The following is a 57,498-nucleotide window of genomic DNA, read 5'->3' as shown; positions in this document are numbered from 1 at the left end:
TATCTGATTCCCGCGTCGCTGATTTCCGCCGAACTGGGCGGCGCGTTCGCCGACCGGCCCGGCGGCATCTACACGTGGGTCGCGGAGGCGTTCGGCACGCGCTGGGGTTTTCTCGCGATCTGGCTGCAATGGATCCAGAACGTCGTATGGTATCCGGTTGCGCTGACCTTCGGCGCGGCGGCGCTCGCCTATACGATCGGCCGGCCGGAACTGGCGAAGAACGGCGCCTATGTCGGCATCTTCTGCATCGTCGCATATTGGCTCGCGACGTGGGTCGTGCTGCAAGGCGTCGAAGTCTTCGCGAGGATCGCCAACTGGACCTTCGTGATCGGCACCATCGTGCCGGGCCTCGTGCTGCTCGCGCTGCTGGGCTACTGGATCAGCAGTGGACACCCGCTCGGCTGGCAACACCTGAACGATGCGGCTCTCTCGCAAGACGGTCACGCGCGCTTCTGGCCCGCGATTCACGGCTTCGGCACGATCTCGTTTCTGGCCGGCATCATGTTACTGTTTGCCGGTGTGGAGGTGCAGGCGGTTCATGTGATCGACATGCGCAGCCCGAGTCGCGGTTATCCCGCGGCGATCGGACTGGGTGCGCTGATTTCGGTGCTGATTTTCGCACTCGGCGCGCTGCCGATTGCAGCGATCTTGCCGTACGAGAAGATATCGCTGCAATCCGGCGTGTTCGACGCATTCAGCGCGGTGCTGGTGGACATCTGGCACATGAACTGGGCTGTGTCGGCGTTGTCGCTGCTGGTCGGCGTCGGAGCGATCAGTGGTGTGCTGGCCTGGCTCGGCAGTCCGTCGCGCGGCCTGCTTGAAACCGCGCACGAAGGCGAATTGCCGCCGATCCTTCAGGCGAAGAATCGCAAGGGTATGCCCACTCATATTCTGCTGGTGCAAGGTCTGATCGTGACGGTCATTTCGTGCTTCTACTTCGTGATCCGTGATGTGTCGGTCGCATTCTTTCTGATCTCCGCCATGACGATCGCGCTCTACCTGATCGCCTACATGCTGATGTACGCGGCGGCGATCCGGCTGCGCTATTCGGCACCGGCTTTGCCGCGCCCGTTCACGGTGCCCGGCGGTTTTGCCGGCATGTGGCTGACCGCCGGCATCGGCTTTGCCGGGGTGCTGTTCAGCTTCGTCGTGTCGTTCTTCCCGCCGGATCAGTTGCCGGTCGGTTCGCCCTGGCTTTATACGGGACTGGTCGTCATCGGCATTGTGGTGTTCGCGGGGATTCCCCTGATCATCCACCACGTGCGCCGCAGCGATTGGGCGAGCGTGCATGACGCGCCGCGCGTTCCTCCGGCCGTGATCCCGGTGGAATAGGTGCGCGCGGGCGTCGCCATGTCGGGTGAGCCAGGTGAAGCTGCCTGACTGGACCTCGGGTCAGCGTGTCCATGAGTGTCCATAAGCAAGGCCTCTCCTGGCTGCCGGGCCGTCAGGCGGTTTCGTGAGTGGTGGCTGCGGTGGGCGTGAGTCCTTCGTGCGAATCGAGGCGCGTGGGTTGATGGAGCGCGAGAACGGCCTTTGCGCGCGCCATTTCATCAGGCGTGCCGTGACCCATCACGATGAATCCGTCGGCCTTGATGGCGGCCTCGTAATGGATCACGCTGTCCTTGGGCAGCCCCATATGCACGAGCGTCGCACCCAAAGCACTGAGGGCGCCGACAACGACCGCCCCTTCGACAGCCGACACGATCATGACGGCGAGATGACCCAGCACGACGACCGGGCCGAGCACCGGAATAGTCAGGAATACGCCGCCCATCAGCAAGCCCCACAGGCCGCCCCAGAACGCGCCGTATTTGCCCCACATTTTCATGCGGTCGCCGACCGTGTAGAGACCGACGATCTTTTCCTCGGTGTGATAACCCTTGCCGATCACACTGAAATTCTTCATGTCGAAGCCGCCGTCTATCAGCTTGCGCACGGCGGCGTCGGCATTATGGTGGTCATCGAAGACCGCGATTACGACATCATAGGGAGTCATGCGGGTTGTCCTTGAAAGATGAGCGGTACGCAGACCATTGCGTCATGCACAATGGGGATTGAAAGTGCGGTGGTGTGCTATTTCAGACTGTTGAGCTCGGCACGCGCAAGCGCTTCGACCGATTCCCATGCGAGATCTTCGCGTTCGAAAACGGCGTCGAGTTTGATGAGTTCGTTGCCCTTGGGTGCGCCCTTTGGAACGATACACACGCTTGCCATCCATCCATCGGCAATATGATCCTCGACGCTCATGTGAGCGTCGTGTGTCGTGCTTGAAATGATTCGGTCTGCCATAGCGCCGTCCGTCTGATTGAACGACAGCCAGACGGGCGTCGTCACTGCCGGGTAAAGTTTGTGTCTGTTCGCGTTTGCTTGCGTTTCGTCAATGACCGTCGGTGTTGCTACATCCCGAACTTATGTTCCGCAATGTATTTGTCGCCGTACGCAAGGGCAGCCGCATAGCCTTCCTCGCTTGTCGAAAAAACGCCGACCTCGTAGTGCCTGTCAGTCGAAGGAAGCGTGCCCTCCACCGCATGCCGAAGGTGAAAATCGAATGTACCGTCCTGCAGTTCCTGACATTCGGGGGTAAATGTATGAATACGGGCCTGGTATAACTTCTGAATGTTTTGTCTCATGACCTGCTCCCGCGTTTAATGCTTCCGGATACTTTCGTTTTCGATCGATCCGGCACTGTCCGGATTGGACGAGGACCGTGGTCCGCGCGGCGCCTCATTGCGATGGGATTTTCTCGTCGCCGGCACCCGGCCAATATCCCTGCCGGTCATAAAACCGATGCAGATCGACTTCATAGCGCCGGCCGACCGGCATCGAGTCGTCATAAGCCGGGCTCTTCCTGATGACGTCGCGCATCAAGGCTGTCGATACGGTCGAATCGAACCAGTCTACTCCGTCTATCCAGCGAGTCGCGATCAGCACCGCTTTGCCGCCGGGCCACCAGTTGCGCGTCTCCACGACCAGGTAGCGAATCGCCCAGTCGGTGTCGTCATAGATGAAATCGGATACGTGACCGATGCTGCCGTCGGCGGTTTTGAGGTGATAGCCCTTGACCTCGTTCGTGCTGCGCAGATGAACGTCGGGTTGCGTGTCGTTCGCTGGCAAGGTTGGATCTGGCTGCTCGTCGGGCAGGGCGTCCGGCGCTACACCTGTTGGATCATAGGCCGGGTAGGCGCCCATGCCCCACAGGTTAGGACCGCCCCAATAAGTCGGATAGCTGTAGTAGTGCAGATATTCGATCTCGTGCTGCCGCGACACCGGCTTGTGGGTGTCCAGTATCGGGCTGTCGCTCACCTGCTGTCGCGACAGGCTGACATGCACGATATCCGATCCAGGGTCGGTATGTTCCACCGAATACGGCGAAACCAGCACTTGCCGGTCATTGAGCCAGTCGCCCGTGTCGACCACCAGATAACGCACACCCCATGACTCGTCGTCGAAATAAGCCTGAATGACTGGGCCGATGTCGCCGTCCAGCGCGCTGACGGTGCTGCCGTGCAAGTCTTGTATGCTTCGCAACATGGTTTTTCCACTCTGTGTGTCGACGATGTGTGTCAACGACGAGGGGCGCGCATCGCGCGCTCCCCGGTTTGAATGTCAAAGCGACGCGAGCCGCGTGACTTTGGTGCCTTGCAGCGACGCACCCGCCATCAGGCCGGTGTTGGTCAGCACGAAGGCGTCGACCTGTCCGGTCGCCGTGCTGGTGTCGAGATCGCCGTTCGCACCGACTTTCAGCACGGCTACGGAGGCATCGCCGCCGGCCGACCAGCCGTCTCTGCTCCGGAAGCGGTTGAGCGAATCGTCGGTCATGAACAGGAATACGATCGCGCGCGATTGCGCGCCGATCTGCCAGCCGATCGAACCGGTCGCCGTACTGTAGTAGCCGACCGTGCGTCCGCCGACCCGCAAGGACCCTTCGCCATACTGGCCGCCGACCACGAAGCCGGCGTCGATCACGGAGGGGAACGTCAATACGCCGTGGGCCTTGCCGACCAGTTCGCGCGCGCCGCCCGCGAGCCCATAGACGCGCGTGAGAGTCGAGTCGACACCTGCATCGATAGAGCGACGCTTGTCCCTCTGCTCGCTACGGCTCACGTCGGATGAAGGAGTGGTGGTGCAGCCTGAAAGCACAGTGCCGAGTGCCAGAAGCGATCCGGGCGTGCCCCAGATAAAGGTTCGTCTAAGCATGATTTTCTCCCCGCTGGTCGACGATAAGAGACACGCTACGCGCCCGCGCGGGAGAATGCGGTACGACAACGTACAGACCGCTGTCTATGTTCGAACGCACAATCCACGTTGATCGTCGTGGCACGTGCCGGCTGTCGGACAGGTACTCGATCCGCTCGCGCCTGCACGGATCATCAGATCGGATGTCTTTGAAAGTCTTTGAAACCCGCGCGGTTTTGGCGTAATTCGGTCGCTCTTGCCGATCTGAACGCCACCGTACAGACTTACCGAACCGCATTTGCGACGCTGTCATTGCAATCTGTCCGCCATTCGTGGATTCCTGATCGCGTCAGGGCAGGTGTTGGCGAATCGTGCGGTGCCGGTGCTTTGCAAGCAGCCTGCTACCTTCTTGAATATCGGCCCGTGACACGCTTTTCTTTGCTCTTCGTCGTCCAGCGAGCCGCGAAATGGGGATCGAAATGTCAGCATATCTGACGTCCACCGAGTCGTCTTCGGGTGATTCTGTGTTGAGCGGTCTGGTGGTGACCGATGCAATGATGAAGCGTGGTTGCCGGGCATCCGCAGACGGTTTTCTGGCGGATGCGTGCGCGGCGGATCATTGCGTCGAAGCGCCACCGCTGAGCAATCAGGTTCTGGCTATGGTGGCACACGAGTTGCGCGGTCCGTTGACGCCGTTGCGGATGGCCAGCCAACTGATTCGCAACGCGTCGGCCGAGCGTCCGGAGATACTCCGGCTGATCGATATGATCGATCGGCAGGTCAACGGGATCGCACGGCTCGCGCAGGATCTGATGGATGCGACCCGCGTCGATCAGGGCGCACTCCGCCTCAACAAGGTCGACGTCGAGATCGCGACCCTCCTTGCCGACAGTTGCGAGATTACGGCCGCCGCCGCCGCTGCGAAGAATCAGGTTTTTACCGTGTCGATTCCAGACAGGACGTTGCGCGTTGAAGGAGATCCGCTCCGTTTGACGCAGGCCGTCAGCAATCTGCTGCACAACGCGGTGAAATACACGCCGACGCGGGGCAATATACGCATGACCGTGCTTGCCGAAGGCAACAATGTTGTCATCAAGATCAAGGACGATGGATCGGGAATCTCGCCTGTCCTGCTGCCGCATATTTTCGAGTTGTTCGCGCAATCCAGCAGAACGATCGGTTCCAGTGCGGGCGGCCTTGGCATTGGCCTCGCGGTCGTCAATGCGATTGCTCAGTCTCACGGCGGTACGGTTTCGGCCGCAAGTGCGGGCGCCGGTGAAGGCAGCGAATTCACGCTCAAGCTGCCGATCATCGTGTAGCCACATCTGCCTGCGCGTCTTTTTGGCAGCGTGCAGGCGAAGCGGACAATTGCCTTTCAGCCGATGAACCGCGTGGGACGGGCGAACCGAGCAAAGAATCTCGAAGTTCGCGCGATGCGCAATCCATATTGGGCCGTAACGCGATGCCATGCCAGGGCGCGAATCTGCGTCGAATACCGGCGCGACTTATAATCGACTATATAACGGCCAGACTTTGGGTCGCGCGAAGATTGCCGCCTCGCGTCGTGCTGCGGTATAGCCCGTCAAGGCCTTGGAGTATTCCTCCTTCTATCCATCTTTATCGTCAGGAAATCGTCGGCGAAAGCGGCGCGGTTCCGGGCGAGTTGCTGAGAGGGTGAAATGGCTCAAGGTCATCAAGAAAACGAAAATCATCTGCTGGCCGTGCTGCCTCAGCTGGAGTGGGAGCGCCTGGCGCCACATCTGGTGCTCATGGATATGCCGTTGGGCAACGTCGTCTACGAATCGGGCGATCGCCTCAATTACGTTTATTTCCCGACCACCTGTATCGTGTCGCTGCTGTATGTGATGGAGGACGGTGCGTCCGCCGAAATCGCGATTGTCGGCAACGAAGGGCTCATCGGCATCGCGCTGTTCATGGGGGGCGAGACCACGCCCAGCCGGGCGGTCGTGCAGAGCGCCGGCAAGGCGTATCGGCTCGATGCTCAAATCCTGAAAGAAGAATTTCATCGCGCCGGCCCCGTGCAGCGCCTTCTGCTTCGCTATACGCAGGCGCTGATCACGCAGATGGCGCAGACCGCCGTGTGCAATCGACACCATTCGATCGACCAGCAGTTGTGCAGGTGGCTTCTGCTCAGCATCGACCGCCTCTCTTCAAACGAATTGAAGATGACCCAGGAACTGATCGCCAACATGCTGGGCGTGCGCCGCTCCGGGGTAACCGAGGCCGCGCTTAAATTGCAGGACGCGGGGTTGATTCGCTACAGTCATGGCCACATCGAGGTACTGGACAGACCGGGGCTCGAAAAACGTGTGTGCGAATGTTATGGCGTGGTGAAGCGGGAGTTCGACAGATTGTTGCCTGCTTTGAAAGCCTTGTAGGAATTGCACCAATGGTCTTTGCAAAGTCATGGTATCCGGTCCTCGCTTGCTCCTGATGCTCTGGCCGAGTCGTATTTACACTTCACCGGGCGTTATGCCAACGCATGCGCCGTGGCGTTCGGCGCGAGTGACGCGCATCTGTTGGGCGCTTTGGAACTCCCAGCCAGAAACAAGAAACCGTCTCAAGTCGGCATATGGGCAAGCTGAACTCCATCGACTACGCGTTCAATATCCTCAGCCGCGAATTCGCGTCCGCGGCATGCCGTCCCGTAGGCATACTCGCGGCGCCTATACCGCCGCGCCAGTCGCCGGGACTTCAAGCGCATGCCGCTTCGAAATAACTTTCAACCTGCGTCGTTTTCGTCTACCCATCTTAGCCGCATGGCTCGATCCGCTATGGCGCATCCGCGCCCAGTTCGATTCGTATCTCCTGAATAGCAATCGCATTGCCGCTCGGCGAGCCGGCAGCATTGATACGCACGAACGAAACCACGATCTGGGACAGTTTGGTCACACCTTGCTGTGCCAGCAGATCGGTCACGTCGTAGTTCATCATGTTCATGCCGTGATGTGCCGCAGTCGAAATTTCAAAAGAGCCGAGCGTGCCGACGAAGTGCGGTGCCCCTGCGGCATTCACGTCTCCGGTAGCGGGCAAATTGATATACACGTTGTAGAAGAACCCCCCGGCTTTGGCCGCCTGCGAAATGGCTAAGCCGTCGAGAACGAGCTTCACGTACGGGAACTTCGTGGCTGGAGTCGCGGCCAGTGGGCTCGCAGTTGTTGCCGCTGACGAATTGCTCAGACCCACCGCAGGCGAAGTCGTGAGCACACTCTGCAGAGTGTTCGTGCTGGTTGCCTGAAGCGGAATGGTGGCGCTCAAGGAGTCGTTACCTAGCGACACGCTCCTCACGCCCCCCAACGACTCGCGCGTTGAGGACACGGTGCGTGGTGGGGTCGTCGTCAATGCGGCTACCGCCGGACGCGTCTGATTCAGCATGGTCTGTCCTTGCACACGAATAATCCTTCCTTCATGCGCCTGTGGCGGCAATACGGTGGGCATCTTGTCGTTGGCATAGTCGTATCCCAGCCCCGTCGTCGTGCGCGTTCGGGACTTGGTCATTGTCAGACCGCTTGCGTATGTGAAACTACCGTTCCAATAACTATTGTTCGCCGCGGGTATCTTGCTCGTCGAGCGCAGCGACCACGCGTTCCACAAGCGGTCGAGGTTGCAATGATGCAAATAGAAAATCGGATCTATCGGGGCCGTCGTAATGTCCCCCATATAACCGCCGATGATGTCGTGTACCGCATCATGCGGCACGCTCTCCAGAGAAGTTTCGAATGCGTTGCTCAGGCCACGTTGAAAGTTTGTCACGCTGGTTCTGAACGGATTCAGAGAGAGAGCCTGGTAGACGTTCGTGTTCACTCGCGAAACGTAGAGTGGATTGCCACTCGCATTATCCGTGAATTCTGACGGCATGACGGGATACGTATAGTAATCCCAGTACGGGAGAATCAGGCCGCTATCGCCGGATACGGTTCGCAACTGCTGCTCGAAATAATAGATATAACCGCGATGCCACGTCAGAAAATACGGCAAATCGTGAGGGCAATAATTGAGGTGAACGTTGACCCAGTACTGCCAGGATGCGGGCTTGGCGGAATTGGCATTGGCTTTCATCGTTTGAACCGCGTTAAGAAACGATGCGTAGTGCGGCGTAGCCTTGAACGCTTGCCATTCAAGTCTGATAGTAGTGGCCGTCGCTCCAATGCTTAGTCGGGGGAGTGAGGCAAGTGCGATTGCCGACGCGGTTCCCTGGACGAACACGCGCCGCGTGAATGGTGTGGAAACCATAGCTAACTCCCCTAGGAGTGAGAGGAAAAAACAGGCTGTTTCGGGTCCATCGCACGGTTACCTCAGCGACGGACTGGCTGCCTGAATGCGTAATTTTGAAGTATGGACTACTTCTCAAAAGATTCAACCTTACTTCTGAGGGACACACGAAATATTGTGTGCGCTAACGCACGTGTACCTGCGAGGCATGGACAGGTTTGCCGCAAATTTCGTTTCGCGATCGACCGACTTGGCATATCCGTTTTCATCACCGAGCATGAACCGTGGATGATGAGGGTGCGCAGATACCGGACTCCTCTCTGCTGGAGGCGACAACAGCGTTGTAGTGAGAGACCCCACGTCTCGAGTTTCCACGATTGTCCTGCGGGTCAGGTTCTCACGTAGCCATGCACGAAGTCGCTGCTTGATGATGGCGATCGGCGTATCGATGTCGACAAGCGGCTGCCGTTTTTCCCGAAGGGAATCTATCGGAGCCTTGGGGTGGGCGTGTGCGAGACATGGTAGAGGGTCCGGCATGGCCCGGTTCGTTGATGCACGCCTAACTGCCATTACTTCTCGGTACTTGCCCAGCAAAGCCCGTAAGCAGTTGGACTGGCGTGTCCGAATATAACTAGCGTCTGGCTTATGAAATGGAACGCCAGAACGACCTGCTGTGCTTCAGTCTTAACGTGCACGGCTCTCACACCCAAATGTTTTTTCAGCTGCCGGGATGGCGCGCACCGGCGATATCATTTTTTTTCACATACGCCTTGACGAGTTTGCCGGAACATCAGTTTTATCTCGTGCCCAAGTTCAATGAGGGTGGCGTTCCCTGTATTGTTTGAATTTCCGCCGTCTCCATCGGAATAAGGAAGGCTACGATTAGCGAAGTGCTCCAGGAACTTGCTGCGACGGAGTCGCCTGTCGAGGGCTTTGCCGGTATCCCCGCCTGTCCTGTGCAGCTGGAAGATCCGCTTGGCAATGTCTACGCTCAAGACTGTCGGTTCGACACTTTGCTATTCTTGGTAGGACGAGGTCTCGATGATGTGATGAGAAGGCATTCCTTCCATATTTATCGGCAAGCGCTACAAGGGGAATAGCGAACATAGGCGCTAATACCTATCTCCCGATTGGATTCATATGGGCGATAAAACCTGCTTGAGTGCGTTTCGCAGCGCAACGTTTGGTAGCGTCTATGCGAGTACTTGCCGTCACACCAGGTGGGCAGTGCCTCCTAAAGACCCCTTTCTTCATTGACGCCGAGGTAACTGGTTTCGGGACATACGGCGTAGTCCCCGCTAGTTGGCACGCCGGTGTCCGGAACACTGAAGTGGCCGCGGTCAGTCGCCACCCTCAACTTTGGCCTGCCCATCGCGCTCTTCGCAGAACTTGCAATTCCGCTGAGTTGCCCGTGATCGCTACCAATATTCGTCACCTCGTACTCGACGATCAGATGGTGCTTTGTATCCACGGCAACCTGCACGTTGTAGCTGGCGGTTTTGGTTCCAGAGTGTGTGAAAACGCATTGATCGCCTAAACTGAATCAACGCGCTGAGACTGGGTGACTCATGAAGCGATTCGTTGAAGGCGATGACCGCAAGCAGGTCGCACTACTTCCAGAATGTGTCGATGACTACATCGGACAGGACAACCCGGTCAGGGTCATAGACGCCTTCGTTGACGAGTTGGACCTTGCAGATCTTGGTTTCAACGGTACCACGCCAGCGATCACGGGCCGCCCGTCCTACCATCCAGGTGTGATGCTCAAGATCTATATCTACGGCTACCTGAACCGGATTCCTTCGAGCCGGCGTCTCGAGCGTGAATGTCAGCGCAACGTCGAGTTGATGTGGCTAACGGGGCGTCTGGCTCCGGACTTCAAGACGATCGCCGACTTTCGCCGCGACAGCGGCGCAGCCATTCGCAACGTATGCCGGCGTTTCGTCGAACTGTGTCGCGGACTGAAGCTGCTATCCAGTGACATGGTGGCCATCGACGGTAGCAAGTTCAAGGCGTCAAACAGCCGCGACAGGAACTACACGGCTAGCAAGATCGACAAGCGTCAGCAGCAGATTGAGGAAAGTGTGCAGCGATATCTTGACCTGATTGAGACCGCAGACCGGACCAGTCCAACGGGTTTCGATGTGAAGACCGTTCGCCTGTACGAGAAGATCGCCCGCTTGCGCCAGCAGATGCGTGAGCTCGCACAGGTCAGGAAGCAGTTAGAAAAGCAACCGGACAAACAGCTGTCGATGACGGATCCCGACGCACGTTCCATGGCAACAAGCGGAAGAGGCTCCGGCATAGTGGGCTACAACGTTCAGGCCGCCGTAGATACGAAGCATCACCTGATCGTTGAGCACGGAGTAACGAACGTTGGAAACGATCACGGCCAACTCAGCAGAATGGCGGTATCTGCGAAGGACGCGATGGGCAGATCGAAGCTGAAGGTGGTTGCTGATCGGGGTTACTTCAGCGGCCCGGAGATACGGGCATGCGATCTGAACGACATCAGCGCGTACGTTCCCAAGCCGCTCACCTCCGCATCGCGGAAGAAAGGTCTGTTCACCAAGGCCGACTTTGTCTATGTGGCAAAAAGCGATGTGTATCGATGCCCTGCTGGCGAGCGAGCCATCCTTCGATTCACGACCGTTGAGCATGATATGAATCTGCGGGTTTACTGGCCCAGCGCCTGCCCGCGTTGCCATCTCAAGGAACGATGTTCACCGAGCGACTATCGTCGCATCCGACGGTGGGAGCACGAGAACACACTGGAAGCCATGCAGCGCCGGCTCGACCGGAAGCCCGATGCAATGACCATCCGCCGAAGTACTGTCGAGCACGTCTTCGGTACGCTCAAGCACTGGATGGGTCCCGCACATTTCCTGACCAGGACGCTCGGGCGGGTGAGTACGGAGATGAGCCTTCAGGTGTTGGCCTACAACCTGAAGCGGGTCATGAACATACTTGGCGTTGCAGGGACGATGAAGGCCATGAAGATGGTTAGAAGCTAAGGCCCCGAGGGGCTTTGTTGTGCTCGCGATGTTCGATTAGTGCAAACTCGCCGTATCAAACTCGATCGACCTGACCGGCAATCGCGCGCTCAGCGGCAAAAATGGAGTTTCCACACACTCTGGTTCTCTTACCGCCGCTGGTGGTGGAGTGGGAATCCGAGTCGGTAAGCGACAGTTGTCCATCCGGTTCGTCCTTCAAATGCTGTTTGATCTGCTAGAGCTGACGCATCTGCTGACGCGACATCGCGATCGTCTGCTGCAGGCGCACGGCGTTACCATCGGAACCTGTTGGACTGGTCCGTCTATAGTTTCAATCATGTCGAGATATGACTGAGCGCTTTCCTCAATCCGTTGCTGACGCTGGTGACAGACCGTTACCCTCGAACTCGAGGATGAAGCCTGCGAGGACGCGCCGCCGGGAAACACTACATTGTGGCGTTTCGTCAGGATTGGCTCGGGGTCGTTGGCGAATAGCGGATTCTTCAGCGTAGCCTTAACAAGTTATCTATTTTTCGAAAGCTGTAGCGTCGAAAGAAAACCGGTGACCAAATTGCCGGTACTTTGCTCGACACTGGCCGTAAGTCATGTGCCGCCCGACGCCATTATGGATTCGCACTCTGCAATATTTCATACTTTCAGGCGATAGGCCGGCGGAAAACGCAGCTCACCGACCTATTTGGGGTACTGCCGTTAAACATACACTGCGAACATGCTTTAACTAACGCGTAGCGAAACTTCAGCTGGCCGACTTCGACGATTCGGCGATACACGCCATTAGACCGCCAAATTGGGCCGAAGGCGATTCGATCCAATCTTGCCAGGGTATGGTCGCGCGTAACTTTCGTTTGCGCTGCATCATTTGCGTGAGTGGCGACTGTCCGAATCAACCGAACATCCGGCGCGATCGCGGCCGTGACACGTCGAGGCGAAAACATGATGCAAAATCCGAGCTCTTCGGGGAAAAGCGGCGAATATATTGACCACATTGATGGCCTGCGCTTCGTCGCGGTGACGCTGGTACTGCTCTATCATGCCGACATGCTTGGGGTCTCCGGCGGCTTTATCGGCGTGGACATATTTTTCGTCATATCCGGATTCCTCATTACTCGCATCGTATTGAAGATGTCCCTTGACCGCAATGGGATCGTCCGTTTCTACACGAGTCGCTTCCGCCGCATCGTGCCGGCCTATCTCGCTCTCGCGGCCACAACCGGGATCGTCGCATCTTTCCTCTTTTTGCCTGTCCATTTGGATATGTTGCTCCCCGGGCTCGTCTCATGCATCGGCTTCATGTCAAACATCGTTTTCTACCGCGCGACGAGCTATTTTTCTCCAGACCCGCGCGTACAACCCGCTCTTGCATACGTGGTCGCTTGCCGTCGAATGGCAGTTTTATCTGCTCTACCCGTTCATCTTTATCATGTTTCGCCGTCTAAAGATTCGCGACGTGACGACGCTCGCGCTTATGGCGGTCACGTCGTTTGCCCTCTGCGCTGTACTGCTCGCCTTCTATAAGCTGGAGGCAGCGTTTTATCTATTGCCTACTCGCATGTGGGAGTTTGCTGTTGGTGGTTTGATTCCCCTCGTACCCGCCCGCAAATTGCCGCCTGCGCTTTCGCGACTCCTGGCTGCCGCCGCGGTCGGCGCCATCGCATTTTGCGTGTTGCACTACGACAGCGAGACGCTCTTCCTTGGCGCGGCGGCGCTTGCGCCATGCATCGCGACCGCGATCCTCATCCGCGAATGTGCCGACCCCGGGCCCGCTGCATTGGTTTTTGACGCTGTCGCCGGTCCGGCTGCTGGGCCAGGCATCCTATTCGATCTATCTGTGGCACCGGCCCATCATCGTGTTCCTTGACTACGGATTCTTTCACTTTACTTCGCATGCGGTCGCCTATCGGGCCGCGACGATCGTGTTGCTCTCCATTGCGACCGGGCTCGCCTCATGGCGATTCGCCGAATTGCCCTTCCGTCGGCCCGCCGGCCTCGTTGCCAGACGGCTTGCCTGGATATCGGGGCTCGCGACGGTGCCACTTTTGACTGCGGTCGTCATTGTCGCGACGGGTGGCATGCCACAGCGGTTCCCCGGCGTAGTGACACTGGTCTCCTCGGGTTCCAGCGACGTGGGGTATCTTCCGCTCCTGCATGACACATACAGCTCCGATCGACGGTAGCGCCCACGGGCTATTTGAGCTCGGCGAGTCTGACGCGCGGCGCACGTTCTTGCTGCTGGGCGATTCGCACGCAGCGGCGCTGGCCGAAGGACTCTCGGACCTTGCGCAGCGCGACGGCAAAGCCGGCGTGCTCTCGGTGGCGGATGGCTGTCTGCCGTTTCTCAGCTATCCGTGCAGCTACGCGCCCGCGCGCAAGCGCTGTGCACTTAACCAGCAGGCGATACCCGCCATGCTCACCACGCTAAAGCCTGACGCTGTGATCCTGCACGCCACGTGGCCCGCGTACTATCAAGCCAACCCGCGAGCCTTCAAGGCTGCGCTCACCTAAACGCTTGATTGGTTCGCGACGCAAAAGGTGCGTGTCTATCTGATCGGCGACCGATTTATGTTAGCGACAGGATGATAGGGATTTCCCTAGGATTGCGAGCACCGCGGTCACGTGCGCCCAAGCAGCGGTTGGAAAGGTTGCAGTGGCCGGCTCCAAGCGTGCGCCTCAGCAAGTGACGATCCGATTGCAATCTCTTGTTTTTGTTATGAATAATCTGCGGTGGCCGCGTTCCAATGCGGGCAGGGAGTTCAAACTTAAGTGAACAAAGTTCAAAGTTGAGCGAATCTCGACAATCCGCCTTCATCCCTTCTTGAATTTGTCACCACCCGTCCATATAATTAGCACTCGCTGCACGAGAGTGCTAACAACATCGCCGGTTGGCTCAGCCAGCCGGGTTTTCTCAGCGTTCTTCAGTCTCAATCAAGAGAGGAGTATGTATGAACCTTCGTCCTTTGCATGATCGCGTGATCGTCAAACGTCTGGATCAAGAAACCAAGACTGCGTCGGGCATCGTGATCCCCGAAGCCGCAGCAGAAAAGCCGGATCAAGGCGAAATTCTGGCAGTCGGCCCGGGCAAGCGTGACGACAAAGGCGCACAAATCGCCCTCGACGTGAAAGTTGGTGACCGCGTCCTGTTCGGCAAGTATGCAGGCCAGACCGTCAAGGTCGACGGCAACGAACTGCTCGTGATGCGCGAAGAAGACATCATGGCCGTGGTGCAGAAGTAAGCGCCAGTCGCTACTTTCCCGGTCATATCCCAGAGAATTCAAGGAGTTAGAAGATGGCAGCTAAAGACGTCGTATTCGGTGATTCCGCCCGTGCCAAGATGGTTGAAGGCGTGAACATCCTCGCGAACGCTGTGAAGGTCACGCTGGGCCCGAAGGGTCGCAACGTTGTCCTGGAACGCAGCTTCGGCGGCCCGACGGTCACGAAGGATGGTGTTTCGGTCGCGAAAGAGATCGAACTGAAAGACAAGCTCCAGAACATGGGCGCACAAATGGTCAAGGAAGTTGCTTCCAAGACCAGCGACAACGCAGGTGACGGCACCACGACCGCAACGGTTCTGGCTCAGTCGATCGTCCGCGAAGGCATGAAGTACGTTGCATCGGGCATGAACCCGATGGACCTGAAGCGCGGTATCGACAAGGCTGTGTTCGCAGCGATCGAAGAACTGCGCAAGATCAGCAAGCCTTGCACGACCAACAAGGAAATCGCTCAAGTCGGTTCGATCTCGGCAAACAGCGACTCGTCGATCGGCGACCGTATCGCTGAAGCGATGGACAAGGTTGGCAAGGAAGGCGTCATCACCGTTGAAGACGGCAAGTCGTTGCAAGACGAACTGGACGTTGTCGAAGGTATGCAATTCGACCGCGGCTACCTGTCGCCGTACTTCATCAACAACCCGGACAAGCAAGTCGCTGTGCTCGAAAACCCGTTCGTGCTGCTGCACGACAAGAAGGTTTCGAACATTCGTGACCTCCTCCCGGTCCTCGAGCAAGTCGCTAAGGCTGGCCGTCCGCTGCTGATCATCGCAGAAGACGTCGAAGGCGAAGCGCTGGCTACGCTGGTTGTGAACAACATCCGCGGCATCCTGAAGACTGTTGCTGTCAAGGCTCCGGGCTTCGGCGATCGTCGTAAGGCCATGCTGGAAGACATCGCGATCCTGACCGGCGGTCAAGTTATCGCTGAAGAAACCGGTCTGACGCTCGAAAAGGCAACGCTGGCTGAACTGGGCCAAGCGAAGCGTATCGAAGTGGGCAAGGAAAACACGACGATCATCGACGGCGCTGGCGAAGCTGCAACCATCGAAGCACGTGTGAAGCAAGTTCGCACGCAAATCGAAGAAGCTACGTCGGACTACGACCGTGAAAAGCTGCAAGAGCGCGTGGCCAAGCTGGCTGGCGGCGTTGCAGTGATCAAGGTCGGTGCTGCGACCGAAGTCGAAATGAAGGAAAAGAAGGCACGTGTCGAAGACGCACTGCACGCAACGCGCGCAGCTGTGGAAGAAGGCATCGTTGCTGGCGGCGGCGTCGCACTGATCCGTGCACGTACGGCAATCGCTGGCCTGAAGGGCGCTAATGCCGATCAGGACGCAGGTATCAAGATCGTGCTGCGCGCGATGGAAGAGCCGCTGCGCCAGATCGTCACGAACGGTGGCGAAGAAGCCAGCGTCGTGGTGGCAGCTGTTGCTGCTGGTACGGGCAACTACGGCTACAACGCCGCAACCGGCGAGTACGTCGACCTGGTTGACGCAGGTGTCGTGGACCCGACGAAGGTGACGCGCACGGCGCTGCAAAACGCAGCTTCGGTCGCTGGCCTGCTGTTGACCACCGACGCAGCTGTTTGCGAACTGCCGAAGGAAGATGCACCGATGGCCGGCGGCATGCCCGGCGGCATGGGCGGCATGGGCATGGACATGTAATTCCGGGTTGGGCCTCATCGCGAGGCTCGCGAGGGAAGACATGGGGAAGTGCGCTGAAAGGCGTGCTTCCCAAAGAAAAAACCCGCAGACATTGCGGGTTTTTTTGTGGGCGCTCGCCGCAGGCTGAAGCGCCCGGATCAGAAGGCGCGGCCGGCACTCCTGCGGCCGGCGCACCTCGTGCAAGCTCTCAGTGCCGCGCTTCGCCTGGCGCTGCGTCCTTGCCCGCCGCCGGCGGCGTTTCGTCGTCGCTGCTGCGCGCCCAGAAGAACCGGTCTGGCATATACGCGCCCATGCCCGGCCGGAACGCGTTACGCACGGCCTGATACAGATATTCCTGCGCCTCGCGCACGGCTTCAGCCGGATCCTGGCCGTTGGCCAGCAACGCGGCGATAGCCGACCCCAGCGTATCCGTCAGCCCCATGATCCGATGGCTGCCACGGTCCCACATGTCCTGGCGCAACTGGCCGTCTTCGCTGAACAGCGTGTTGACATGCCGGTGCGTGCCGGTTTCCGTTGACAGAATATATTCGCAGCCTTGCGACAGCAGATGCGAGATGGCAGCGTCGAGGCTCGGCGCTTCGGCGTCGCCGTCCGGTTGGGCGAGCGCGAGCAGCGTGGTCGCGTCGGCGACCAGCAGGGTGGTTTGCGGAGCGAGCAGATCGGCGATCGCTTCGCGCAGTTCGTCGGCGGAGAGCACGTGCTCGTCGTCGAGCGTGAAGTCGGGGGCGAGAATCAACGGGATGTCGTCGTAATCGGCCACGACCTCGGCAATCGCACTCACGACTTCCGCGCGCGTGCAGGCGCCCACTTTGAACGCGGCGATCGGCATGTCTTCGAGCAGCATCCGGGCCTGGGTCGCGACCACTTCGGGGTCGAGGCCGGTGACTTCGTCGCAGCTCGCCGAGTCTCGCACGGTGTAGCCCGTGAGCACGGAAACCCCGTGGCAGCCCATGCTGGCAAGGGTCATCAGGTCGGCTTGCAGGCCGGAGCCGCCGGTGGGATCGGAAAGGCCGAAGGTGAGGACGATCGGAGGCGTGTCGCTGGGCATGAAGATTGACTAAAAGAGGCTGAATTTGGGCGCAGAGGGTGCGCAATCGGCTCAATTATGCGGCCTAAACTGCCGCTGGGGCGTTTTTTCACATCCCGCCACGCATTGCGGTGGACCGGCGGCGGCCGGGCGCGGCATCGCGCCGCGATCGCTGTGACGGCCGCCGCAAACGGCATGGCCAAAGGCCGTCGCAGGCTACGATTGCGCGTTTCTGACTGCTAGGCATTAGGGCGGCAACACGGTACCATCATGGCTCCCGTTTCCACGGACTCTACGACGCGACACAAGAATGGAATATCAAAGCTGGATGTGCCTGATTTGCGGCTGGATTTACGACGAAGAAGCCGGTTTGCCGGAGGAGGGCATTGCGCCGGGCACCCGCTGGGAAGACGTTCCCATAAACTGGACCTGTCCGGAGTGCGGCGCGCGTAAGGAAGACTTCGAGATGGTCCAGATCTGAAGCGCGGAGGGCGGCCGGCATGCCGGTCCGGGGCTCGTGCCGCGTACCCAGGCGCGGCGTCGGCACGGTGTTTCGCGGCCGGCGTGGCGCGCCGGACCGAATGCGCCGGGTACGCTCCGGGTTCTGCCCCGATGTGTCCACGCGGAACGTCCTCGCTCGCGCTGTGTCGCAACGTTAGTCTGTCATTGTCCTGTCGCCGGTTCGCGCGTTAGCCGATCAGTTGGCGCGCGTCGCGAAGCGACGGCCCGTCAGCTTCGTGTCGTCTGCCCATGACCCTTCGATCCGCTGCACCCGTTTCCTTCGATGCCTTGCCGAATCCGCGCGGCGGCGCTGTCCGTCCCGCCGAACTCGCGTTGGCCGAGGCGTTGCTGGCGTTCGAACAGCACAGTGAGAGCACCTCGGCGCTGCTGCGTGCGTCACATGCATTGCGCGGAGCCGGCTGGCTGAGCGCGCAGCGCTTTGCCGACGCGCTGGTGCGGCTCTCGCCGCTCGCGGCGGGCGACCCGGCCGAGGCGGCAAGCGCGCGGCCTGTGTTCGGCGCGGCTTTGCGCGACTTCCGCGCCGCGCTCGAGCGTCACAATCTGCGCGAGCTGTCCTGCTCGCCCGTGCTGTTCGATCATTACCGGGCGCTCTGCGCGCATCTGTCCGAGCACACACCCGGTTCCACCGTCGCGTTCGAAGATCTCGCGCTGACCGCGCGGCCGGTGCCGCCGGTGTCGCTGCATGCGAGGTCCGCCGACCAGTTGGCTCATCTGCGCGCACGCTATGAGCGTGCATTGTTGCCGGTGCTGCGCTCGCAGGCCGATACCGGCAGCGCGGTGGCGCTCGCCGTCACCAACGCGGCGCTTGACGAACTGGACGCCGTTTCCAGCGAACTTGCCGGCCCGGATCCCTACGATTTCTGGCGCCTCGCCAAGGCCTGCGGCAAGGCTTTGCGGGTCGGCGGCCGCGCCGCGGGTGAAACCGACGCGCGGCGTTTCTATGCCCGTTGCAACCTCGCGCTGGCCGACCACGCGCGCGGGATCGAGCTTGCGCCGCGCTCTCTCGTGCGTGCAACGTTGGCGCTGCTGTGGCGCGATTACGCCCTGTTCGGCGCCGCCGCGGAAGATGCCGATCAGGTGGAACTGCTGCACGACTACGGCTTGACGGTCGACTGGCACGTTGCGGGTACCCAGGCATCGGAAATGCTTTGGGAAGCGGGAGCGTTGCAGGCCCAGGCCGTCAGCGCTACTCGCGGCGCACTGACGCGCGAATTGGGCGTGCTGACCGTCAATGCGAACGCGTACGAAGATTTCCTGCAGACGGCGGACGCCTCGATCGGCGCGTTGACCGAGCATGCCCGTGCGGCCGACCAGCCTGAGAATGCCGATCCCAGCGAAGCACTGCAAGCGGGCGACGCCGCCTACCGGCTCGGCTCCGCCGCGTGCGCGCTGGGCCTCGGCCACGTTGCGCTGCTGGCCGACGCGCTGGGCCTCGCGTGGCGGCGTCGCGCGCATGCCGGCGTGTCGACGCCGGCGGTGCGCGCGCATGTGATCGTGGGCGCACCGGCGGCGAGCACGCTCGAACAGGCCGCAGAGGCCTTGCGTGCCACGCTGCACAAAGTCGCCGCGGGCGTCGCGCCGCCCGGCGGCAACGCCGCGCTGGCAGCGTTGACCCGTTCGATCGAACAGGGCGGCGCATAAGCGGTATTCGCGCGAGGCGGCCGGTTCGCCGAACCCTGCGTGGGCCGCGGGTGGGCCGCGTATGAGCCGCACGTGACCCGTATCTGAGCCGGCGGCAACGGACTGCCATCACACAACCCGGGCGGCCCGCAACAGCCGTGCCGCAAAACAGCGCGAACCCGCACGGTGGCGAGCGCCCGCGTGCGTGATAGAGTGCAACTTGATTCGCCGTCGATGGCTCGCGGCTCGCTTCATGGCACACATCGCGGTTCCACGCTCAAAGCCCCGCCATCCTGCATCGTCTTTGCTAAAATCCGAACTATGTCCAAGAGTACCGATCGCATCAATCTGACCAACCAGTTCCTGATCGCCATGCCGAACATGGCGGATCCGACGTTTTCAGGAACGGTGGTCTACCTTTGCGATCACAGTGAGCGCGGCGCGCTCGGCCTCGTGATCAACCGGCCGACCGATATCGACCTGCAAGCGCTCTTCAGTCGCATCGATCTCAAGCTCGAGATCGAACCCCTTCTCCATGTGCCTGTATATTTCGGCGGCCCGGTGCAAACCGAGCGCGGCTTCGTGCTGCACGATCCGAAAGACGGCAACGCGTACACCTCGTCCATGTCGGTGCCGGGCGGTCTCGAAATGACCACGTCGAAAGACGTGCTCGAAGCCGTGGCGAGCGGCACGGGGCCCGAACGTTTCCTGCTCACGCTCGGCCATGCCGGCTGGGGCGCGGGGCAGCTCGAAGAAGAAATCTCGAAAAACGGCTGGCTGACGGTCGAAGCCGACCCGAAAATCGTTTTCGACGTGCCAGCCGAAGAGCGTCTCGAAGCGGCCTTGGCGCTTCTCGGCATCAACCTGTCGATGCTCTCGGGCGAAGCAGGTCACGCATGAGCCTGGCGGCCGGACGTGAGGCGACGCTGCTTGCGTTCGACTATGGTGAAAAACGCATTGGTGTGGCGGTCGGCAATTCGCTGACGCGTAGCGCGCGGCCGCTCGTGATCGTGCAGAACCGCAGCCGCGAATACCGGTTCGAGGCGGTCGGCAAGCTGATCGCCGAGTGGAAACCGAACGCGCTGGTGGTCGGCTTGCCGATGCATCCGGACGGCACGCCGCACGAAATGACGCAACTCGCGAAGCGCTTCGGCAATCAGCTGAACGGCCGCTTCAATCTCCCGGTCACGTGGATCGACGAACGCTATTCGTCGGTCGAGGCGAAAGCGGAGATCCGCGCCGGCAACGGCCGCGCCGACATGCTCGACGCCGAAGCCGCCAGCATCATCCTCCAGCAATATCTAGACGGACTTTCCGACGATCATGAGTTCCATTGACGCCGAAGCGCTCTATCGCGCGTTGTTCGACCAGATTCGCGCGGTATATGGCGACAGGCTCGGCGCCGCGCAGGACGGCAACGAAGGCGCCGTGCTGGCCGGCATCTACAGCGGCGGCGCGTGGCTCGCCGAACGGCTGGCGCGCGACCTGAACCTGCCGGGCTTCGGCGTGGTGAACGTGGCGCTGCATCGTGACGACTACGCGAAAAAAGGTCTGCACACGCAGGCGAGCCCGACCTCGCTGCCGTTTTCGGTCGACGGCCGCCGTATCGTGCTGGTCGACGACGTGCTGTACACCGGCCGCACGATTCGCGCGGCGGTGAACGAACTGTACGACTACGGCCGCCCGGCATCGGTCGATCTGGCGGTGCTCGCCGATCGCGGCGGGCGCGAATTGCCGGTGGCGGCACGCTTTGTCGGCGGCGTGGTGGACATTCCCGCTGACGCCACGCTCGTGCTGGCCCGCACCGGAAGCAGTGAGGCGGACGGCACGCCCGGTTCGCAGCGTTTCACTTTTCACACTGAAGCACGCGTCGATTGAGCGCGGCGATATGCGCGAGGCGCATATCGCGCCCGCTCCGCGATTGGCGCGTCGGCATCGGCATCGCATCGAGCCGTCAAGCGCCGCGCGAAAAAGATTGGTCGAGCCGGTCACCGCAACGTCGCGCGAATGCCGGCCCGGCATCGTCACACGCCGTCAGCATCGACACCGGTCACGTTGAAGCCCGTATTTGAAGCAGGTACATCCATGAACACCGCCACCCAGGCTCCCAAGGATTCCGCCGATAGCGCCACCGAGCGCTTCCGTTATGGCTTCCTGAAGGGCAACCCGCAGCTCACGAAAAACGGCGAGCTGAAACATCTGTTGTCGATCGAGGGTTTGCCGAAGGCGATCGTCAATCACATTCTCGACACCGCCGACCAGTTCGTCAGCGTGACCGATCGCGAAGTGAAGAAGGTGCCGCTGCTGCGCGGCAAGTCGGTATTCAACCTGTTCTTCGAGAACTCGACGCGCACCCGCACCACTTTCGAGATTGCCGCGACGCGTTTGTCTGCGGACGTGCTCAATCTGAACATCAACGCGTCGTCGACCAGCAAGGGCGAATCGCTGCTCGACACGATCAACAACCTCTCGGCGATGCACGCCGACATGTTCGTCGTGCGCCATGCATCGAGCGGGGCGCCTTATCTGATCGCCCAGCATTGCGCGCCGCACGTGCACGTGATCAATGCCGGCGACGGCCGTCATGCGCACCCCACGCAGGGGCTGCTCGACATGTACACGATCCGCCACTACAAGAAGGACTTCGCGAAGCTGCGCGTGGCGATCGTCGGCGATATTCTGCATTCGCGGGTCGCGCGCTCGGACATTCATGCGCTGACCACGCTCGGCGTGCCGGAAGTGCGCGCGATCGGTCCGCGCACGCTGTTGCCGAGCGGTCTCGAACAAATGGGCGTGCGCGTGTTCCATAACCTCGACGAAGGCCTGAAAGATGTCGACGTGATCATCATGCTGCGTCTGCAAAACGAGCGGATGAGCGGCGCGCTGTTGCCGTCGGCGCAGGAGTACTTCAAGAGCTGGGGTTTGACGCCGGAGCGCCTCGCGCTCGCCAAGCCCGATGCGATCGTGATGCACCCGGGTCCGATGAATCGCGGTGTCGAAATCGATTCGCAGGTGGCCGATGGCCCGCAATCGGTGATTCTGAACCAGGTCACGTTCGGCATCGCGGTGCGCATGGCGGTGATGGGGATCGTCGCGGGCAATCACGATTGATCTCGCCACGGCACGCACCAACACACGCGAAACTTAGCTGAACGCTTGGCTAAACATTAAGGCAGCGCATGCAGATTCATATTCAAGGCGGCACGCTGGTCGATCCGGCAGCGGGCACCGAGCAGCAGGACATTTTTATCGCAGCGGGCAAGATCGTCGCCATCGGCAACGCGCCTGCTGATTTCAGCGCAGAGAAGACGATCGACGCCAAAGGCCTGCATATCATGCCGGGCCTGGTCGACCTGTCTGCACGCTTGCGTGAGCCGGGCTACGAACACAAGGCGACGCTCGAATCCGAAATGGCTGCGGCGCTCGCCGGCGGCGTGACGAGTCTCGTGTGTCCGCCGGACACCGATCCAACGCTCGATGAACCGGGCCTCGTCGAGATGCTCAAGTTCCGCGCGCGCAATCTGGACCAGGCGCATGTGTATCCGTTGGGCGCGTTGACCGTCGGGCTAAAAGGCCAGGTCATCACCGAGATGGTCGAGCTGACCGAAGCAGGCTGTATCGGCTTTTCGCAAGCGGATGTGCCGGTGGTCGATACGCAGGTGTTGATGCGTGCGTTGCAGTACGCGAAGACCTATGGCTACACTGTGTGGCTGCGTCCGGTCGATGCCTATCTCGGCAAGGGCGGCGTGGCCGCGAGCGGCGCGCTGGCGTCGCGGCTCGGGTTGTCGGGCGTGCCGGTGTCGGCTGAGACGATCGCGCTGCACACGATCTTCGAACTAGTTCGCGTGACCGGCGCGCGGGTGCATCTGTCGCATGTGTCGTCGGCGGCGGGTATCGAATTGATGCGCGCGGCCAAGGCCGAGGGCTTGCCGGTGTCGTGCGACGTCACTGTGAACCATGTGCATCTGATCGACCTCGACATCGGCTACTTCGACGCGCAGTTCCGGCTCGATCCGCCGTTGCGCCAGCAGCGCGATCGCGAAGCGATCCGCGCGGGTCTTGTCGACGGTACGATCGACGCGATCTGCTCCGACCACACGCCGGTCGACGACGACGAAAAGCTGCTGCCGTTCGCCGAAGCTACGCCGGGCGCAACGGGCCTGGAGCTGTTCCTGTCGCTGACTGTGAAATGGGCTGACGAAGCGGGCGTGCCGTTGGCCAAGGCGCTGAACCGCATCACGACGGCGCCAGCAGATGTGCTGAAGCTCGAGGCGGCGGGTCGTATCGCCGTGGGCGCCGTTGCCGATCTTTGCGTGTTCGACCGCAACGCGTATTGGCGCGTCGAACCGCGTGCATTGAAGAGCCAAGGGCACAACACGCCGTTCCTCGGCTATGAACTGCCGGCGCGCGTTCGGGCGACCATCGTGTCCGGTCACGTTGCGTTCGAACAGCGCTAATATTCGCGGCACTGCCCAGTTACGGAAAGCTCCAACAATGAAGCTCGCGTTACGCAAGGCCCGTCTCGTCGCCCATCTACTGCACGGCATGTGGATCGTTGCGACGCGTTTTTCCAAGGTCGGCGCGGACGGGCGGCAGACGCTCAACCGCGATTGGTCGCTGAAAATGCTGCGTCTATGCGGCATGCAGCTCGTCGTGCATAACGACAACGCGCGGCTCGACCGCGGCGCGTTGGTGGTCGCCAATCACATCTCGTGGATCGACATCTACGTGATCAATGCGTGGCGGCCCACGCCGTTCGTCTCGAAGGCTGAGATCCGGCAGTGGCCGGTGGTCGGCTGGCTGGCGCAGCAACTCGACACGGTGTTCATTCAGCGTGAGAAACGCAGCGACGCGAAGCGGATCATGCACGAATTGTCCGACCGCCTGAGCGCGGGCGAACTGATGTGCGTGTTTCCTGAAGGGACGACGTCAAACGGTCTGGCGCTGCTGCCGTTTCACTCGAATATGTTCCAGGCCGCCGTGTCGGCCTCGGTGCCGGTGCAGCCACTGTGCATCATGTACGAAGATGCAGAGGGCCGGCAATCCACCGCCCCTGCGTATATCGACGATCTGACGCTGGCCGATTCGCTGAACATGCTGTTGAGCGGCGGGCCATTGACCGCGCACGTGTATGTCGGCGCACCGCTGGCGCCGGGTGCGGATCGACGTACGCTGGCGGCGGAGGCGGAAGGGGTGATTGCAGCGGCGTTGCGGGAGATGCAGGGCGGCATGACGAGGTCTGGTGCGGCGATCGCGGCGTCGATTTCATCGCCCAATTCGCTCAGCGCGCACAATGCCTCCGACGCTTCGCTGGCGCTGATCGAACCCGTCGATCAGCCTGGCCGATCGGCTTAACGGGGCGGCTTAGTTGCCGCCGTTTGGCGTGCGGCACGCCTCGCAGTCGACCTGCGTCAGCGTGCGCTCTGCCGGATTCTGTGCAAGGCGCACGGCCGAGAGCTTCTCACCCCATACGCAGCCGGAATCCAGTCCGATCAGGTTGTCGCGCAAGGTCAAACCAAGCGCGGCCCAATGGCCGAACACCACGGTGACGTCCGCGGTCTTGCGCGACGGCACGTCGAACCAGGGCATGCTGCCCGGCGGCGCCGAATTCAAACCACCGCTGCTGCTGAAATCCATCGCGCCTTCGGCATTGCAGAAGCGGATGCGCGTCAACGCGCTGCACGTCAGGCGGAGCCGCTCGATACCCTTGATGCCGGGCGTCCAGCGATTCGGCTCATTGCCATAGAGTCCAGCGAGCGTTTCCTTCCAGTTCGGTGCGCGCAGCGCCCGCTGCAATTCGTCGGCGAGTTCCATCGTCAACGCGGCATCCCATTGCGGCAACACGCCTGCATGCACCATCAGCATGCCGTTATCGAAATGCGCGATCGGACGGTGGCGGACCCAGTCGAGCAGGTCGGCGGCATCCGGTGCGGAGAGAATGTCGTCGATCGTGTCGCCTTTCTTCGATTTGCGAATCCCCGCCGACACCGACAGCAGATGCAAGTCATGGTTACCCAGCACCGGCACCGCGCGGTCCCCCAGCGCGATGATGTCGCGCAGCGTTGCGAGCGACTCCGAGCCACGGTTGATCAGGTCGCCCGCGAACCACAGCGGCGTGCCTTCGGGCGGCGCGGCTTTGGCCAGCAGTTGCTGGAACGGCGTGCGGCAGCCTTGCAGGTCGCCGAAAGCGAGCGGTGGCAGGTGCGGCTGCGGAACTGCATTGGCCTCGGTACTAAACGCGGCAGGGGAAGCGACAGTAGAAGCGGTGGATGTCATCGGGAAATGGGTGCAGTTCGATACACGCGGTTACGAACAAGGCGTGCCGCGTTGGGCGGTGCAGCAAGTTAGCGTGACATAATATCCCGTTTGAAGCGCGAATATCGTGGCATATGCCGTCGGAAGCCGCCAGCAATTGGCATTCCCACGGCCGTTGTCAGGCGCGCCGCAAGGGCCGCGCACGATATTGCACTACAACAGGATGACCCTCGTGAACGGAGAAAGCATGTCGTCTTTTCATGCGAATCAACCCATCCGCACGCTCGTCACCGGAGCGAGTGGCTTCACGGGCCGCTATCTGGTCGACAATCTGCTCGGCCGCGGCCATACCGTGATCGAAACGGTGGCCGGGCGCAACGAGCCTGAAACGCCAACGCGCCTGAGGCTCGACATTACGTCGCCCGACGCCTGCCGGCGCGTGATCGAAACCGCGCGACCCGACTACATCGTGCATCTGGCGGCGATCAGCTTCGTGGGCCATAACGATCCGCTCGACTTTTACCGCGTCAATGTGATCGGCACGCTGAATCTGCTGGAAGCCTGTGCGGCCGTCGGCCATACGCCCCGCAAGCTATTGATCGCGAGCAGCGCCAATGTTTACGGCAATGTCACCAGCGACGCCATCGACGAAACCTTTCCCGTCACGCCAGTGAACCACTACGCGGCCAGCAAGGCGGCCATGGAAACGATGGTGCGGACCTGGTTCGACCGGTTGCCCATTCTGATCGTGCGGCCGTTCAACTACACCGGCCGCGGCCAGGCATCCAACTTCCTCGTGCCGAAGATCGTCGAGCATTTCGCGCGGCGCGAGCCGGCGATCGAGCTCGGCAATATCGATGTGGCGCGTGATTTCTCGGACGTGCGCTACGTGGCGAACGCTTATGAGGCTTTGCTCGACTCGGAGGCCGCGGCTGAAACGGTCAATGTCTGTACCGGCACGCCGTACACGCTGCGAAACATTCTCTCGGCGGCGAGCGATCTGACCGGTCATGAGATCGAGATCCAGATCAATCCTGCTTTCGTGCGACAAACCGACGTGAAGATGCTGGCCGGCTCGCCGGCCAAGCTTCGCTCACTGGTGCCGAAAGTCGAGGCGATTCCGTTCATGGATACGCTTCGTTGGATGTTGGCGGCTTAGTTGATGTAACCGGCTGTATCTGCGCGCATCTGCCGTTATCTTGTGCTGCGACACCGCGTCAAACCACTCCCTTGCCAGGCAATAGAAACCAAACTTGTCAAGCTGTTTCAAGTTGTTAGGATTCTAGTTTTTGCCCCGCGCGGCTTTATAATCAGGGCTTTATAAGATTGGCGTTTGAGCGCCTGCCCGCTGTGCGAAGGGCGGCGCCGGGCGCTGACTAGAAACCAACGCCACAACGCGAGGCGCGTAGATCGTCGGCGAACCGACTTCGATCTGCCACCAACATCTGGAAGGGAAATTCATGATCCTGGTAACGGGCGGTGCCGGCTTTATCGGCGCCAATTTCGTGCTCGACTGGCTCGATGCGTCGGACGAAGCGGTGCTGAACGTAGACAAGCTGACCTACGCCGGCAATCTGGGTACGCTCAAGTCGCAGCAGGGCAATCCCCGGCATGTGTTCGTACGGGCCGATATCTGCGATCGTGCCGCAATGGATGCGCTCTTTGTCGAGCACAAGCCACGTGCCGTGCTGCACTTTGCCGCTGAAAGTCATGTGGATCGTTCGATTCACGGCCCGGCTGATTTCGTGCAGACCAATGTGGTCGGCACCTTCACGCTGCTCGAAGCGACCCGTCAGTACTGGAATACGCTGGGCGAGGCCGACAAGGCCGCGTTCCGTTTTCTGCATGTCTCGACCGACGAAGTGTTCGGCTCGCTCTCCGCTACCGATCCGCAATTTTCCGAAACCACGCCGTACGCGCCGAATAGCCCTTATTCGGCTACCAAAGCAGGTTCCGACCATCTGGTGCGCGTCTACCATCACACGTATGGCCTGCCGGTGCTCACCACGAACTGCTCGAACAACTACGGTCCGTACCAGTTCCCTGAAAAGCTGATTCCGCTGATGATCGCCAACGCGCTCAGCGGCAAGGCGCTGCCGGTGTACGGCGACGGTCAGAACGTGCGCGACTGGTTGTATGTCGGCGACCATTGCAGCGCGATCCGCGAAGTACTCGCGCGCGGCACGCCGGGCGAGACGTACAACATCGGTGGCTGGAACGAAAAGAAGAACCTCGACGTCGTGCATACGCTGTGCGACCTGCTCGACCAGTTGCGTCCGAAGGCAGGCGCCTCGTACCGCGACCAGATCACCTACGTGAAGGATCGTCCCGGCCACGACCGCCGTTATGCGATCGACGCCCGCAAGCTCGAGCGCGAACTCGGGTGGAAGCCGGCTGAGACGTTCGAGACCGGCCTCGCCAAGACGGTTCAGTGGTATCTGGACAATCAGGCGTGGTCTGACGAAGTCGCTTCGGGTGAGTATCGGAAGTGGGTTGAGACCAACTACGCGCAGCGCGCGTAAGGGCACGGCAATGGCGCGCAAAGGCATTATTCTCGCGGGCGGATCGGGCACGCGCCTGTATCCGATTACGCATGTCGTCTCCAAGCAGTTGCTGCCGGTCTACGACAAACCGATGATCTACTACCCGCTGTCCACGCTGATGGTGGCGGGTATTCGTGACGTCCTGATCATCTCCACGCCGCAGGACACGCCGCGTTTCGAGGCGATGCTGGGCGACGGCAGCCAGTGGGGCATGAACATTCAGTACGCGGTTCAGCCTTCGCCGGACGGTCTCGCGCAGGCGTTCATCATCGGTCGCGACTTTGTGGGCAACGATCCGTCGGCGCTGATTCTCGGCGACAACATTTTCTACGGTCACGATCTCGCGAAGCAGCTGGAACGCGCAAATGAGAAAGACGAAGGCGCGACCGTCTTCGCTTATCACGTGCACGATCCTGAGCGTTACGGCGTGGTCGAATTCGACAAGCAGTTCCGCGCGTTGTCGATCGAAGAGAAGCCGGTCAAGCCGCGCTCGAACTACGCCGTTACTGGCTTGTACTTCTACGACAAGCAGGTCTGCGATATCGCGGCGGACATCAAGCCGTCGCCGCGTGGCGAGCTTGAAATCACCGACGTCAATTCGCGTTATCTGGCCAACGCCGCGCTCAATGTCGAGATCATGGGGCGTGGCTATGCGTGGCTCGATACGGGCACGCACGATTCGCTGATCGAAGCGGCCACGTTCATTGCGACACTGCAAAAGCGTCAGGGTCTGGTAGTCGCGTGTCCGGAAGAGATTGCTTACCGCCAGGCATGGATCGACGGTGAGCAATTGCTCGCGCTGGCCAAGCCGCTTGCGAAGAACGCGTACGGCAAGTATCTGCAAAACCTTCTTACGGATCACGTTGCATGGCCATCCAAGTAACCGCTACGGCGCTGCCCGAAGTCAAGATCATCGAGCCGAAAGTGTTCGGCGATGCACGGGGCTTCTTCTACGAAAGCTTCAACGGTCGTGAGTTCGCCGAGCATGTCGAAGCTGGCGTCGAGTTTGTTCAGGACAACCATTCGCGTTCCGCACGAGGTGTGCTGCGCGGTCTGCATTATCAGATCCAGCACGCGCAGGGAAAGCTGGTGCGCGTGGTGTCGGGTGAAGTCTACGACGTGGCAGTCGATATCCGCCGGAGCTCGCCAAATTTCGGCAAGTGGGTGGGCGTGCGGCTGTCTGCCGAGAACAAGCGGCAGATGTGGGTGCCGCCGGGTTTCGCGCACGGCTTCATCGTGCTATCGGAATCGGCCGAGTTTCTGTATAAGACGACGGATTATTGGTATCCGGAGCACGAGCGCGCGCTCTTGTGGAACGATCCGGCGCTGGCTATCGACTGGGAGTTCGACGGGGAGGTGTTGCTCGCAGTGAAGGACGCTGCCGGGCGGCCTTTGGCTGATGCAGATACTTTCGACTGAGAATATCCATGAAGCAGCGCAAGATTCTGGTCACGGGCGTCGATGGGCAAGTCGGCTTCGAACTCCTGCGTAGTTTGCAGGGCTTGGGCGAGGTGACGGCCGTCGACAGAAAGACGATGGACCTCCTTGACGCAGGTTCAGTGAGTCGTGTGATTCGCAACGTTGCGCCCGACATCATCGTCAACCCGGCCGCGTATACAGCCGTCGACCGCGCGGAGACGGAGCCGGCGCTTGCGGAACGCATTAATGTTGCTGCACCGAGCGTGATGGGTGAAGAAGCCGCGCGCTCTGGCGCGCTTTTGATCCACTTTTCGACGGATTATGTGTTCGACGGTGAGAAGCGTTCTGCGTATGTCGAAGACGATGTGACGAACCCGCAGAACGTATATGGCCGCACCAAACGTGACGGCGAGCAGGCCATTGCTGAAGCCGGCTGTGACCACCTCATCCTCCGAACGAGCTGGGTCTACGGCATGCGAGGCCACAATTTTCTGCTGACAATGCTCAGGCTCGCGCAGGAACGAGACGAGTTGCGCATTGTCTCCGATCAATTGGGCGCGCCGACCTGGAGCAGATCCATTGCTGCACTAACGGCAAATATCATTGCTCGTGGTCCGATCGGCGACAGCGCCGGATGGTGGACTGAGCGCTCGGGTGTGTACAACCTGACTTCGGCTGGTTCGACGTCGTGGGCCGGTTTCGCCGAGGCAATTTTTGACTACGCGCAGCTTCAGAAACGTCCCGTCGTGATTCCTATTGAGTCGGGCGCTTACCCGACGCCCGCCAAGCGCCCGGCGAATTCGCTGCTGTCGCATGACAAGCTGGTTCGCGTATTTGGTCTGCAGCCGCCGTCGTGGCAATGCGCCTTGCAACTCTGCCTCGCACGCTGAGATTGTGCGACGACCGCCAGTGCAAGCAGGGGGTCGTCCCGATTCAATTTTGTCATTGGTATTTATGAATCCCCATAACGCACACGCAGCAGGCGTGAAAGAGATGCTCCGCTCGACTTGGCGGAACCGTTCGCTGATTTCGCGCATGACAGTTCGAGAAGTCCTTGGTCGTTATCAGGGATCGTTGATGGGCCTTGCCTGGTCATTCTTCAACCCGATTCTGTTGCTCATCGTCTATACGGTCATCTTTGGCGTCATCTTCAAGTCGCGGTGGGGCGGTTCGGAAATCACGAACAAGGGCGATTTCGCGATCATCATTTTTGCGGGGATGCTCGTGCATGGCATGTTCGCAGAATGTTTCACGCGGGCGCCTGGCCTCATCGCGGGGAATCCGAATTACGTGAAGAAAGTTGTGTTCCCGCTTGAAGTGTTGCCTGTGATTTCGATGGGATCGGCGCTCTTTCATACTCTCGTCAGCTGGGTGGTTCTGCTGATCGCGCAGATTGCGCTACGTCATGCGATGCCGTGGACCGTCATTTTTTTCCCGATCGTCATGTTCCCACTCGTGCTGGCGACCATGGGCTGCAGCTGGTTTCTCGCGGCGACTGGTGTATACCTCAGAGACGTTGCGCAGATCACCGGGATCATCACGACGGTGCTGATGTTCCTTTCGCCAATGTTCTACCCGGTGTCCGCATTGCCGCCGGCCTATCAGAGGCTTCTGTATATCAATCCGCTGACTTACATCATCGAGTCGGTCAGGGACGTACTGATCTGGGGTAAGCAGCCCCACTGGCTTTCGTGGGCTTTGTATACGTTGGGAAGCGCGGTCTTCGCCTGGGCGGGATTCTGGTGGTTTCAGAAGACACGCAAAGGGTTTTCGGACGTTTTGTAATTAGTGAGCGGGGCTTCTCGGCCCAAATCTTGCACCGCATTTCTCGCGCTGAACCATGAACGCATTATCTGTTGCAGACTTTTCAAATCGGGCTACGAACTGGGCACGAATCCGCCGCTGGCGGTTTTTGCTTCGGGATTGCCAACTGTTCGCGCCGCAATGGTATGTGGACCACAACCCTGACGTCGCGAAGGCGGGCATCGACGGTCTGACTCATTACCTGACGCGTGGCTGGCGCGAGGGCCGTAATCCCGGGCCAGAATTCGACGGTGCGTATTATCTCGCGCGCTACCCGGACGTGGCTGCGCTGAACATGCCGCCGTTGCTTCACTATTGGGTGAGGGGGCGCAAGGAACTGCGCCGCCCAAACGCCAGCATGGACCTTGAGTGGATCGACGCGGCTGCGAAGCGGGCATCTGAAGAGGATGGTGGCGGGTCTGCGAGTGTAAGCGTGCCGGAAACCGCTGCGGACGGTCCGCTGATGAGCGTCATCATTCCGACCTACAACCGCGAACGCATGCTGCCCGGTGTGCTCGACGCGTGGCGAGAGCTCAATCGCGTCACGCGGATTCCATACGAAATCGTTTTCTCGGACGACGGCTCTGAGGACGGCACGGTTGCGCTTCTCGAGGCCGTACATGATTTACCGATTCGCGTGCTTCGCAACAAGCACGGCGGCGCGTCGTCGGCGCGCAATGCGGCCATTCGCGACGCGCGAGGGCAGCGCCTGCTTATCATCGGGGATGATATTTTCCCCGACCCTGATCTGATCAACGTGCACTGGACGCTCGGACAGGAGCAAGGACCGCTCGTCGCCACGCTCGGCGTAGTGGACTGGCATCCGGAACTGAAGGTCAATCACCTGATGGAGCACATCACGGAGATCGGCAACGAACAGTTCAGCTACAACCGGCTGCCCGACGGCAAATTTGTCGATTTCCGCCATTTCTACACCTGCAACATCTGTGTCGATCGCAGCATGCTAGAGCGCCAGGAAACATTGTTCGATCACCGATTCGACCAATATGGTTTCGAAGATATCGAGCTTGGCTACCGATTGTCGTTGCAGGGCTTGAGGTTGTTCTTTACACGCGAGGCAAAGGGCGATCACTTTCATCCTTATGTGATTGATGGCTTCTGCCGCCGTCAGATATCCGCGGGTCGCATGGCTGTTGTTTTCCGCGGGGTGCATCCTGGCGTCGGCGCCATTGTCGGTGTCGACGAGCCCGAACGCGCGCTAAAGAAAGGGTTGCCGACGGTAGAAGTTGAACGTCTGTGGCAGACCCGTCTCGCGAAATTGACCGAGCGCGCGCAGGTGTATGAGCATATGTTTGAACGGGGCGGTCGCGCGGTCCGGATCGTATTGGGCAACTGCCTGAGTGCGATCTATGTGCCATTGTTTCGCGCAATGTACGAGTATGGCGTGCTGCAACGTTTGGCTGGTACCGAAGCGGTGCTTTCGATTGCTATGACGCGTCACTTTGGCGTGACCTGGAATCCGTACTGGGAGCTACTCAAAGGTGACAGTCTCGATTTCCGTCAGATGACCCGCGAAGCACTGGATCAGATGGTCAGGGCGTTGAGCCTAGCATCGGACGCAATCGAAGATCCCCTTGTGGCGAATGCTTGCTGTGAGCTTTCGGTTCTTTCGGCGATGGGTCCGGCTTCAGGTGACAGCGGCTCGACAGGTGAGCGCTGGAAGCGCCGCATTTCGGCCGGTCTTCATTACCTGAGACACGATCCGCGTCAGTTGTCGGTGCTCGTTAAGGGAATGCTGCAGCGTGGCCGGACGCGCGTTGCCACATCGTCTACGTCTGTCCCTAGTGCTGTTGCGCAGATCAGTCTCGGGTCGTCGATTGCGCTTATCCTCGAACCGGATGTTTCCGATCGGGTTGCAATCATATCGCGCTTCACCAGCGCCTTCGGGGCCGACGCGCGAACATTCGAACGTGTCGATGCAGTCACGTTACGCGAGCTCGGTGAGCATCAGCCGGGCACAAACGCGACTTGGTCTATCGATACCGTTCCGTGCGGCGTGATGTACTGGCCCGAGCGCAGCGGCGAGATGCCCGACGTTGATGCATTGATCGACGCGTGGCTTGCCGTTATCGAGAACGGTGTCGACGTTGCCGTCATCTCATATGGCTTTGGCGAGCCCGCGCAAATTCGCGCGGACGGTCGCCGTAGTCACACGCTATTTTCGCGTCGCATAGCTGCCGCGATGCTCGGCGGCGCGCTGGGGCAAGATGCCTTCCGAGGCAAGGTGATTCGCATAGAAGAAGATCCCGACCGGCCTGCTCCCGCGCCGCGGTCCGTCGGCACATGGCTTGGAGCAAATGTCAGCGTTGACCCCGTCGGATTTTTCGCAACGGATGCCGTGCCCGACGTAGCGATTCGCTATTTGCCACCGCAGTTCCCGAAACGCGACAAGGTACGGCCGGTCGTGTTCGTGTTCCCGATCTTCGTGGCGGTCGGCGGGGTCGAACGGAACACGGTTGAAATTGTGCGTCAGTTGAGTCGTCACTACGATTTTGTAGTTATCACAATGGAAAGGTTGCGACTCGAACAAGGTAGTCTGGCCCGTCAGTTTCAGGATGCAGGGGCGCGGTTGGTTCAGATGTCAGAATTTACTAATCATGCTGACTACCTACGTGTCCTCTCGCAATTCAAACAGTGGCTGCAGCCTGATCTCGTCTGGATCTGCAACGGGTCACCTTGGTTGGGAGACAATGCAAATCGGCTGCGACTGCTTTTTGCTGATGTACCGATCGTCGACCAGCAGGTCTACGACGTCGATCAAGGCTGGATCAACCGCTACAACGAACCGGGCATCCGTTCGTTCGACCGTTTTATCGCTGTCAATCAGAAGATTTTCGCGAAGTTCGTCAGCGATCTGGGCCGGGCACCAGCTGATGTCGACTTGATTTATTCGGCGGTTGATACCGATCGCATCGTCGCGTACAAGCGCGGCGCTCACGCCCGCCAAGATATTCTTCAAAAGTACGGCTTACCTGCCGGCAAACGCCTGTTTGCCTTCATCGGCCGACTGACTTCGCAAAAGCGACCAGTTGAGTTCCTACGCATCGCTGCCGCGCGGCGGCACCATGCAGACGAATTTTTCGTGTTAGTTGGTGACGGCGAACTCGCGTCGGAAGTGGACGCATTCCTGAGCGAGCAGAAGCTCACGAATGTGCTGTGCATTCCGTATGTCGCCAACACGCTGGAACTCGATTCCGTGCTTGACGGATTGATCTTCACCTCCGCTTATGAGGGCTTGCCGATTGCGATGATAGAGGCGTTATCGCTTGCTGTGCCGACGCTCGCCACCGATGTCGGTGACATCGGCGTGGTGCTCGAGGAATTCGACGGCGGCCTTGTCTACCCGGTCAACGCATCGAAAACTGAAGTGCTGGACGCGTTCGACAGATGGGCCGCGCAGAACCTCCGGTTCCGCACCTCGCTACTCAACAACGAAACGGCGCTACTGGAGCGCTTTTCCAGTCGTCGGATAGCGCAGCAATACGTCGACTGTTTTGACAAGGCGATGGCCGGTTACCGGGGAGTACTGCAATGAAACGGGTGCTGCTGATCGGCGGTGGAGGGTTTATCGGACGACATGTGGCCTACGCGTGCATGCAAGAAAGAATGCGCGTACGGGTTGTCGATGTGTTTCAGCCCGCAACCGGTCCAGTTCCCGCGGACGGTTTGCCAGAACACGTCGAAGTGCTGGCCGGCGATTATGGAGACGCAGCGTTTCTGCGCGACGCGCTGCAAGGCGTGGACGTGGTAGTGCACTTGGCTCACGATGCGATGCGCATGAACGTCGAATGCGACATGCCGCAGGAATATGAACGCAACATTTTGCCTGCCACGCGGTTGATGGAAGCGTGTATCGAGGCCAAAGTTTCGAAATTCATATTTGTCTCCTCCGGCGGTACGGTGTATGGCAATCAGCCCGTGGGCGTGCCGATCGTAGAATTGGCGACGACGCGGCCGGTGTCGCTGTATGGAACATCGAAGCTGTGCATCGAACACATTGCGATGCTGTATTTCAGCCAGCGTGAACTGCCGGCCGTTATTGTTCGGCCGGGCAATGCATACGGTGCGGGGCAGACGCCGTTCAGAGGGCAGGGGCTCGTTCCGACTGCGTTGGCTTCAGGTCTTTCGGGCCGCGAAGTGACCATCTTCGGCGATGGTCATGCGGTGCGCGACTATGTCCACGTGCGCGATATTGCCGATGCGATCGTCAAGCTCGTCGAGCGTGGCCAGCCCGGAGAAATCTATAACGTTGGCACGTGCAACGGTGTCTCCGTGCGAGAGTTGCTCGAAAATTACATTTCGCCAGCGCTCGCTGACGCAGGCGTGATCCTTAACGTCAGCTATCACCAGGCCAGACGTGCTGATGTCGAATACAACGTCCTCGATTCCTCTCGACTGACAGCGTTAACCGGCTGGATGCCATCGGTCGGTCTGACCGAAGGTATTGGTCAGGTTCTGGAGTGGTTGGGTACCCAACGAAAGTCAAACTAATATGAGTCTCGTTTCTGTCGTAATTCCGAGCTACAACCATTCGCGCTACATCCGCAGTGCCGTCGAAAGCGTCCTTACGCAAACGCACTCGGAAGTCGAACTCATCGTCATCGATGATGGGTCGAAAGACGACTCGCTGGACTATCTGCGCAGCATTACTGATCCGCGTATGACACTCGTGGAGCAGGCTAACGCCGGCGCGCACAACGCGATCAACAGAGGCCTCTCGATCGCGACGGGAGACTATCTAGCAGTTCTGAATTCCGACGACGTTTTTCATCCTGATCGCCTGAAAATCGCGCTTGTGGCCCTTACGCGTGGCGAGATCGATCTCGTCGCGACGTGGATCGAAGTGGTCGACGCGGATGGCAGGACGCTAGGCGTCAAGCAAGGATGGCACAACATGCTGCCTTGGTCGATCGCAAATCCGCAACGGACATTTGCCGCAAGCGACAGTTTTGCGAAAAATCTGCTGATGACGAACTTTGTCTCGACCACGAGCAACGTTGTCTTCTCCCGTCGCCTCTACAATCGAATCGGCGGCATGCGCAACCTGCGCTTTGCCCACGATTGGGATTTCCTGTTGCGCGCTGCTCGAAACTTCCGCTGTGAACTGATCCCGCAGCCGCTGCTCCAATATCGGATTCATTCGACGAACACAATTTCGTCAAATCGGGCATGGATGCTGTTTGAGATATGCTGGGTGCTAGCAGTAGGTATGCTGGCCTACGAGGGCGACGTTTTGTATGGGAGCGATGACTGCGACGCGATGATAGCCGATGTTCATGCGATTGCAGAGTCCATCAATGTACAGGGCAATGACCGGATTGTCTGGATGATCAGGCAGTTCGTCGAAGCCCGTCGCAAGCAGGGAGATCTGGAGCCGGAACTGAGATTGCTCGACGACAAGATATTGCGTGACGCGTTCGTCGAACACGTCGATACCGGCGAACAGCAGAGCGCCGGCGCGGTCGCCCCGCTGTCAACTAGCGTGCCGCCAGGCATGAAAGGGTTCGCGTATCGGGTTGCGCGACGTCTTGCTTCCGGTCGGTCATGACGGAACGCTCGACGAGCCGACAGATCACCTCTCGAGGCGTTAGGGTCGGGGTAGCGATTGTCAACTGGAACTCCCAGGATATGCTCGACAGGGCGCTCGAAGCATTGGCTCGACAAACGCGTACGCCGCATCGCGTCGTCGTAGTTGACAACGCGAGCAAGCATTTTCGGGCAGCACCGGTGGCGCCGGCCAACACGGTGTATGAGCGTCTGAGCTTCAACAGTGGATTCGCTCAAGGCAATAACATCGCAGTGAAACTGCTGGGCGAGTGCGACTGGATCGCGCTAGTCAATCCGGATGCCTTCCTGGCCCCGGACTGGATAGAGCGCATGCTCGAGGCCGCGGCCACTGAGGTCGACTATGCTTTTTTCGCCGGCAAAACGCTTATCGAAGCCGACCCCTCGTTGCTCGACGGCGCCGGGGATATCTATCATATAAGCGGTATTACGTGGCGGCGCGGCTATCGTCAACCTGATGTGAATGCGGCGGAACGCATTGAAGTATTCGGGCCGTGTGCCGCCACTGCAATGTATGCCAAAGATGCGTTTGAGGCGGTCGGTGGATTTGACGAAGATTTCTTTTGCTATGTGGAAGACGTCGATCTCGCCTTCCGGCTGCGTCTTGCAGGTTATCGCTGCCTGTTTGTCCCAGACGCGGTAGCGTTGCATGTCGGCTCTGGCACGACGGGCGGGCAACACAGTCCGTTCTCCGTCTATCACGGGCACCGCAACTTGGTTTGGGCATATGTGAAAAACATGCCGGGTGGATGGTTCTGGCTGTTTCTGCCTTTGCATCTTGCAATGAATGTCGCCGCGTGCGCACTGTTCGTCTTGCGAGGACAGGCACGTACCATTGCCAGGGCGAAGCGCGATGCGCTTCGCGGCTTGCCGTTGATGTGGCGAAAGCGTGTCTCTGTGCAGCGAGGGCGGGTTGTGCGGGCGACCGATCTGTTGCGAGTGATGAATATGGCGTTGTTGCCTTTCGCCCGCATGACACCGGCCGCGCCCGCAAGCAAAAACAAACATGATGAGTGAATCTGAAATGGAATCAGCGATCAGCGTGTCGCATGTGAGCAAGTGCTATAACATCTACGACAAGCCGCGTGACCGGTTGCTTCAGATGCTGCACCGTGGTCGGCGAAAATTGTATCGTGAATTCTGGGCGCTGAACGACATTAACTTCTCGGTGGGCAAAGGCGAGACCGTGGGTATTGTCGGGCGCAATGGCTCCGGCAAATCCACGCTTCTGCAAATCATCGCTGGGACACTGACCCCGACGCAGGGTGAAGTCATCACCAATGGGCGTGTTGCGGCTTTGCTGGAGTTGGGATCTGGTTTCAACGCCGAGTTCTCGGGCCGCGAGAATGTATACCTCAACGGATCCTTGCTCGGATTGAGCAACGAGGAGATCGACGACCGCTTTGATAGTATCGCCGCATTTGCAGACATCGGTCGTTTCATCGACCAGCCAGTCAAGACCTATTCGAGCGGTATGATCGTTCGTCTCGCGTTTGCCGTGCAGGCGCAAATCGACCCGGCCATTCTGATTGTCGACGAAGCGCTTGCTGTTGGTGATGCGAAGTTTCAGGCTAAATGTTTCGAGCGGCTCAAACAATTGAAAGACAACGGTGCAAGCATTCTGCTTGTGACGCACAGCAGCGAACAGGTGGTGATGCACTGCTCGCGGGCGATCCTGCTGGACGCCGGCCAAGTCGTGCATCAAGGCAATCCCCGCGAGACCATTAACCGATACTTGGATCTGTTGTTTGGGCGAGAGCGAAAGGTGATTACAACAGACAAGGCGAACGGGGACGGCAAAGCTGCCGCTTCCGCATCCCCGTCAGTTGTCGAGCCATTAGACGCCGACAAAACTGCGACTACCTACACTGTCGATCCGGCCTCCGGCAGCAACCTGATATTCGACCGCGATGCGTTCGCCGAGCGTTCGCCGTATAACGCGTATGAATATCGCTGGGGCGACGGCTCGGCGTCGATCAGCGACTTCTACGTGGAAAGCGAAGGCACGCCGTATCCCAATGCCATTGCCACTGGCGCCTCGGTTACTCTTGATGTCGGCTTTACAATCAACACTGCGATGATGCGGCCCATCGTCGGCGTGACGATCAAGACCAAAGAAGGCGTGACGGTCTATGGAAGTAATTCGGAATTGCTGCAGTGCGAAGGACTCGAAACGGTGTGCGAAGCCGGCTCACGGTGGGTCGCCCGCGTCAGATTCGACTGCCATCTCGGCCCGGGCGATTACTTTGTTTCGCTAGGTATCGCGACGCGGCATGGTGAAGAAATTGTGCCGCACGACCGTCGATATGACTCTATTCACCTAGTGGTTGCCAGCGAGTCGCGATTCTTCGGTTTGACTAATCTTTATATGAATATGGAAGCAAGCACATGTTGACTCCACGACCTGAACTGGCGTCCGCGGGTTACGTGTTTGACGATGCGCTGCGCGTCTGGCGACGCGACTCGGCGGAGCTATTTGCATATAGCGACGGCGACGACGTCGAGCAGGCGCTCGCCACAATCTTGCGGGATGCTAGCGACCTTTCCGTGCTCTCTCCGGAATTGGCCGTGCATTGCACCGACTGGCCGCGGCGGTATCACCTGAACGCCGCTCGGGCCAATTTGCTGAGGCCGCTTGCGCACCGCTTTACCGGTGACATCCTTGAAATCGGTGCGGGTTGCGGTGCAATCACGCGCTATCTGGGCGAATGCGGTGGCAACGTGCTTGCCCTCGAAGGCAGTCAGCGTAGGGCGTCGATTGCGGCGTTGCGTACCCGCGATCTGCCGAATGTGACGGTCTTGAACGACCGTTTCGATGGGTTCAAACCGAGTCGCGCCTTTGACGTCGTGACGTTGATCGGCGTACTCGAGTACGCGGCTTTGTTTGGTGCGACCGACAATCCTGTTCATTCGATGCTCGAAGCAGTTCGGGGCATGCTTAAGCCGGATGGCATTCTTATTATTGCGATCGAGAATCAGTTGGGCCTGAAGTATCTGGCAGGCGCGCCTGAAGATCATCTGGGCATCCGAATGTTCGGGGTTCATGGGCTCTATCACAAGCCGGGCGTCGAGACGTTTGGCCGGCATGATCTTCAGCAGAGGCTGGAGGCCGCAGGTTTTGCGTCCACAGAATTGGGTCTGCCGTTTCCTGACTACAAGCTGCCGTCGTCGGTGCTGCCTCCCGCGGCGCTGACCAGCCGGACGAGCTTTCAGCCGGAAGTCCTGGCATCGCAAACGGCAACTCGTGATTTTCAAGTGGACTCCAGAGTTCTCACTTTCGCGCTGGAGCGTGCATGGCGCACTGTGGGGCGAAACAATCTACTGACAGACCTCGCAAATTCCTTCCTGTTCGTTGCCTCACCAGCCCAGTCGATGCCGCCGGTATTCAGGCCGGATGTATTGGCGTATCACTACTCCGTCGAGCGGCAGCCGGCATTCTGCAAGTCGACGACGTTTGTCGAACGCGACGGCGAGGTGCAGGTTCTGCGCGAATCGCTCTCTAATGCGGCGGTCATACCGGATGTTGCCTTCAGGCATGACGTTTTGCAGGAGGCATTGGTCGAAGGCGTCGCGCTCGACGAAGATTTCGGGCGGCTCGTTACGACACCGGGGTGGGCCATCCGGCAGGTCGCCGACATTTCGCATCGTTACATTGAGGCACTGTTCTCGATAGTGGGGGCGCGAGTCCAACGTCCCATCATGTTGACGCCCGATTTCACGTTTCCTGGCGACACCCTTGACATCGTGCCTCAAAATATCGTGGTATCCGCTGATGGGCCGCCGCATGCGATCGACCGCGAGTGGTTTGCCGAGGAGCCGCTTCCGGTGGGCTACCTGTTGTTCCGGGCCTTGACGCTCATGCTCCGTTCGACTTCTATTTGCGCACTACCGAAGGATCTTCGCTGGCTGAATCGCCGGTCGTTCTTTGCCGAAACGTTCGCTCATCTCGGCTTCGATTTGACCCAGTTGATGATTCAAGACTATTTGCAACGAGAAGCGCGGTTTATGAGCTTTGCGCTGGGGCGTGAAATGCAAGCCGAGGACGCGCAAAGCTGGGTCGATGCGCATCTGCCAAGCGAACTGGATTTGCATGCACAGAGCACTGTCGGTCTGGTGGCCCGAATCGAGGAACTGTCAAAGACGGCGGCCGATCTTCGAAACCAGCACAACGAGCTCGCGGTTCAGGAGGCGAGGACCCGCGAAGCGGAGCAGGCGGCACGGCTCGCAGTGCGGGAAGCGCTCGAAGCGGAGCAGACGGCACGGCTCGAGGTGCAGCAAGCCCGAGCGGCGGAGGCGGTGGTGCGGCGAGACCTGGAGACTGTGCTGCGGTCCAACGTCTGGCGCGCGACGCGGCCGCTGCGCGCCATCTTGAGCAGGGTGAAGCGGGCGGTTAACTGAAGTGTCGCCATGAGACACATAGCGGCCATCACATGAAAGCGATTAACGCGCCACATGCCCAGTCCAGCAGCCTCTCCGTATCGGTGGTTGTCTATCGGCCGGATCTTGAGCAGCTGGAAAGTACGCTCGTCAGTCTTGCCAGTGCCTGCAATGCACTTCGCGATGAGCGGCCCGCTTTGCCGTTGCAGCTATACCTTGTCGACAACGGTGGTTTGCCGCATTTCGGCGCGCAGTGTGCGAGCCTGCGTGAGCAGGGTGTCGATTGCATAGTGATCAGCGGCCATGGCAACGTCGGTTATGGGCGCGGCCACAATCTGGCGATCGAGCGCACGCGTTCGCGGTATCACCTCGTCCTTAATCCCGATATCGATATGGATCGCCACGCGCTGCGCAAGGCCTTCGAGTTTTTCGACACACATCCGCAGGCGGGTCTGCTGACGCCGTGGATCGGCGATGAAGCGGGCCGGCAGCAGTTCCTTTGTCGCCGTTATCCGGCGCTGCTTGACCTGGTCGTGCGTGGCTTCGCGCCGGCCAGCGTCCGGCGGCTATTCTCCGGGCGTCTTATGCGCTACGAAATGCGTGATGTGATTAACGACCGCGATATCGCGTGGGACCCGCCGATCGTCAGTGGCTGTTTCATGTTGTTTCGCACAGATGTGCTGAAACAGCTGGCAGGCTTCGATCCGCGCTATTTTCTGTACTTCGAGGACTATGATTTGAGTCTGCGTGCGCATGATATTACCCGTGTGGTTTACATGCCTGCTGTGCGCGTGCTGCATCACGGGGGCGGCGCGGCGCGCAAAGGCTCAGCGCATATGCGCATGTTCATGGCGTCTGCATATAGGTTCTTCAACCGCTTTGGCTGGAAGTGGCTATGAGTCGGGTGCTCGTCACCGGCGCCAGTGGATTTGTTGGCCGTGCGCTGTGCTGTGTGTTGCGTGACGCCGGTCATACGGTTACAGGACTTGTGCGGCATGCAGGGCAGATTGAGAGTGGCGTTCGAGAGTGGGTTGACGCCAGCATGGACTTCGCTGCGATTGACGCCGCGTGGCCGGCTGCGCTGCAGGTGGATTGCGTCGTGCATCTGGCTGCGCGTGTCCATGTGATGCGGGACGACGCCGCAGATCCAGACGCGGCGTTTCGCGCGACAAATGTCGAAGGCGCGTTGCGCGTCGCGCAGGCCGCGTGGCGCCACGGCGCGCGGCGTTTCGTGTTCGCAAGCAGCGTGAAGGCGTTGGCAGAAAGCGACTCCGGCCGACCACTGCGTGAGGATGACTCCCCGAGGCCGCAAGATCCCTATGGGCGCTCCAAGTTGGCGGCGGAGGAGGCGCTGATGCGCTTCGGTCGTGAAACAGGGCTTGAAGTGGTGATTGCGCGGCCACCGCTGGTCTACGGGCCTCATGTGCGCGCCAACTTTCTGCGTCTGATGGACTCCGTCTGGAAAGGCATACCGTTGCCATTAGGCGCGATCAGCGCGAGGCGCAGTCTCATTTATGTCGACAACCTCGCTGATGCGTTGATGCGCTGTGCGACCGACCCACGCGCTGCGGGGCAGTACTTCCACGTGGCTGACAGCAACGTGCTAACGGTCGCCGAGTTGGCAAGTTCGCTCGGTCGGCACTTGAATAAACCCGCGCGATTGCTGTCCGTACCTCCTGGCTGGCTTCGTCTCGCCGGTCGCGTGACCGGGCGTACGGCACACGTCGACCGGTTGGTGGGCGCCTTGCAGCTTGATACAACTCGCATTCGCACGGTGCTCGACTGGCAGCCGCCGTATTCCACCGACGAAGGGTTGGCCGAGACCGCCCGCTGGTATCGGTCCACGCATTGAGGACGTACATTTTGACGTACCTTTCGACATCCCCTGCATGGGTTGCCGTAGTGCTGATTGCGCTCGGCGCAGCATGCGCGTGCGCCGCTATCCTGTGGGCGTTACTCAGAACTGGCATTGCATGGCGGCTTGCCACGGATATCCCGAACAACCGCTCTCTGCATGTTGCTCCGACACCGCGCGTGGGCGGCTGGGGCATTGTGCCGGTGGCCGTGGCGGCAACCTTGCTGCTGGCGCCGAGCCTTTGGTACGCCGCTCTCGGCACCGCGTTCCTGGCGGCGATATCCCAAGTCGATGACCGTCGCGGTTTGCCGGCGCGCGTTAGATTCACCACGCATCTAATCGCTGTGGTCGGATTAGTTGTACTTTTTCCCGCCGATGTCCCTCACTGGATCCTGGTAATTCTTGCCTTTTTGATGATATGGTTGGTTAACCTTTACAATTTCATGGACGGTGCGGACGGTCTGGCTGGTGGTATGGCGCTATTCGGCTTCGCAGGTTACGCCGCCGGTGCGGTGCTTAGCGACCATCCTTTGCCGCAGTTGGCGTGGTCGGCGGGGGCGATTTCGGGCGCAGCCTTCGGCTTTCTGTTGTTCAATTTTCACCCGGCACGCATTTTTCTCGGTGACGCTGGATCAATCTCGCTGGGTTTTCTTGCTGGGGCACTCGGTTATTGGGGTTGGCGCGGAGGAGCTTGGCCGGTCTGGTTCCCGATCCTGGTGTTCGCGCCGTTCATCGCTGACGCCTCGATCACGCTTGCTTGGAGGCTGATGCGCGGCGAAAGATTTTGGCAAGCGCACCGCGAGCACTACTATCAACGTATGGTGCGCTCCGGAGTCGGGCACGCCAGGACAGCTTTGGCGTGGTATGCACTAATGGTAGCTGGCATAATGCTTGCTGTTTACGCACTTGGCCGCTCAGTGATTTTTCAGTCGTGTGTGCTGGCCGTTTGGATCGCCGTCCTCTGTGCAGCAGGCGCTTTGGTTGATATGCGCTGGCGTCGTTTCCAATCAACACTGTCCGATAACTGAGGTACGACGCTGATGCTTAGAAACAAGGCCACCTGGCTGTCTTTCAGCGCTTTCCTTTTTGATTTATGCGCGGTCTCCGCTGCTTGGTTGGTCGCGTACATCATTCGCTTTAACGGACTGGTCCCGGCAGACTTCCGGGTCGGTGCGATGCACTCGCTTATCTGGGTTCTGCCTACATACGGCATCATGTTCCGCATTTTCGGCTTGTACCGCGGCATGTGGGTCTTTGCGAGCTTGCCGGATCTCGTCCGTATATCGAAAGCAGTCACCGCTGGGGCGTTTGTCTCCATGGTTGTTTCGGTACTGGTCCAACCTATGCCGATCGTGCCGCGCTCCGTGCTTGTGGTCTCGCCGTTATTCCTGTTTCTCGCGATGGGTGGGTCACGCGCGCTGTACCGTGCGACCAAAGAGTTCTATTTATATGGTGGGCTCGTCGGGCAGGGTAAGCCGGTAGTGGTGCTCGGCGCGGGCAGCGCGGGCGCGAGTCTCGCGCGGGAGCTGTCGCGTTCGAGCGAATGGCGTTTGGTGGGCTTGCTCGACGACGATGTCTCCAAGCACGGGCGCGAAATTTACGGCTACAAGGTGCTCGGCTCGATAGGGGAATTGCCGCGATTGGCTGAGTCTCTGAAGACCGACTACGCGATTATCGCCATTCCTTCCGCCACGGTGGATGTGCAGCGGCGCGTTGCGACGCTATGTGTTCGTGCTGGCGTTCGGGCGCTCGTGCTGCCTGCGCTAGCGGACGTTACGCAAGGCCAGGCGTTTCTTTCGCGCGTGCGGCAAATCGATCTCGAAGATTTGCTGGGCCGCGATCCGGTTAATATCGATACGCCCCATGTAGAGGCACTGCTGCATGACCGCGTAGTGATGGTCACGGGCGCCGGCGGATCCATCGGTTCCGAATTGTGCCGGCAGATCTTGCGCTTCCAGCCGGCTCAGCTGATCGCCTACGATCTGTCCGAATATGCTATCTATCGTCTTACCGAAGAGTTGCACGAGCGGTTTTCCGGCTTGTCGGTCATCCCAGTCATCGGCGACGCCAAAGACTCGTTGCTACTCGATCAGGTGATGTCGCGCCATACGCCTCACATCGTGTTCCATGCGGCCGCGTATAAACACGTTCCGCTGATGGAAGAACAGAACGCATGGCAGGCCGTGCGTAATAACGTGCTTGGCACCTATCGGGTGGGTCGCGCTGCGATTCGTCACGATGTGAAGCATTTCGTGCTGATCTCGACCGACAAGGCGGTTAATCCGACCAATGTTATGGGTGCCAGCAAACGTCTTGCGGAAATGGCGTGTCAGGCCTTGCAGCAGACAAGTTCTCGCACACAGTTCGAGATAGTTCGGTTTGGAAACGTACTCGGTAGCGCCGGAAGCGTGATCCCAAAGTTCCAGCAGCAAATTGCGAAGGGCGGCCCAGTGACCGTGACGCACCCCGAGATAACGCGCTTCTTCATGACCATCCCAGAAGCGTCACAGCTTGTGCTACAAGCATCGAGCATGGGACATGGCGGCGAGATTTTCATTCTTGACATGGGCGAGCCGGTGAAGATCGTCGACTTGGCTCGTGACCTGATTCGCCTGTATGGCTTTGGCGAGGAGCAGATACGGATTGTTTTTACAGGTCTGCGGCCGGGCGAAAAGCTCTATGAAGAACTGCTGGCTTGCGACGAGACGACGACGCGCACGCCACATACCAAATTGCGGACCGCGCGTGCACGCGAAGTGTCGGACGATCTATTGGACAAATTGCTGCCGTGGCTTATGCAGCATCGCGTTTTAAGCGATGATGAAGTACGTCGCGATCTGCGCCGCTGGGTGCCGGAATATCAGCCGGCAGGCGCCCCTGCGCTGCGTAGTGTGACGGCGGCCGGGCCGCGAGCTTCCTAGAACGGGGATGTCAGGCTCCGATCGCTGCAAACCCGAAAAAAGCGCTATTCGGCGCTTTTTTATTGTCGCTTGGCTTTTCTCGAAGGCCGTCCAGCTCGGGACTTGAAGCCGACAATACTCAACCGTTCACAGCGACGTTCAAGCGCAGTTCGATGCGTTTGATCTGTCTTAAGCGGCAACGGAAAAGCGCCATACAACCATGAGCGCGCTCGGCACAATCACTGAGAAGGGCGACGCTTATCGGTGCCATTTGGCAGGCTTCGTGGAGATTAGCAAAGCTCAGACGAAGATTTTGAACTGCTAAGGGGGAAGGAACTTTTCGAGGCGCGGTCTGAAATGCGTTCCGGCCCACAGTCCGCCTTGTCGGGGTTTGATGCCATGAGACAATAGCGCCGTTCAAAGGATCTCCACCTAGCCGACTCGCCCTCCTGATCAGAATTTATGCAGACGTTTTCAAAAAGTCAGCCATCTTCGATAGTTTTCGCATTTCTGCTCTCATGTTTGGTCGTTCTTGCGCAGTTTATCTGGCAAGGACACACTGGCTTCAGCATGGCTGACGAAGGATATCTTTGGTATGGCTCACAGCGCACGCTGCTCGGAGATATTCCTATACGCGATTTCAGGGCCTACGACCCCGGGCGCTACTATTGGTGCGCGGCACTGATGAAAGCTGTGCGTAACAACGGGATCATGGCCGTGCGTGCAGCAGTCGCTGTATTCCAAGTTTTAGGCTTGGCTACCGGCATTCTCGTGATCGCCCGAGGATCCAAGGCGAGCATTCCCCTTTGTCTTATCACCGCGGTGATTCTCGCTTTGTGGATGTTTCCGCGCCACAAGCTGTTCGACATTACCCTTTCGCTTTGGTTGGTCGGCGCATTGACTTACCTCGTGGCGAGTCCTTCAACACTGCGCTATCTGTTACTGGGTGCAATCGTGGGGCTCGCCGCAGTGTTTGGACGTAATCATGGCGTTTACGGAGTTGCAGGTAGTCTGCTTGGAATGGCATACCTTGCGATCGATCGGGAGGGTCGCCGGAGCGTTGTCCAAGGCATTCTGGTTTGGTGTGTAGGTGTTTTCATCGGCTACCTTCCAGTCCTGTTAATGCTCCTCGTCGTGCCAGGCTTCTCGCATGCTTTTTGGGCCGACATCCTGTTCCTGATCGGCATTAAAACGACCAATCTTCCACTGCCCGTGCCTTGGCCTTGGGACGTCTCATTGCATGACCGTGCGCGGATCTGGGTGTTTCGTGATCTGATGGTTGGCGCAGCCTTCCTCCTGCTCCCTTTGTGTGGCGTACTTGTGATTGCCTATCTGGCGGTTTCGCGATTTTTGCACCGCGCGGTTTCGCCGGCACTCGTTGCGTCTGGATGCTTTATCCTGCCCTATGCGCACTATGCGTTTTCACGAGCCGATATCGGTCACCTTGCGCTCGGAATATTTCCGCTGTTGCTTTCAATGCTTGCGTTGGCTGCCGCGGTCCCTTCAACAATAAAATGGGGCTTTGCAGGATTATTGCTGATAGCAAGCACGGTGATCATGCTACCTGTCCATCCGGGATGGCAGTGCCATGAATCCGGTGACTGCCTCGAAGTCGATGTCGCGGGTGATAAACTGCTGTTAGATCAGGGCACTGCTTCAGATGTGACGTTGCTGCAAAGGCTCGATCATGATTTCGCTTCTGGCGGTAAGAGCATTGTTGCAACTCCGTTTTGGCCCGGAGCATATCCTCTCCTAGAACACAAGTCACCAGTCTGGGAGATTTATGCGCTCTCGCCGTATCGAAACGTAGATTTCCAGCGCGACGAAATCGCGCGGATAGTTGCCGCATCCCCCGGTTTCGTCATCGTCGTAGATGCCGCGTTAGATGGGCGCGACGAATTGCGTTTTCACAACACGCACCCTTTGATGGCGCGGTTTTTCTCAGAACGTTTCGACCGGGTACTAGGCTACTCCGACAATCCGGACTATTGGATATTTAAGAGCAAGTCTGCTGCGAAATGAACCGGAGGCTCCTAGGTAGATGAAGAATATTCCCCTATTCCGTTATCCTGCGGACGACGAATTGCATGCGCAGATCCGTGATGCAGTAATGCAGGTCGTCGATTCAAATTGGTATGTCTTGGGTACGCAAGTTTCGTCATTTGAAAGTGAATTCGCCGCCGCTACTGGCGTAGAGCACTGTATTTCGGTCGCAAATGGTACAGACGCGCTGGAAATTGCGCTGCGCTCGGTTGGTGTTGTTGCTGGCGATCGCGTTGGCCTCGTCGCGAACGCGGGGTTTTACGGAAGTACGGCCGTTCATTTGATAGGGGCTGTGCCAACATACTGCGACGTCTCCGAGCTGTCGCTAAATATGGCGATTGATGAAGCGTCCAAAGTACTTGCTACCCGACCCAAAGCTATCGTCGTGACGCACCTGTACGGACGGTTGGCCGAAATAGAGCAGATCGTTGATCTTGCAACGCGGGAAGGTGTTCCAGTTATTGAGGATTGCGCTCAGAGCCACGGCGCTACGCGTGCCGGGCGTCAGGCGGGCTCTTTCGGCGCTGCTGGCTGTTTCAGCTTCTATCCAACAAAGAATTTGGGTGCGATTGGCGACGGTGGCGCTATTGTCACAAATGACGGGAAGCTTGCTGACAGACTTCGGCAAATCCGCCAGTACGGCTGGACCTCCAAATATCGAAATGAAGTTTCGGGCGGACGGAACAGCCGGCTTGACGAGATTCAGGCTGCAGTTCTGCGTGTAAAACTGCGATATCTTGGTGGCCATAACGAACAACGTCGCCAAATTGCTCGTCGTTATAACAGTGCGTTCGCGAACTTACCGCTGCGATGTCCTTTGGACTTTGGGGAAGATTCGGTCGCGCATCTGTATGTCTTGCGGGTCGCACAGCGCGACGCGTTCCGCGCATTTCTTGGCCAGCGCGGGATTGCGACAGATATCCACTACCCGATCGCCGATCATTTGCAGGTGGCCTATCGGTCAAGCCAAGCGGCCGGCGCGCTGCCTGTTACAGAGCAAGTGTGTGAGACAGTGGTTTCGTTGCCATGCTTCCCTGGTCTCCGAGAGCAGGAGATTGACCGAGTCGTAAATGCGGTTCGACAGTATTTCGAAGAGGAGGTGACCTGATGTCGTCGCCCAACCGTTTTGCAAACATCGGATTCGATGATTTCCGTCGCTTAGCGACGGATGAGTCATTGTCTAACTACGAGCGCATCGGATTTCCCGATTCTTACAGGGACGGCTTTGAGTTGGCAATTTTCGCCGACATCAGACGCAAGTTGACCAATCTCGAGTCGAGCGGGGCCAACGTGCTCGATATCGGCCCTGGATGCAGTGATTTGCCCGCAATGCTAATCGATCTGTGTAATGACAAGTCACATCAACTCGTCTTGGTCGACAGCGCCGAAATGCTTGATCGACTACCGAATGCGCCATTTGTCACGAAAGTTGCCGCGAGATACCCCGATTGCCCAGAGCTGATCGGCAATCACCAAGGCCTTTTGGACGCCATTCTTTGCTACAGCGTGCTGCAGTATGTTGTGACCGACGGCTCTGTATTTGGCTTTTTAGATAGTGCCCTGTCATTGCTCGCGCCCGGTGGTCAGATGCTGATAGGCGATATCCCGAATGTTTCGAAACGCAAACGTTTCTTTTCCAGTGCCGCCGGTGTTCAGTTTCACAAGCAGTTTATGCAAACAACCGAATCTCCGGATATCGCATTTAATCAATTGGAGCACGGGCAAATCGATGACGCTGTCGTCTTTTCTCTGCTTCAGCGGGCCCGGTTAGCTGGCTTTGATGCGTACGTGATGCCACAGGATCCGGCGCTCCCAATGGGTAATCGGCGCGAAGACATCTTGATCGTCCGTCCGTGAGGGAGTTGTCATGATTAAGACAAAGCGTCTCGTTATACTTGGGGACAGCGCGTTCGCGGAAGTAGCCTATGAGTGTTTTACACACGACTCGGAGTATGAGGTCGTTGGGTTCAGCGTGGAGTCGGGGTACATCAAGCGAAATTCATTGTTCGGATTGCCGGTGGTGCCCTTCGAGACGATTGAGGATAATTTCTGTCCTCGTGATGTGTCGTTCTATGCGGCGCTGGTTTACACCCAACTTAATCGCTTGCGCACGCGTTTGTATCTGGCGGCTAAAGCAAAGGGTTACGCGCCCGCGTGTTACGTTAGTAGAGGCGCGTTCGTTTGGCCGAACGCAAAGATTGGAGAGCATTGCTTTATTTTCGAGGACAATACGGTTCAGCCATTCGTCGAGATTGGCGATAACGTTGTATTGTGGAGCGGGAATCATATCGGTCATCACAGCGTGATTCACGATAACTGCTTTGTGTCCTCGCACGTCGTAATCTCCGGATTCTGTACCGTTGGTGAGAACACTTTTATTGGTGTCAACGCAACTCTTGCAAACAACGTAAATATCGGCCGAGACAACTGGATCGGGCCGGCCGTGACAATATCGCAGGGGACTGCAGACGGCAGTTTGTTCAAGCCGCCACAAGCGGAACTCGCACGCGTCTCTGCTCGCCGCTTTTTTAAACTCCCGGAGGACTGATATGCGCTGGGAAAAACGCGGCATCGTCTGGGCTCCTGATGGAAGTAGGGAATGGGCTCGCTCGCACGCAATGGGCCCAACACCCGTAATAATGGGGGGTGACGTCATCCGAGTTTTTGTCAGTTGCCTTGACGAATTGGGGCGAGCACGACCTGGCTATGTTGATCTATCAGCGAGCGATCCCACGAAAGTGCTTGATGTTTGCGAGCAACCATTGCTTGATATTGGGGAGCCGGGGGCATTCGACGATAATGGATTGATGGCGACTTGTGTATGCCGCACTGCGTCGGGTCAACTTTTCATGTATTACGCTGGGTTCGAACTTTGTACGCATATTCGCTACAGAATCTTCACTGGTGTCGCGATAAGCGTCGATAGCGGTGTTTCATTTCATCGGTACAGCAAAGCCCCCGTTCTGGACCGATCTGACGAGGAATTGTATTTTCGTTGTGGACCGTTCGTGATGCTTGACGATGGCGTCTTCAAGCTTTGGTACATTGCCGGCAGCGATTGGGTGACGATCGACGGTAAGGCCATGCCCAAATACGAATTGCGCTATCAGGAGTCTACCGACGGAATTCACTGGCGGCCCGGTGGGGCTGTCTCAATGGCGATTACGGGCGAAGACGAGCATGGCTTTGGTCGCCCGTGGGTGATCAAGCGTGGTCCGGAAGACTATCAATTGTTTTATTCAATTCGCAGGCGTTCGTGTGCCGCTTACCGATTGGGTTACGCGGAATCAACCGACGGCGTGCATTGGATTCGAAAGGATGAAGAGATGGGTCTCGACGTCGAACCCGGTGGATTCGATTCCTCGGCAATGATGTATTCGGCGGTGATATCGGTAGAAGGGCGCACCTATTGTTTTTACAACGGGAATAACTTTGGGCAGGATGGCTTTGGTGTCGCGGAGTTAATTTCATGACAATAGAAATCGTCCCGTACAGTGAAGATCTTGCCCCGGCGTGGGATGAATTTTGTTCGCCAGCAATGAATGCGACTTTTTTACACACTCGGCGCTTCCTTGCTTACCACGGCAATCGGTTCGAGGACGTGTCGCTGATAATGATGGAAGCGGGGAGCATCGTTGGGGTGATGCCTGCGGCTTTCGTTGGCGAAAACCGGCATGTCGTCGTCAGTCATCCTGGATTAACCTACGGTGGTGTCGTACATCAAGGGCGGCTGTCGGGCACACGAATGATTGACGCCATTGGCGCGGTGCGCACCTACTACGCGGCGCAAGGCTGCACCAAGCTAATTTACAAGGCAGTCCCGTACATTTACAGTGATATGCCCGCGCAAGGGGATTTATATGCATTGTTCAGATACGGTGCGTTACGAACTCGCTGTGACCTTGCTTGCACTATAGATCTGAATCATCGCCTCCCGATGAGCGAGCGTCGCCGTCGCGGATTGAAGAAAGCGACTGAAGTCGTGACGCTCGCGGACGATCCAGCCAATCTGCAGGAGTTATGGACTGTTCTGGAGCAGAATCTCGCACGCAAGCACGCTGCTCAGCCGGTTCACTCTCTGGTCGAGCTTAAATCGTTGCTTAATCTGTTTCCGAAAGAGATTCAAATTCGATGTGCGCGCATAAACGGTTGCGTCGAAGCCGGAGCGGTTTTCTTTAATTCGCGAGGCGCTTGGCACGCACAGTACATCGCGTCCAGTGAGCGCGGCTATCAAGTGTCGGCGCTTGATGCTGTGTTCGATAGCGCCATCCGTGAGGCCGCGGAAGCAGGGGTGCGTTATTTTGACTTCGGCACCAGCAATGAAGAAGGCGGGGCGGTACTCAACGATGGTTTATACCGTTTCAAACAAGAGTTTGGCGGGGGCGGCGTGGCCCATGAATTCTATGAGTTGGATCTTGCGTAATGTACGAGAAAAAACTTTCGGTTGTCGTTCCAGTATATTTCAATGAAGGCAGTCTGCCGAAGCTATTTGACGAACTGCTTGCTTTGGAACAGAAGCTTTTTGAGCGCTCGGTGGCGCTTGAATTGATTTTCGTCGACGATGGATCAAAAGATGGATCATTGACCCGCTTACTCGAATTCAAGGCGCTCCGCCCAGATGTGAAGCTTATTAAGCTGACCCGCAATTTTGGAGCGGTGCATTGCTCTAAAACTGGTTTCAAATTCGTAACTGGTGACGCGTTCATGATCGTCGCTGCGGATTTGCAAGACCCGCCAAGTCTTCTCGTTGAGATGGTTGATCGATGGCTTGCAGGTTCGAAATTTGTGATCTGTGAGCGTTTGACGCGCCAAGACCCCTTGCTGTCAAAAGTTTACTCGAAAATATATTACAGGCTGTTGCGCATATTTGTGTTACGCGATTTTCCGATCGGTGGATACGATATGGCGTTAATGGATAAGGCGTTCCTGCCCCATCTGATAAATAGCTCAAAAAGTGTTTTTACGCCGATTCTCGCGTATTGGCTTGGATACACACCTGAAGTCATTAAATATCATCGAGCTGCGCGAGAGCATGGGAAGTCGCGGTGGACGTTCTCAAAAAAGGTTAACGCGTTACTTGACGTTTTTCTAGGCTTCTCTATCTCGCCAATCAGAGCGATCTCAGCAGTTGGTGCTCTCGTATCACTAGGTAGTTTTTTGTACGGAATCAGTGTGGTAGTTGGGGCGATTTTGGGCCATGTCCCGGTTCAAGGGTTTCCGACAATCGTCGCCCTTATCACCTTTCTTCAAGGATTGATGATCCTCATGTTAGGCGTGATTGGTGAATATCTTTGGAGGATTTTTGATGAAACAAACCGGAGACCGGAGACTGTTATTGAAGAGGTTTTTTAATTTTTCTGGAATGCGTTTCATTGTGGCGGGCGGGGTGAATACGGCGTTCACGTACTTTATTTACTACGGTCTGGTGCGGGTGTTTGAGTATCGCGTGGCTTATACGATATCATTTATTGTTGGGCTTTTGTTTGGTTACTTCATGAACGTTTTATGGGTTTTCAAGGAAAAGCCAGGTGTTAAGTCGGCTATGACGTACCCCTTAGCTGTTGCTTTGCAATACTTTCTGGGAATCGGCTTGCTATCAGTCCTAGTGGAATTGGGAGGTGTTGGGGAAAAGGTGGCCCCAATTTTTGTTGCCGCGCTCATGTTTCCTATTATGTATCTCATTATGAGATTGATTTTTTATCGATCGGCGGCAAAAAATGGCTAAAAGATCTGTACACGACTGCAAGATCTTGGATTTGCCCAAAGTGACGGATCCAAGAGGCAATTTGACCTTTATCGAAGGCGAAAAACATGTACCGTTTGAGATAAAACGGGTCTTCTTCTTGTACGATGTGCCAACCGAAGAGGGGCGTGGAGCTCATGCGCACAAGACTTTGCACCAATTCCTAGTCTGCTTGTCGGGCAGTTTCGACGTTCAGTTGGATGACGGAGAGAATCGCACAAGCGTGCACTTGAATCGGCCTTGGAGGGGCCTGCATATTCCTCCGATGGTTTGGGCCGCCGAAGCAAATTTCGATGCGGGCTCGGTTTGTCTGGTGCTTGCGTCCGACGTTTTTAACGAATCGGACTACATTCGTAATTACGATGATTTTATGCGTTATGTAAATGAGTTGCGGAAAATATAGTGTCTGTACGTCGTGATGGTGTGATATTTATTTTATAAAAATATTTGGGACCAACGAGCTGATCATGCGGATTGTTTTGGAAATTTTCTTCGGAATTGAAAAGTAAGTTCGCCATGTGACTGCTATTTGACTCGTAAAATTAAATTTTTGCCTATCTGTCGGATTGTGCTAAAAAAGTCATAATGCCGTTTTTAAGGGGCGAATTTGATTCGATTTTTTTGGGGGCGGCAGCGTAAAAAAAATTAATCGGCGTAAATTCATTTCGCTAATGGTGGGGGCTGGCGGAGCTGCGCTTGGTGCGGTGCCGCAGAGTATTCGGCGCGTGTTTTCGCTTCCGGCAAATAATCAAACTGGCACGATCAAAGATATTAAGCACGTGGTAATATTGATGCAGGAAAATCGCTCTTTCGACCACTATTTTGGTGCAATGCGTAGAGTACGAGGTTTCGGCGATCTGACACCAATACCATTGGCAAGCGGAAAATCGGTGTGGTATCAATCAGATGGCATTCGAGAGATTCTTCCCTTCAGGCTGGATAAGAGGGTTATGAATGCTGCCTTTATTCCGAATCTGCCACATACTTTTCCTGATGCTCAAGCCGTATGGAATCAGGGAAGTTTTGGCTATTGGCCGAAATTCAAAAAGTCCACGTCTATGGGGTATTACACGCGAGAAGAGTTGCCATTTCAATATGCACTCGCTGATGCGTTTGCGGTGTGCGATGCATATCATTGCTCTGTGCAGGCGGGGACTACCGTAAATAGAATTGCATTTATGTCGGGTTCAAACTGCGATCCAGATGTAAGGGGCGCGGGGGTTAACTGCGACGATTCAAATGCTGAAATATTAAACCATCGTAGCGACGCGGTTGGCAAATGGCCAATACCTGGTTTCACCTATAGTGACAATCCGTTCAACTGGAAAACGATACCAGAAGTACTTGAGGAAGCCGGCGTAAGTTGGAAGTTCTATCAAGATCCAAATGACGGCTGGCTGGGGGCGATGAATGGCTGTTTGGCGTTTAGAAGCTTCCGTACTGCCAAAGCCGGAACTTCAATTTGCGAGAATGGAATGAATTTACATTCCATCGACGAACTCGCTAACGATGTTCAGAACAACTCATTGCCGTCGGTAAGCTGGATTTTTCCTGACCCGCAGCATTCAGAACATCCGGCGAAATCGACGCCATACCGTGGAGGAGCGTTCATTGAACGCATACTTGCTGCCCTGAGCGCCGATTCGGACAGCTGGAGTAAGACGGCGTTCTTTTTGATGTTTGATGAAAACGACGGACTATTTGATCACGTACCACCTCCCGCAGTACCGTCATACAATCCGGACGGTAGCCTTGCCGGAGCATCGACTATTAGTGTCGACGGCCTGTATTGCGACGCCAATAAACCGAAGTATCTTGATCCTAGAGATACTGCGAGCGGGCGATTGCGACCATGGGGGTTGGGTCCTCGGGTGCCCATGTACATTGTGTCTCCGTGGTCGAAGGGAGGCTGGGTAAATTCCCAAGTGTTCGACCATACTTCGATGGGGCAGTTTCTCGAAAAACGCTTTGACGTGACAATTCCGGGCATTAGCGCGTGGCACCGCGCTGTGTGCGGAGACCTGACGTCTGCGTTCGACTTCGTTAGCCCGAACGATCCCAAGTTGCCGGTGATACCGAAGGCGTCTGACTTTTTATCAGTCGAGGCGAAATCGGCAGCTTTGCCCGCAGTTGCTCCGCCTTCCACCGCAGCCAGATTGTTCCAGGAGCGCGGTGCCCGATATTCCCGTGCGTTACCCTATGAGCTTTCGGTGAACCAGATTCGTGGACCAGACGGATATGTTGTCCTTGAATTTGTCAATTCAGGGCGGCAAGGCGTTGTGTTTCACTTATACGATCGAAAACATCTCGATAAAATTCCTCGGCGTTATACTGTTGAGACAGGGAAGCGTCTGGTAGACGATTATTGGAACCCGAGGAAGACTGATAATGGCGCCTATGATCTTTGGGTTTATGCGCCAAATGGATTTCTTCGGGTTTTTCAGGGCGATGTGAATTCAATTGACGGTGCAGAATTGGATATTCGGATAGCGGCTGAAATGACGGATCCGTTGATTAAATTGACTGTTCTAAACGTAGGGAGGCAACCGGCTGATATAGAGGTGTTTGAAAACGCCTATCGGCAGGGCGGTCCGAGGAAATTTCGGGCGGAGCCAGACATTAGCGCGGAACAGACGTGGCATGTTGCCGCGACAGGGTATTGGTACGACTTGACGCTCGTGGCTGGGGATTTTAAGCATCGGTTCGCTGGGCGAATTGAGACCGGACGGCCGAGTTTTAGCGACCCAGCCATGGGCCTAGACTTATAAGGCGATGAGTACGGAAGTCGGCTAAGAATTGTGCGTGCGAGAGTCTCTTCGCGCAGCGGCGAGGCCCGCTTGTGTTGTCACATGCGTAAAAAAGGCGCCTCGTGAACTACACTCCAAAGGTTGGATCGGTGACCAACATTGCGGAGTCAAGTCTCCGCTGCGTTTTTATACGGACGCTCTACGAGCGCCGCTGGGAGATCGTAACCTGCTACAGGGAAGACTTTTCGTGCGTACACGCTAACTGATTCGTGCGTGCCCTTGGCGGCGCGGTGTCCCGCGGACTTGCCCCCAGCGCGCCGTCCGTTCCAGCCTCGTTTACCGCAGCAACTCGCGACAATAATCAATCACCTCGCTGGCGATTCTTTCGATCGGAACGCTGTCGATATCCCGCTCAGCGAAAACGGTCCGTAACGTCGATTGGGAATGGAGTCGCCACTCAGGTTTGATTTGACAGAAGATCGCAACGCCAGGCTTTCCGAGAGCTGCAGCAATATGCATAAGCCCTCCATCCGCGCCAATAAAAAAGGAACTCTGCTTTATCAACTCGGCCGCCGCGGTGATATGTAAGCGGCCGGCAAACCCATCTTAACGAATTGAACTAGCGGGTAGGATCCGCTGGCTGCCAGCGATGGGGCAGCAAGGCTGCGATATCGTTAGCCTGGTGGGATGGCAGTCGCGTCAGGACGTCTT

At 58.2% G+C, this 57,498-nt stretch carries 51 protein-coding genes and 3 pseudogenes (1 of these 54 only partly in view); 43 read left to right on the top strand and 11 right to left on the bottom strand.

Translation table 11 applies throughout. The features are described 5' to 3' along the window. Positions 1–1,332 carry the 3' portion of an amino acid permease gene (locus NE850_RS35380; protein WP_165184646.1) on the top strand. It extends 189 nt beyond the left edge of the window, so only the last 1,332 of its 1,521 coding nucleotides appear in the window; its start codon lies beyond the left edge, outside the window; it ends in the stop codon at positions 1,330–1,332. A gap of 112 nt (positions 1,333–1,444) precedes the next feature. Here the strand turns inward: NE850_RS35380 and NE850_RS35375 are convergent, their stop codons facing one another. The 5 genes from NE850_RS35375 to NE850_RS35355 all read right to left on the bottom strand — a co-directional run bounded on the left by NE850_RS35375 (position 1,445) and on the right by NE850_RS35355 (position 4,197). Then, complete coding sequence (locus NE850_RS35375; protein ID WP_310700085.1) at positions 1,445–1,996, bottom strand: general stress protein; 552 nt, start codon at positions 1,994–1,996, stop codon at positions 1,445–1,447. A gap of 77 nt (positions 1,997–2,073) precedes the next feature. Further along, positions 2,074–2,289 carry a hypothetical protein gene (locus NE850_RS35370; RefSeq protein WP_310700084.1) on the bottom strand — a complete coding sequence of 72 codons (216 nt, stop codon included), beginning with the start codon at positions 2,287–2,289 and terminating at the stop codon, positions 2,074–2,076. A 107-nt stretch (positions 2,290–2,396) separates the two neighbouring features. After that, the gene (locus tag NE850_RS35365) at positions 2,397–2,630 is read right to left on the bottom strand and encodes a hypothetical protein (RefSeq protein WP_165184656.1); all 234 of its coding nucleotides are present in this window, start codon (positions 2,628–2,630) and stop codon (positions 2,397–2,399) included. Positions 2,631–2,724: 94 nt separating this feature from the next. Beyond that, positions 2,725–3,531, bottom strand: coding sequence for a PRC-barrel domain containing protein (locus NE850_RS35360; RefSeq protein WP_310700083.1), 807 nt, complete (start codon positions 3,529–3,531; stop codon positions 2,725–2,727). Positions 3,532–3,606: 75 nt separating this feature from the next. Continuing rightward, positions 3,607–4,197 carry a YSC84-related protein gene (locus NE850_RS35355; protein WP_165184664.1) on the bottom strand — a complete coding sequence of 197 codons (591 nt, stop codon included), beginning with the start codon at positions 4,195–4,197 and terminating at the stop codon, positions 3,607–3,609. 458 nt (positions 4,198–4,655) lie between these two features. Here NE850_RS35355 and NE850_RS35350 point away from each other — a divergent pair, with 458 nt between their 5' ends. Then, the gene (locus tag NE850_RS35350; RefSeq protein WP_310700082.1) at positions 4,656–5,495 is read left to right on the top strand and encodes a HAMP domain-containing sensor histidine kinase; all 840 of its coding nucleotides are present in this window, start codon (positions 4,656–4,658) and stop codon (positions 5,493–5,495) included. 360 nt (positions 5,496–5,855) lie between these two features. Next, entirely contained in the window at positions 5,856–6,575 is a 720-nt protein-coding gene (locus tag NE850_RS35345; RefSeq protein WP_310700081.1) for a Crp/Fnr family transcriptional regulator, read from the top strand. A 394-nt stretch (positions 6,576–6,969) separates the two neighbouring features. Here the strand turns inward: NE850_RS35345 and NE850_RS35340 are convergent, their stop codons facing one another. From NE850_RS35340 to NE850_RS35330, 3 genes and pseudogenes are all read right to left on the bottom strand, one after another. After that, a complete protein-coding gene (locus tag NE850_RS35340) occupies positions 6,970–8,430 on the bottom strand; it encodes a tyrosinase family protein (protein WP_310700080.1) in 1,461 nt (486 codons plus the stop codon). 728 nt (positions 8,431–9,158) lie between these two features. Further along, positions 9,159–9,404 carry a hypothetical protein gene (locus NE850_RS39575; protein ID WP_405044918.1) on the bottom strand — a complete coding sequence of 82 codons (246 nt, stop codon included), beginning with the start codon at positions 9,402–9,404 and terminating at the stop codon, positions 9,159–9,161. Positions 9,405–9,639: 235 nt separating this feature from the next. Further along, positions 9,640–9,940: pseudogene (locus tag NE850_RS35330) on the bottom strand (IS5/IS1182 family transposase); the annotation flags it as partial. A gap of 37 nt (positions 9,941–9,977) precedes the next feature. On the opposite strand from NE850_RS35330, the gene NE850_RS35325 reads away from it, so the two are divergent. The 6 genes and pseudogenes from NE850_RS35325 (at position 9,978) to groL (ending at position 16,347) form a co-directional block, all read left to right on the top strand. Next, the gene (locus NE850_RS35325; protein WP_310700079.1) at positions 9,978–11,423 is read left to right on the top strand and encodes an IS1182 family transposase; all 1,446 of its coding nucleotides are present in this window, start codon (positions 9,978–9,980) and stop codon (positions 11,421–11,423) included. A 933-nt stretch (positions 11,424–12,356) separates the two neighbouring features. Then, positions 12,357–12,605 (top strand): annotated as a pseudogene (locus tag NE850_RS39570) (acyltransferase family protein); the annotation flags it as partial. After that, complete coding sequence (locus tag NE850_RS35315) at positions 12,562–13,281, top strand: acyltransferase family protein (protein WP_405044917.1); 720 nt, start codon at positions 12,562–12,564, stop codon at positions 13,279–13,281. The pseudogene NE850_RS39570 and the gene NE850_RS35315, both read left to right, overlap by 44 nt. Positions 13,282–13,568: 287 nt before the next feature. Then, positions 13,569–13,925: an SGNH hydrolase domain-containing protein gene (locus NE850_RS35310; RefSeq protein WP_310700076.1), complete on the top strand. Its 357-nt coding sequence runs from the start codon at positions 13,569–13,571 to the stop codon at positions 13,923–13,925. 437 nt (positions 13,926–14,362) lie between these two features. Next, the gene (gene groES, locus NE850_RS35305; protein ID WP_007178996.1) at positions 14,363–14,653 is read left to right on the top strand and encodes a co-chaperone GroES; all 291 of its coding nucleotides are present in this window, start codon (positions 14,363–14,365) and stop codon (positions 14,651–14,653) included. Between the two features lie 53 nt (positions 14,654–14,706). Then, positions 14,707–16,347 (top strand): chaperonin GroEL, encoded by a 1,641-nt coding sequence (gene groL / locus NE850_RS35300; protein ID WP_310700075.1) that lies wholly within the window; start codon positions 14,707–14,709, stop codon positions 16,345–16,347. A gap of 187 nt (positions 16,348–16,534) precedes the next feature. Here the strand turns inward: groL and NE850_RS35295 are convergent, their stop codons facing one another. Beyond that, positions 16,535–17,395 (bottom strand): hydroxymethylpyrimidine/phosphomethylpyrimidine kinase, encoded by an 861-nt coding sequence (locus NE850_RS35295; protein ID WP_165184685.1) that lies wholly within the window; start codon positions 17,393–17,395, stop codon positions 16,535–16,537. 289 nt (positions 17,396–17,684) lie between these two features. Here NE850_RS35295 and NE850_RS35290 point away from each other — a divergent pair, with 289 nt between their 5' ends. The 8 genes from NE850_RS35290 to NE850_RS35255 all read left to right on the top strand — a co-directional run bounded on the left by NE850_RS35290 (position 17,685) and on the right by NE850_RS35255 (position 24,871). After that, entirely contained in the window at positions 17,685–17,855 is a 171-nt protein-coding gene (locus NE850_RS35290) for a rubredoxin (RefSeq protein WP_007178992.1), read from the top strand. A 269-nt stretch (positions 17,856–18,124) separates the two neighbouring features. Then, positions 18,125–19,537 (top strand): hypothetical protein, encoded by a 1,413-nt coding sequence (locus NE850_RS35285; RefSeq protein WP_310700074.1) that lies wholly within the window; start codon positions 18,125–18,127, stop codon positions 19,535–19,537. A gap of 300 nt (positions 19,538–19,837) precedes the next feature. Continuing rightward, positions 19,838–20,416 carry a YqgE/AlgH family protein gene (locus NE850_RS35280; RefSeq protein ID WP_007178990.1) on the top strand — a complete coding sequence of 193 codons (579 nt, stop codon included), beginning with the start codon at positions 19,838–19,840 and terminating at the stop codon, positions 20,414–20,416. Further along, positions 20,413–20,853 carry a Holliday junction resolvase RuvX gene (gene ruvX, locus NE850_RS35275; protein ID WP_310700073.1) on the top strand — a complete coding sequence of 147 codons (441 nt, stop codon included), beginning with the start codon at positions 20,413–20,415 and terminating at the stop codon, positions 20,851–20,853. The genes NE850_RS35280 and ruvX overlap by 4 nt, the downstream gene beginning before the upstream one ends. Beyond that, positions 20,840–21,394, top strand: coding sequence for a bifunctional pyr operon transcriptional regulator/uracil phosphoribosyltransferase PyrR (gene pyrR, locus NE850_RS35270; RefSeq protein ID WP_310700072.1), 555 nt, complete (start codon positions 20,840–20,842; stop codon positions 21,392–21,394). The genes ruvX and pyrR overlap by 14 nt, the downstream gene beginning before the upstream one ends. A 207-nt stretch (positions 21,395–21,601) precedes the next feature. Then, the gene (locus NE850_RS35265) at positions 21,602–22,627 is read left to right on the top strand and encodes an aspartate carbamoyltransferase catalytic subunit (RefSeq protein ID WP_310700071.1); all 1,026 of its coding nucleotides are present in this window, start codon (positions 21,602–21,604) and stop codon (positions 22,625–22,627) included. A gap of 68 nt (positions 22,628–22,695) precedes the next feature. Next, entirely contained in the window at positions 22,696–23,973 is a 1,278-nt protein-coding gene (locus NE850_RS35260; RefSeq protein ID WP_310700070.1) for a dihydroorotase, read from the top strand. Between the two features lie 37 nt (positions 23,974–24,010). Continuing rightward, positions 24,011–24,871: a lysophospholipid acyltransferase family protein gene (locus NE850_RS35255; RefSeq protein ID WP_310700069.1), complete on the top strand. Its 861-nt coding sequence runs from the start codon at positions 24,011–24,013 to the stop codon at positions 24,869–24,871. Positions 24,872–24,880: 9 nt separating this feature from the next. Here the strand turns inward: NE850_RS35255 and NE850_RS35250 are convergent, their stop codons facing one another. Further along, entirely contained in the window at positions 24,881–25,792 is a 912-nt protein-coding gene (locus tag NE850_RS35250; RefSeq protein WP_310700068.1) for a symmetrical bis(5'-nucleosyl)-tetraphosphatase, read from the bottom strand. A 226-nt stretch (positions 25,793–26,018) separates the two neighbouring features. Here NE850_RS35250 and NE850_RS35245 point away from each other — a divergent pair, with 226 nt between their 5' ends. The 26 genes from NE850_RS35245 to NE850_RS35120 all read left to right on the top strand — a co-directional run bounded on the left by NE850_RS35245 (position 26,019) and on the right by NE850_RS35120 (position 56,808). Beyond that, positions 26,019–26,930 (top strand): GDP-mannose 4,6-dehydratase, encoded by a 912-nt coding sequence (locus tag NE850_RS35245; RefSeq protein WP_310700067.1) that lies wholly within the window; start codon positions 26,019–26,021, stop codon positions 26,928–26,930. A 301-nt stretch (positions 26,931–27,231) separates the two neighbouring features. Continuing rightward, a complete protein-coding gene (rfbB, locus tag NE850_RS35240) occupies positions 27,232–28,293 on the top strand; it encodes a dTDP-glucose 4,6-dehydratase (protein ID WP_310700066.1) in 1,062 nt (353 codons plus the stop codon). 10 nt (positions 28,294–28,303) lie between these two features. After that, complete coding sequence (gene rfbA / locus NE850_RS35235) at positions 28,304–29,197, top strand: glucose-1-phosphate thymidylyltransferase RfbA (protein ID WP_310700091.1); 894 nt, start codon at positions 28,304–28,306, stop codon at positions 29,195–29,197. Further along, a complete protein-coding gene (gene rfbC, locus NE850_RS35230; protein ID WP_310700065.1) occupies positions 29,182–29,733 on the top strand; it encodes a dTDP-4-dehydrorhamnose 3,5-epimerase in 552 nt (183 codons plus the stop codon). The genes rfbA and rfbC overlap by 16 nt, the downstream gene beginning before the upstream one ends. A gap of 8 nt (positions 29,734–29,741) precedes the next feature. Next, entirely contained in the window at positions 29,742–30,623 is an 882-nt protein-coding gene (gene rfbD / locus NE850_RS35225; protein ID WP_310700064.1) for a dTDP-4-dehydrorhamnose reductase, read from the top strand. Positions 30,624–30,726: 103 nt separating this feature from the next. Then, a complete protein-coding gene (locus NE850_RS35220) occupies positions 30,727–31,518 on the top strand; it encodes an ABC transporter permease (RefSeq protein WP_310700090.1) in 792 nt (263 codons plus the stop codon). A gap of 55 nt (positions 31,519–31,573) precedes the next feature. After that, a complete protein-coding gene (locus NE850_RS35215; protein ID WP_310700063.1) occupies positions 31,574–35,092 on the top strand; it encodes a glycosyltransferase in 3,519 nt (1,172 codons plus the stop codon). Next, complete coding sequence (locus NE850_RS35210; protein ID WP_310700062.1) at positions 35,089–36,048, top strand: NAD-dependent epimerase/dehydratase family protein; 960 nt, start codon at positions 35,089–35,091, stop codon at positions 36,046–36,048. The genes NE850_RS35215 and NE850_RS35210 overlap by 4 nt, the downstream gene beginning before the upstream one ends. 1 nt (position 36,049) lies before the next feature. After that, positions 36,050–37,105 carry a glycosyltransferase gene (locus NE850_RS35205; RefSeq protein WP_310700061.1) on the top strand — a complete coding sequence of 352 codons (1,056 nt, stop codon included), beginning with the start codon at positions 36,050–36,052 and terminating at the stop codon, positions 37,103–37,105. Continuing rightward, positions 37,102–38,139 carry a glycosyltransferase family 2 protein gene (locus NE850_RS35200; protein ID WP_310700060.1) on the top strand — a complete coding sequence of 346 codons (1,038 nt, stop codon included), beginning with the start codon at positions 37,102–37,104 and terminating at the stop codon, positions 38,137–38,139. Before NE850_RS35205 ends, NE850_RS35200 begins: the two co-directional genes overlap by 4 nt. Further along, positions 38,129–39,517: an ABC transporter ATP-binding protein gene (locus NE850_RS35195; protein WP_310700059.1), complete on the top strand. Its 1,389-nt coding sequence runs from the start codon at positions 38,129–38,131 to the stop codon at positions 39,515–39,517. Before NE850_RS35200 ends, NE850_RS35195 begins: the two co-directional genes overlap by 11 nt. After that, on the top strand, positions 39,511–41,520 hold the full coding sequence (locus NE850_RS35190; protein WP_310700058.1) for a methyltransferase: 2,010 nt from the start codon (positions 39,511–39,513) through the stop codon (positions 41,518–41,520). Before NE850_RS35195 ends, NE850_RS35190 begins: the two co-directional genes overlap by 7 nt. Positions 41,521–41,552: 32 nt before the next feature. Next, the gene (locus tag NE850_RS35185; RefSeq protein WP_310700057.1) at positions 41,553–42,398 is read left to right on the top strand and encodes a glycosyltransferase; all 846 of its coding nucleotides are present in this window, start codon (positions 41,553–41,555) and stop codon (positions 42,396–42,398) included. Next, complete coding sequence (locus NE850_RS35180; protein WP_310700056.1) at positions 42,395–43,351, top strand: SDR family oxidoreductase; 957 nt, start codon at positions 42,395–42,397, stop codon at positions 43,349–43,351. The genes NE850_RS35185 and NE850_RS35180 overlap by 4 nt, the downstream gene beginning before the upstream one ends. 8 nt (positions 43,352–43,359) lie before the next feature. Then, complete coding sequence (locus NE850_RS35175) at positions 43,360–44,382, top strand: glycosyltransferase family 4 protein (RefSeq protein WP_310700089.1); 1,023 nt, start codon at positions 43,360–43,362, stop codon at positions 44,380–44,382. A gap of 12 nt (positions 44,383–44,394) precedes the next feature. Further along, complete coding sequence (locus tag NE850_RS35170) at positions 44,395–46,275, top strand: nucleoside-diphosphate sugar epimerase/dehydratase (RefSeq protein ID WP_310700055.1); 1,881 nt, start codon at positions 44,395–44,397, stop codon at positions 46,273–46,275. Positions 46,276–46,824: 549 nt separating this feature from the next. Continuing rightward, a complete protein-coding gene (locus tag NE850_RS35165; protein ID WP_310700054.1) occupies positions 46,825–48,276 on the top strand; it encodes a hypothetical protein in 1,452 nt (483 codons plus the stop codon). A 19-nt stretch (positions 48,277–48,295) separates the two neighbouring features. Beyond that, the gene (locus NE850_RS35160) at positions 48,296–49,405 is read left to right on the top strand and encodes a DegT/DnrJ/EryC1/StrS family aminotransferase (protein ID WP_310700053.1); all 1,110 of its coding nucleotides are present in this window, start codon (positions 48,296–48,298) and stop codon (positions 49,403–49,405) included. Further along, entirely contained in the window at positions 49,405–50,154 is a 750-nt protein-coding gene (locus tag NE850_RS35155) for an SAM-dependent methyltransferase (protein ID WP_310700052.1), read from the top strand. The genes NE850_RS35160 and NE850_RS35155 overlap by 1 nt, the downstream gene beginning before the upstream one ends. Before the next feature lie 10 nt (positions 50,155–50,164). After that, positions 50,165–50,845 carry an acetyltransferase gene (locus tag NE850_RS35150; protein WP_310700051.1) on the top strand — a complete coding sequence of 227 codons (681 nt, stop codon included), beginning with the start codon at positions 50,165–50,167 and terminating at the stop codon, positions 50,843–50,845. 1 nt (position 50,846) lies between these two features. Further along, positions 50,847–51,770 carry a hypothetical protein gene (locus tag NE850_RS35145; protein ID WP_310700050.1) on the top strand — a complete coding sequence of 308 codons (924 nt, stop codon included), beginning with the start codon at positions 50,847–50,849 and terminating at the stop codon, positions 51,768–51,770. Next, positions 51,767–52,720, top strand: coding sequence for a GNAT family N-acetyltransferase (locus NE850_RS35140; protein WP_310700049.1), 954 nt, complete (start codon positions 51,767–51,769; stop codon positions 52,718–52,720). The genes NE850_RS35145 and NE850_RS35140 overlap by 4 nt, the downstream gene beginning before the upstream one ends. Then, positions 52,720–53,649, top strand: a complete 930-nt coding sequence (locus NE850_RS35135) for a glycosyltransferase family 2 protein (protein ID WP_310700048.1) — start codon at positions 52,720–52,722, stop codon at positions 53,647–53,649. The genes NE850_RS35140 and NE850_RS35135 overlap by 1 nt, the downstream gene beginning before the upstream one ends. Continuing rightward, positions 53,633–54,022 carry a GtrA family protein gene (locus NE850_RS35130; protein WP_310700047.1) on the top strand — a complete coding sequence of 130 codons (390 nt, stop codon included), beginning with the start codon at positions 53,633–53,635 and terminating at the stop codon, positions 54,020–54,022. The genes NE850_RS35135 and NE850_RS35130 overlap by 17 nt, the downstream gene beginning before the upstream one ends. Further along, on the top strand, positions 54,015–54,443 hold the full coding sequence (locus NE850_RS35125; RefSeq protein ID WP_310700046.1) for an FdtA/QdtA family cupin domain-containing protein: 429 nt from the start codon (positions 54,015–54,017) through the stop codon (positions 54,441–54,443). Before NE850_RS35130 ends, NE850_RS35125 begins: the two co-directional genes overlap by 8 nt. Positions 54,444–54,684: 241 nt before the next feature. After that, the gene (locus NE850_RS35120; protein ID WP_310700088.1) at positions 54,685–56,808 is read left to right on the top strand and encodes a phosphocholine-specific phospholipase C; all 2,124 of its coding nucleotides are present in this window, start codon (positions 54,685–54,687) and stop codon (positions 56,806–56,808) included. 315 nt (positions 56,809–57,123) lie between these two features. On the opposite strand, the pseudogene NE850_RS39565 reads toward NE850_RS35120, so the two are convergent. After that, positions 57,124–57,372, bottom strand: a pseudogene (locus NE850_RS39565) (glycosyltransferase family 9 protein); the annotation flags it as partial. Positions 57,373–57,498 lie beyond the last annotated feature (126 nt).

This window comes from Paraburkholderia sp. USG1, from assembly GCF_031570135.1.
GTDB classification, from domain to species: Bacteria; Pseudomonadota; Gammaproteobacteria; order Burkholderiales; family Burkholderiaceae; genus Paraburkholderia; species Paraburkholderia dioscoreae.
Note: the sequence above shows the minus strand (reverse complement) of the source record. Positions and strands in the feature narration are given on the sequence as shown.

Excerpts from the sequence above, each read along its gene's own strand:
- rfbC (WP_310700065.1), top strand. The coding sequence starts at position 29,182 with ATGGCCATCCAAGTAACCGCTACGGCGCTGCCCGAAGTCAAGATCATC.
- NE850_RS35140 (WP_310700049.1), top strand. The coding sequence starts at position 51,767 with ATGACAATAGAAATCGTCCCGTACAGTGAAGATCTTGCCCCGGCGTGG.
- NE850_RS35370 (WP_310700084.1), bottom strand. The coding sequence starts at position 2,289 with ATGGCAGACCGAATCATTTCAAGCACGACACACGACGCTCACATGAGC.
- NE850_RS35350 (WP_310700082.1), top strand. The coding sequence starts at position 4,656 with ATGTCAGCATATCTGACGTCCACCGAGTCGTCTTCGGGTGATTCTGTG.
- NE850_RS35255 (WP_310700069.1), top strand. The coding sequence starts at position 24,011 with ATGAAGCTCGCGTTACGCAAGGCCCGTCTCGTCGCCCATCTACTGCAC.
- NE850_RS35290 (WP_007178992.1), top strand. The coding sequence starts at position 17,685 with ATGGAATATCAAAGCTGGATGTGCCTGATTTGCGGCTGGATTTACGAC.
- NE850_RS35355 (WP_165184664.1), bottom strand. The coding sequence starts at position 4,197 with ATGCTTAGACGAACCTTTATCTGGGGCACGCCCGGATCGCTTCTGGCA.
- groL (WP_310700075.1), top strand. The coding sequence starts at position 14,707 with ATGGCAGCTAAAGACGTCGTATTCGGTGATTCCGCCCGTGCCAAGATG.
- NE850_RS35365 (WP_165184656.1), bottom strand. The coding sequence starts at position 2,630 with ATGAGACAAAACATTCAGAAGTTATACCAGGCCCGTATTCATACATTT.
- NE850_RS35205 (WP_310700061.1), top strand. The coding sequence starts at position 36,050 with ATGAGTCTCGTTTCTGTCGTAATTCCGAGCTACAACCATTCGCGCTAC.
- ruvX (WP_310700073.1), top strand. The coding sequence starts at position 20,413 with ATGAGCCTGGCGGCCGGACGTGAGGCGACGCTGCTTGCGTTCGACTAT.
- NE850_RS35295 (WP_165184685.1), bottom strand. The coding sequence starts at position 17,395 with ATGCCCAGCGACACGCCTCCGATCGTCCTCACCTTCGGCCTTTCCGAT.
- NE850_RS35155 (WP_310700052.1), top strand. The coding sequence starts at position 49,405 with ATGTCGTCGCCCAACCGTTTTGCAAACATCGGATTCGATGATTTCCGT.
- NE850_RS35185 (WP_310700057.1), top strand. The coding sequence starts at position 41,553 with ATGAAAGCGATTAACGCGCCACATGCCCAGTCCAGCAGCCTCTCCGTA.
- NE850_RS35170 (WP_310700055.1), top strand. The coding sequence starts at position 44,395 with ATGCTTAGAAACAAGGCCACCTGGCTGTCTTTCAGCGCTTTCCTTTTT.
- NE850_RS35245 (WP_310700067.1), top strand. The coding sequence starts at position 26,019 with ATGTCGTCTTTTCATGCGAATCAACCCATCCGCACGCTCGTCACCGGA.
- NE850_RS35190 (WP_310700058.1), top strand. The coding sequence starts at position 39,511 with ATGTTGACTCCACGACCTGAACTGGCGTCCGCGGGTTACGTGTTTGAC.
- NE850_RS35165 (WP_310700054.1), top strand. The coding sequence starts at position 46,825 with ATGGCTGACGAAGGATATCTTTGGTATGGCTCACAGCGCACGCTGCTC.
- NE850_RS35340 (WP_310700080.1), bottom strand. The coding sequence starts at position 8,430 with ATGGTTTCCACACCATTCACGCGGCGCGTGTTCGTCCAGGGAACCGCG.
- NE850_RS35375 (WP_310700085.1), bottom strand. The coding sequence starts at position 1,996 with ATGACTCCCTATGATGTCGTAATCGCGGTCTTCGATGACCACCATAAT.
- NE850_RS35325 (WP_310700079.1), top strand. The coding sequence starts at position 9,978 with ATGAAGCGATTCGTTGAAGGCGATGACCGCAAGCAGGTCGCACTACTT.
- NE850_RS35195 (WP_310700059.1), top strand. The coding sequence starts at position 38,129 with ATGATGAGTGAATCTGAAATGGAATCAGCGATCAGCGTGTCGCATGTG.
- rfbD (WP_310700064.1), top strand. The coding sequence starts at position 29,742 with ATGAAGCAGCGCAAGATTCTGGTCACGGGCGTCGATGGGCAAGTCGGC.
- NE850_RS35160 (WP_310700053.1), top strand. The coding sequence starts at position 48,296 with ATGAAGAATATTCCCCTATTCCGTTATCCTGCGGACGACGAATTGCAT.
- NE850_RS35210 (WP_310700062.1), top strand. The coding sequence starts at position 35,089 with ATGAAACGGGTGCTGCTGATCGGCGGTGGAGGGTTTATCGGACGACAT.
- NE850_RS35125 (WP_310700046.1), top strand. The coding sequence starts at position 54,015 with ATGGCTAAAAGATCTGTACACGACTGCAAGATCTTGGATTTGCCCAAA.
- NE850_RS35150 (WP_310700051.1), top strand. The coding sequence starts at position 50,165 with ATGATTAAGACAAAGCGTCTCGTTATACTTGGGGACAGCGCGTTCGCG.
- NE850_RS35200 (WP_310700060.1), top strand. The coding sequence starts at position 37,102 with ATGACGGAACGCTCGACGAGCCGACAGATCACCTCTCGAGGCGTTAGG.
- NE850_RS35180 (WP_310700056.1), top strand. The coding sequence starts at position 42,395 with ATGAGTCGGGTGCTCGTCACCGGCGCCAGTGGATTTGTTGGCCGTGCG.
- NE850_RS35280 (WP_007178990.1), top strand. The coding sequence starts at position 19,838 with ATGTCCAAGAGTACCGATCGCATCAATCTGACCAACCAGTTCCTGATC.
- pyrR (WP_310700072.1), top strand. The coding sequence starts at position 20,840 with ATGAGTTCCATTGACGCCGAAGCGCTCTATCGCGCGTTGTTCGACCAG.
- NE850_RS35360 (WP_310700083.1), bottom strand. The coding sequence starts at position 3,531 with ATGTTGCGAAGCATACAAGACTTGCACGGCAGCACCGTCAGCGCGCTG.
- rfbB (WP_310700066.1), top strand. The coding sequence starts at position 27,232 with ATGATCCTGGTAACGGGCGGTGCCGGCTTTATCGGCGCCAATTTCGTG.
- NE850_RS35135 (WP_310700048.1), top strand. The coding sequence starts at position 52,720 with ATGTACGAGAAAAAACTTTCGGTTGTCGTTCCAGTATATTTCAATGAA.
- NE850_RS35310 (WP_310700076.1), top strand. The coding sequence starts at position 13,569 with ATGACACATACAGCTCCGATCGACGGTAGCGCCCACGGGCTATTTGAG.
- NE850_RS35265 (WP_310700071.1), top strand. The coding sequence starts at position 21,602 with ATGAACACCGCCACCCAGGCTCCCAAGGATTCCGCCGATAGCGCCACC.
- groES (WP_007178996.1), top strand. The coding sequence starts at position 14,363 with ATGAACCTTCGTCCTTTGCATGATCGCGTGATCGTCAAACGTCTGGAT.
- NE850_RS35250 (WP_310700068.1), bottom strand. The coding sequence starts at position 25,792 with ATGACATCCACCGCTTCTACTGTCGCTTCCCCTGCCGCGTTTAGTACC.
- NE850_RS35220 (WP_310700090.1), top strand. The coding sequence starts at position 30,727 with ATGCTCCGCTCGACTTGGCGGAACCGTTCGCTGATTTCGCGCATGACA.
- NE850_RS35345 (WP_310700081.1), top strand. The coding sequence starts at position 5,856 with ATGGCTCAAGGTCATCAAGAAAACGAAAATCATCTGCTGGCCGTGCTG.
- NE850_RS35145 (WP_310700050.1), top strand. The coding sequence starts at position 50,847 with ATGCGCTGGGAAAAACGCGGCATCGTCTGGGCTCCTGATGGAAGTAGG.
- NE850_RS35260 (WP_310700070.1), top strand. The coding sequence starts at position 22,696 with ATGCAGATTCATATTCAAGGCGGCACGCTGGTCGATCCGGCAGCGGGC.
- rfbA (WP_310700091.1), top strand. The coding sequence starts at position 28,304 with ATGGCGCGCAAAGGCATTATTCTCGCGGGCGGATCGGGCACGCGCCTG.
- NE850_RS35315 (WP_405044917.1), top strand. The coding sequence starts at position 12,562 with ATGGGATCGTCCGTTTCTACACGAGTCGCTTCCGCCGCATCGTGCCGG.
- NE850_RS35215 (WP_310700063.1), top strand. The coding sequence starts at position 31,574 with ATGAACGCATTATCTGTTGCAGACTTTTCAAATCGGGCTACGAACTGG.
- NE850_RS35285 (WP_310700074.1), top strand. The coding sequence starts at position 18,125 with ATGACCCTTCGATCCGCTGCACCCGTTTCCTTCGATGCCTTGCCGAAT.